The following is a 57671-nucleotide window of genomic DNA, read 5'->3' on the forward strand; positions in this document are numbered from 1 at the left end:
CTGTATAAGATAGAAAAATGCCGAACGATTTTAAAAAATCGTTCGGCATTTTTCGTTGCTGAGACAAACCGCTGCGCCAAAATGCTTCGCTTTTACTCCAGAGCACAAGGGCGACATCGATTCGCCGGGGCTCATCGTGTCTTCTTTGCCGCGGGCACGGCTCAAGCCTCCTCGGAAGAAAATCGCTTCCTGCGGGGTCTTGAGACTCGTGCTGTTCTGAGCAGGAGTCGAAGCATTTTGGCTCCGCTACCATTCGACTGTTGAGCAATGATGCAAAACATTCGTGTTGTCCTCCACCTATTTTACTTTTGTCTCAGACTCTTTATTTTTTGAAAGGAAAGAGGAAACAGTTTACCGGACACTGAGGGTTGTTCTTGAACGTGGAGTGTCCACTTAGAGCTGGTTTTTCCATGAGCGGATGACCATGATGGCCTGCTTTTTCAAGTCCTCTGCGGCTTCTTCGCTGATATGGTTTTCGTGATTGGGCATCATCAGCTGCGAAGTAAATGTATACATGAAATGACGCGCCTGATCGATATTGTCTTTCTCGGCGTGATGCTTTGCCTGGCGCAGCCGGTTCTCTAATTTCTGCTGCATAGGTTTGTTGATTTTACCTTCTTTAATGTAATTCTTTAACGTGGCCTCGAGCTGTCCGAGTGGATTGTCCGGCTGGATGACCGGAACCGGAACATCGCCCCAGTTCATGTCCGAACCGAAATAGAAACTGGGATAAGCCGGCTGGTTATATGCTGAATTCTGCCAGGATATTCCGGTACGGTACTGTGGATCGTGCATCAGCGTATAAAGCTTGTGGTCTGTTACCTCCGTGTTCATATACATTCGGATAGCAGAACTGTCCGTAGTGCGGACCAGCATTTCTTCACGCCAGTCTCCGAATACATCAGCCACAAGACCCGGATTTCCCTTCGTATAGTTATTTGTTCTCGTTCCCTCGGCGGTAAGAACTGTGCCTTCCTGCCAGTCGTTAATGACCGGCGTTTCGTCAATGGCACCGTCTATGATTTGAGTCGTCATATCAGCGGACCATTTGATGTTCATGTTCGTTCCGGGCATATCCTCGCTGATACGTTCTCCATCTGCGGTCCATAAACCTTCCGCCCATGTTTCCAATCCTTCGTATTCAGGATGGATATCTCCGATCATGCCGCGGCCGGTGTCCTCTCCGGTATATTCCCCGTAGATAACCTCTCCGTTTTCTGCCTCCCGCAGCGCATAGCCGTACGGGGCGTTCGCGCCGGGTTCATGAACCGTGAAAATCTCAAGCCCTTCCCGGTTCGGATCGATGTCAGCAACATGCATCGCATCTCCGTGACCGAGACGGGCATCAGCTCCCGGGTCTGCGCTTCCTTCGGGTAAGGTATCAAACGAACTATAAAGCAGGGAGCCGTCATGGTCAATGGTCGCGGAACCGTAAATGATTTCGTGCTTTCCATCTTCATCTACGTCGGCCGTGCTGAAGGAATGATTGCCCTGTGTGGTGATAGAGCTGAATTCTTCATTTGTTCCCGGTGTGCCGTGCGGACCGGCGTTAAATGGATTATCCATCGGAGTCCAGCCGCTGTCTACGTACCAATGTTCTTGTAATTCCTCCCCGTTCCAGCTGTAGGAAACGAGAGAGGTTCTCGTGTAATAACCGCGGGCAAATACGGCATACGGCCTTTTGCCATCAAGATAGGCTGTTCCTGCCAGAAATCGATCTACCCGATTTCCGGGCTCGATACGGCTCATGGCATAGTCGCCCCACATCAGTCCGTCATCGTGACGAGCAGGCTTATAATCAATTGTTTCCAGTTCTTCACCGGTTTCTCCGTTGAATACAGTTAGGTATTCCGGTCCTTCCAGGATAAATCCTTCAAGTTCTCTCAAATTGTTCCGGTCACTGCGTGACGGCGCGTATTCGTCCATAAAGTAATCGGCCAGACTTTTGGCATCTTCTCTGGATAATGGATATTCATACCGTGGTTCAATGCCGAAACTTTCTTCCAGCGTCTCCGGCCACCTGCCATTTACAACTTCTTCGTGCTCATGCCACCCCATAAACATCTCAACGATGTGATTATAGTAATCTTCACTGCTCATCCGGTAATCGTCAGAATGGCTGTAACCCGCTTCTTTATCTTCTTTTGGCATCGTGATATATTCCTCTGACTCCACTTCTTCGTTATCATCATAATGTATCACTTTTGTTCCGGGAGCGGTTTTGAACATAAGTTCCGCCTTGCCGCTGTTGTCAAAATCACTCACTAGAAACTGAGTGTAGTGGGCGCCCGAACGGACGTTTTTGCCCAGGTCAATTCTGTAGAGCAGTTCTCCGTCATAGGTGTACGTATCAATGTACGTGTTTCCGGTGTATCCATTCTGGGAGACATCCTTGGAGTTATCCGGGTCCCATTTCACGACGTATTCATACCGGCCGTCGCCGGTTACATCACCGACACTCATATCGTTGGCGTGATAGGAGTACGTTTGGCCGGCTGGTGTTACTCCCTCATCGGGCTTCTGGAGCGGCAGTTCATAATAGTTTTCCGCCCAGGGTGTTACTGTTTTACTTGTGGATTTCACGGAACCGTCTGTCACGGATTTAACAACGTATTCGTCATCGACATCTCCATCTTCATCCAGATAGTTGGTGCTGTTTTCTACTTCTGCAATCTTTTCTCCATTTCGGAAAACATGAAAATCGGCACCTGTCATTCCGGTGTCCGAGTGTCCGGTGACTTCTCCTGCAAGAAGACGCCAGCCCAGAAAGACACCATTATCAACATTTACGGCTTTCAGTCCACGGTCGAGATCTTCTAATTGTACCGGTGCCTGTGCAGCGTCTGAAGCGGTGGAAGCAGCGGCCGGTACGTGTGGCACCGTCCAGGCACAAATTAAAGCAGCAGTTAACATGATGGAAAACTTTTTCATGATAATTCTGTCCCTCCCTTATTAGTAAGCGCTTACAAAATTAAACACAACTTAATCGTACAATAAATGACCAGCAAAAATAATATTGTAAATGTTAAATACCTTTTGAAAATCAACAATCTGTAAAAGGAAAAACAAGGGCGTGTGTCTAAAGTTGTGGATAGGTGGGGGTGGAGAAGAATGACAGGTGTTTTCGTTGTATATGGATGAGTCTATGTGGGTCATTTGTATGATATACTTTAATAGAATCAAAACGGATAAACTCCGTATATGGGGCGGTTACAAAATGAAAACGATAATGTACACGCTTTTTCTTATACTGGCTGCGGGGCTTGCTGGGTGCGGGAACCCTGTGGTTGATGATTCAGCCGCTTCAAACGGGGTTCTGACTCTTCCGGAAGACGAACAGGAGGAAGCGGTATATACACTGGACGGGGAGTGGAAGTTTTACTGGCAGCGCTTAATGTTACCTTCCGAGGTATCCGGAAGCGGGGCGGATCCTCTGTATGTCCAGACTCCTTCTGGTTGGTCTGATACCCAGACAGAAAGCGGCCCGCTTCCTAATAAAGGATATGGGACCTATCATCTTGAGATAGAGCTTCCAGAACTCCTGACTGATGATACAGCCGGTATATACATACCTGAGATTGCGACCGCTTATACGTTGTGGGTGGATCAAAAGGTTGTAGCTGAAAATGGGACACCCGGTGTGAGCCGAAGCAGTACGCGGCCTGATCATCATCCACAGGCCGCGTATTTTAAACCGGAGTCGGATACAATCGACCTTGTACTGCATGTATCAGAGTTTCACCAGCGTAAGTCCGGATGGTGGGATTCCTTTTATATTGGTTCGGCAGAAAATATTCAAAGCATGAGGGACCAAAATACCACCCGTGAGGTGTTTCTCGTAGTCAGTCTGCTTGTCATGGGGCTGTATCATCTTGGTATCTTCGTGCTCCGTCCGAGCGATACCGCCCCTCTCTTTTTCGGCGGACTCTGTTTGGCTGTGGCGGCACGGACTCTGCTCCTTGGGGAAGTGTTGTTTCTTCGTTTTTTCTCCGGTATTCCCTGGGAATGGACGTTGAAATTCGAATACTGGGCTCCTTGTCTGGGCATTGTTTGTGCTATTTTATTCATTTATACACAGTATCACCGCGATATGAACATTTGGATACGAAATTCGTTTTTGACTCTGTTCTCGTTGATGGCTTTTATCATTCTTGTAACACCGGCCCGGATTTTCACAGAAGGCATGATATTCCTTCAAAGCACAGCGGTTTTGGCCCTTGTCTACATTAATATCGTATTGTGGACTGCGCTTTGCCGTGGACGGCGGGGATCCCGCGCTCATGCCGGCGCAATGCTCATTCTGCTTGCTTTTGTTGTGAACGATGTTCTGCATTACAACCACATCATCAATACTGGAGAAACCGTTTCAATCGGGGTGTTTTCTTACCTGTTTGCCCAGTCCTTCATTATGGCAAGCCGTTTTACTAATGCTCTCACCCATTCCCGTCAGCTTTCCGACAGGTTGGAAAAGGCCAACCAAACCCTGGAGGAAAAAGTGGAACTTAGGACTCGGAAACTGACAGAAACAAATCAGGAGCTTGAAAAGGCGAATCAGAGGTTGGAGCGCATGTACCGTGCCAGGCAGGAGCTGATGTCCAATATTTCCCATGAGCTTGGCACGCCGATGACGTCTATTCAAGGTTATATCAAGGGAATGCTTGACGGCGTGATCGACCGGGGGGATCCGGCGTATCTTCAACTCGTTTACAACAAGACGCTGCTTCTTCAAAAGATAACCGATGACCTGAGAGAACTGGCCAAACTCGAGTCCGGCGGCATCACGTACACGTTTGAAGAACGAAATATGAGGGACTATGTGGAAACAATATATTTCGTTTATAAAGAAGAAATAGAAAGAAAGGGTATTTTATTTACATGGGAGGATCACCTTCCGCCTGAAAGGAACGGTGTCGTTTCCATAGACCCAATCCGCATGGAGCAGGTGCTTTCCAATCTGCTGCTGAATGCAAAGAAGTTCACCCCTTCCGGAGGTACTGTCACTCTTATCGTGCAGGAACAAGAAGACCGCCATTCTATTATGACGGGCGTCAGGGATGATGGCCCGGGAATCGAAGGAGAAGAGCTGCCTAATGTATTCAAGCGTTTTTTCAAAGGCGGGGCCAATGTGGTGAAATCAGAAGAAGGTGTGGGCCTTGGTCTTGCCATTTCCGCTGAAATTGTGCGGTCCCACGGAGGAGAAGTCGGGGTGGAGAGCAGGAAAGGAGAAGGAAGCCTGTTTTATTTCTCACTGCCTGTTTTTCCTGTCAATAAGAATGATTCTTGATTGACACTTTCGCCTGCATCCCTTATCTTTACGCGTAAACACCTTTAGAAAGGAACAGATCATGACACTATATTCCGGCTGGGATCTAACATTAATAGGCATCCTTTCTATCATTCTATTTGCAGCCTGGCAGCAGGAGAGAGAAGACCATATAGAAGAGATGGCGGCCCGGTCCAGCCTGCATCCCGAAGTGGAGAAAATGAAGCAGGAATTTGTGGAACAGACGGCAGAGCAGGGAATAGATGTTGTGATTACGCAAGGATACCGTTCCAAAGAGCAGCAAAATGACCTGTATGCCCAGGGACGCAGTGAAGAAGGTAGTATTGTCACCTATGCCCGGGGCGGTGAGTCTTACCACAATTACGGATTGGCTGTTGATTTCGCCTTGAGAAAGAATAACGGGGACGTGACATGGAATACAACATATGACGGAAATGACAACGGCGAAGCGGACTGGCAGGAAGCAGGAGATATCGCAAAGCGTATCGGATTCGAGTGGGGAGGCGACTGGCAGCAGTTTCAGGACTTTTCCCACCTGCAGTGGAATCCGGGAGTGAGCGTGGAAGCATTGAAGGATGAATCGCAGAATAAATAAAAAAAGAAGCCCCTTTCGGCGTTTATAGCTGAAAAGGGTTTTTTTTTTTGACAACAGAAAGTCAGGCACAAAGAAGGAATAAAAGGGGAGGACGTTGAAGAGTACAGCATGGAGAGGAATGCTGATGAATTATAAAATAGACCAATACTTTCAAAACGTGTATCAAGAAGCTGCAGAAAACCGGAAGCCGCAGTCTGTCAGCAAAGCTGATCTATCTTCGATGCTTGGTGATTTCCAGGAAAAGAAGTCGAGCCGTCCGCCTGAGATACTGGAAACGAAAGAGTTGTCCGCGTACCGGCGGGAACGGTATGTATTCCATTACACAGACGACCGGCCGGGTCCGGTGTATGTCCTGACCCCTGACAACGGGGCAAAGCGGCATCCGGCTGTCCTGGCTCTCCACGGGCACGGGTACGGCAGCCGTGAGATTGCCGGTTTGACAGAAAGCGGGGAAGAGGATGAAGAAGGAAGCGGTATTCACCGCCATTTTGCGGCGCTGCTTGCCTCCAGGGGTTTTAAAGTATTTGCGCCGGAAATCATCGGCTTTGGAGACCGCAGACTCGACGAAGATAAGCGCCGCAGCCGTCCTAAATCCTGTTACAAAATGGGCGCTCAGCTTCTGTCTGTGGGAAAAACACTGGCTGGTCTCCGCGTACAGGAAGCAAGGCTTCTTCTTGATGATATGGCTGCCTTTCCCGACGTGAACGAGAATGGCCCCGGTATCATGGGGTTCTCGGGGGGCGGACTGATTGCAGCTTACACGGCTGCCCTGGATGAGCGGATCCAGGCGGCCGTGCTTTCCGGATTTGTAAATACATATCAGGAAAGTCTGTGGCCGGTGGAACACTGTCTCGATAATTACGTACCCGGTCTGTTAAGCGGTGCAGAGCTACCGGCCTATATCGGCTTAACGGCGCCGCGTCCGTTATTTATTGAATCCGGAAGCAGAGATCCCCTTTTTCCTCTTGAAGGGGCCCGGAAAGCAGTGGAGGTGCTCGGGGATATTTATGAGAATCAGAGGGCAGCCGGACAACTGGAATGGGAACCGTTTGATGGAGCCCATGAGGTCAGAGCAGGCCGCTGTGTGTCGTGGCTGCATGAACACCTTTCATTCCAATGACAGCAATGAATGATCCAACAGCAGGAAGGAGGAGGAAAGATGAATAGGAAAAAGGCAGGTTCTGTGTTTCATACGACGCTGAACTGGATTACCAGACTCGCTTACGTCAATGTCCTCTGGGTTTTGTTTAGTCTTGCAGGGCTTCTTATAGCGGGACTGTTTCCAGCGACTGCTGGGATGTTTGCAGTCGTGCGGAAATGGCTGACCCAAGATGAGGAAATTGCCGTCCTTCCAACGTTTTGGCAGTCTGTGCGAAGCGAATTTTTACGATCCAATGCAATCGGTTACATCGCGCTCGTCCCGGCATATGTATTTTACGTCGACTTTCAGTTTTTTTCATCCATGGATGGGATACTGTCCTTTGTATTGATAACCGTGTCCGGGAGTCTGTTTTTACTGTACGTCATCACTGTACTGTTTTTGTTTCCGGCCCTTGTGCACTACCGCATGTGCATGATGGAGTATTTCAAACAGGCGTTTTTTATTGGTGCCGGATCTCCGCTTGGTGTCATTTTCTCGGCTGCCGCATGTGTCATAACGGCGCTTCTTACAGCCTGGTTTTCAGGACTTTTATTCTTTTTTGCCGGAAGTGTGCCGGCATATGTTATCATGTGGAGCACGTTACGAACCATCCGGATCATGGAAGATAAACATATGGCAGGAGGGGAGGAGACCGAAACGTAATAGTGGAAGAATGATGAACAGACCGGCACCATATGGTAGGGATATGCTATAATTACGTGAAGGGTGGAAATGAAATGAAGGACGTAACGTTAAATAATGGTGTAGTGATGCCGCAGCTTGGTTTTGGCGTGTGGAAAGTTCCGGAAGACGAAGCCGTACCTGCTGTCAAAAAAGCGCTCGAAACCGGATACCGCTCCATTGATACGGCCGCTTTTTACAATAATGAGCAAGGTGTCGGCCGGGCACTGAAGGAAAGCAGTATCCCCCGGGATGAACTTTTTATCACAACGAAAGTATGGAACGGGGATCAGGGCTATAACAGGACACTCGAAGCATTTGAAAGAAGCCTCGATAACCTGGGCCTTGATTATCTGGACTTATATTTGATCCACTGGCCGACGCCTGCTTATGATGATTACGTAGATACGTTCAAAGCGATGGAGAAACTTTACAACGACGGGCGTATTAAAGCTATCGGCGTCTGCAACTTTGAAGAAGAACATCTGCAGCGCCTATTGAATGAATGTGACATAAAGCCGGCTGTGAATCAGGTGGAATGTCATCCTTACTTTGCCCAGACAAAAATGAAGAAATACTGCCATAAACACGACATTTATCTGGAAGCATGGAGCCCCTTGATGCATGGTAAAGCGGTGCTTGAGGATGAGGTGGTCCAGGAGCTTGCGGCAGAGCATGACAAAACACCGGCGCAGATCGTCATCCGCTGGCATCTTCAGAATGATTCTATCGTTATTCCAAAATCCGTGACGCCTTCCCGCATCGAGGAAAACTATCACGTGTTTGATTTTGAATTAAGTGAAAACGATATGAAAAAGATCGATAAGTTGGACTGCGGCGATCGTCAGGGAGCGGTTCCGGGAGAAATGAATAAAAGATAAATAAAAAATTATTCCCGGGCAGCAGGTATATTTCCGTCATGTATTGAAAGAATAATAGAAGCAGAAAAACAAGGAGGTACCATAATGAATAAAACAGACCTTATTAATGACGTAGCAGAGAGAGCAGAATTAAGCAAGAAAGACAGTGAAGCCGCGGTGAATGCTACACTGGAAACCATTGAAAGTTCGTTGAAGACCGGCGATAAAGTCCAGCTCATCGGATTCGGCAATTTTGAAATCCGTGAACGCGCGGAACGCGAAGGCCGTAATCCGCAGACCGGCGAAACGATGAAAATACCTGCAAGCAAAGTGCCTGCTTTTAAACCAGGAAAAGGCTTGAAAGAAGCAATCAACGAATAACATAAAGCTGTTTTCCCCTTCGGGGGGAGCAGCTTTTTCTATTATACATACCATTTTGATTATCAATGATGAGAGGTAATTGATGACAACTCCCTCCCTTTCCCCGTACAGCACCGGATGATTTTTCGAGGCTGAATAAAAGGTTCAGCTCCGAATAGAAAAGGTGGAAGAATTTCCAGATCACTATTTAAAATTATTATAATCTAGTATTGATTTTTCGATAATAAGTGTTATCATAGATATATAGAAAAATTCAATGAGGTGATCATGAATGAGTAAAGATAACCGTAGCAATTTGACTACCGGATCAGGCATGCCGGTCGGCGACAACCAGCATTCTGTAACAGCCGGATCCAGAGGGCCGACTGTCATTCAGGACGTCCATCTGCTGGAAAAACTGGCCCACTTTAACCGTGAACGTATTCCGGAACGTGTCGTTCATGCAAAAGGTGCCGGTGCACACGGCTACTTTGAAGTAACCAACGACGAAATCTCCAAATACACAAAAGCGGATTTCCTCAGCGAAGCCGGTAAAACAACGCCGATGTTCATCCGTTTCTCCACTGTTGCAGGGGAAGCAGGTTCCGCGGACACGGTGCGCGATCCGCGCGGTTTCGCCGTGAAGTTCTACACCGAAGAAGGAAACTATGATCTTGTCGGAAACAATACTCCGATCTTCTTCATTCGTGATGCGATTAAGTTCCCGGACTTTATCCATACGCAGAAGCGTGATCCGAGAACACACCTGAAAGATCCGAACATGGTTTGGGACTTCTGGTCTCTCTCCCCTGAATCGCTCCATCAGGTTACTTACCTGCACGGCGACCGCGGTCTTCCGGCTACCTACCGTCATATGAACGGCTATGGAAGCCACACCTTCAAATGGGTGAACGCGGAAGGCGAAGCGTTCTGGATAAAATATCACTTTGTCAGTGAGCAGGGCGTGAAATCCCTGGATCAGGCGACGTTTGACAAGATTGCCGGGGAAAATCCGGACTATCATACAGAAGATCTCTTCAATGCGATTGAAGACGGTGACTTTCCGTCCTGGAAGCTTTATGTTCAGATCATTCCGTATGAAGACTATAAGCATCATAAGTGGGATATCTTTGACGTAACGAAGACGGTACCAAAAGATGAGTATCCGCGTATTGAAGTAGGCCGTATGGTGCTGAACAAGAACCCTGAAAACTATTTCGCTGAGGTGGAACAGGCTGCGTTCTCCCCTGGTCACTTTGTACCCGGAATCGAAGCTTCTCCGGACAAGATGCTGCAGGGCCGCTTGTTCGCATACTCGGACGCACATCGTTACCGCGTGGGAGCCAATCACGAGCAGATCCCGGTCAACCGCCCTGTAAGCGGCGCGGACAACTATCAGCGTGACGGCTTCATGAGAACGGACGGCAACGGCGGAGGCACGGTCAACTATGAGCCGAACAGCTTTGACGGCCCGACCGAAACCGACCGTGGCAGAATCGATCCGTTTGAAGTGGAAGGTCAGGCGGACAGCGTGAACTATGACAGTGAAGATCACTATACGCAGGCCGGTGACCTTTACCGTCTTATGGAAGAAGATGAAAAGCAGCGTTTGATTGATGCTATCGTCGGCGATCTGGGCGCTGTGAAGAAAGATGAAATCAAGCTCCGCCAGATTAAGCATTTCTACAAAGCTGATCCGGATTACGGCCGCCGCGTCGCAGAAGGCGTCGGACTACACGTACCGGAAGAGCAGGAAGTCTAAGAATCTAAGAAACTCTCTATTTATTCTCATAAACAAACGGGCATCCGTCCTATACGTCGGGTGCCCGATTTGTGTATCATGACAGAAAGAGAGGAGCATGGTATGTATGAATCTCCCGGTATTTGTTTACGGGACGCTGCGAACAGGTCTTCACAACTATGAATTAATCTTGAAAGGACGGACAAAAGAAGAACGCAGCGCGGTGATGACAGGCCGGCTGTATGCTGCTGATCACGGGCGTTTTCCCTGCCTTGTTAAAGAAGGAAACACGATGGTGCAGGGGGACATCATGTACATACAAAACGACAAGTACGACGAAGTGCTGGAGGATCTGGACAGGCTCGAAGGATACGATGAAGGTGACACAGCGGGCAGTCAGTACGTGCGGGACATTGTGACGGTCACGGACGAAAGAGGCCGGGACATCGAAGCCTACACGTATTACTGGAATCAGCCGGCCGGGATCGGGGAGCACATTACAAGCGGGAACTGGATAACCTGGCTGCAGCAGAAACACCGCAGCCCCAGCGGGTGGTAAAGGCAGATTTCCGGCCGCGGAAACACAGCATACGGGCGGATTTTTTTGCCTGCGTTGGCTTGTAATCCAGCTTATTCGGCATGTAAAGTCTTTCATTCGGCTCGTATTGGGCTTGGTTTGGCGGGAAAACCGCCGGATACGGCGGGTGAAACAGAAAGAACCGGCTGCAGCAAGCATGCCGGTTCATCGTTTAGATAGCTTCTGCCGTCTTCGTTCTTTCACAAAAGACGTCAAGAAAGAAAAATAACACCGTAAAGCAGGGCAGCCAATATGACAAATGCCGGGTGAAGTCTGGTTCGTTCAAACAAAAACAGGCTGCCGGCGCCTAAAATGATCGTGTGGGTGATCCCGGCGTCGGCCGCTCCGCTTTGAAAAAACTGCACGGCAAGGGCGCCGAGGAGCACTGCAACAGCCGGGCGGATATAAAGCGTCATTTTTTTGACGCGCGGAGAGTCTTTGAATGTATACAATAAGCCGAGCAGAAAAATCATCGCCAGGAGAGAAGGCGCGATGGTTGCAAATAAAGCTACTGCCGCGCCGGGAACTCCGGCTGCTTCATAACCGATATATCCTGCCATTTTTGTTGCGATGGGACCCGGGAGCGTGTTGCCGAGCGCGAGCATTTCGCCGAACTGTTCTGTCGTCACCATGCTGTAGCGTTCGACGACTTCATGCTTGATCAGGGGGATGGAAGCCGGACCGCCGCCGTATCCTACAATCCCCGGTATAAAGAAAGCCATAAATAATTCCCAGAAAATCATGATGAAAAAACCTCCAGCAGGCGCATTATTCTTCAGGTGATGCTGGTTTTCTCCAGTACATCACGCCGATAATCAGAAGCAGGGCGATCCAAAACGCGGGGTGAATGTTCAGCAGTTCGAGAACAACAATGCTGAGCACTGTAAAGACAGTGACAAATAACCACCCCGTCCGGCCTTTGGTACTTTTCAGCGTATTGTAGGTCAGGGTGAGCATCATAACCCCGACAACAGGAGCAATGGCGCTTGTCATCCCTTGAACGATCGGAGACGATTGAAATGACAAAAGAGCTCCAATCAAAACGATCATCAGCACCACCGTCGGAAAAACAGAGGCGGTCAGTGCGCTGAACATTCCGGTCACGCCGCCGGTACGGTAACCGATGTATCCCGCCATTTTTGTCATGATGGGGCCGGGAAGTGTATTGCCAATCGCCAGAATATCGTAAAATTCCTCATCACTCATCCAGCCGTATCCCTGTACGACTTCTTTGTGAACGAGCGGTATGGAAGCGGGACCGCCGCCGTACCCGAAAATTCCCGCCCGGAAAAAACCCAGAAATAATTGCTTTTGAAGTGTCCAGTCCAAGTCGGCGTCATCCTTTCCTGTCTATCTATGGCTGCTCTACAGCTCCCTGTTTCTGGTCATAAACCGTACGTCCGCGCTGGAAGGTGCGGACGATCCGGCAGGGAAAAGTGTGTCCTTCATAGAGGCTCTGCCGGTGTTTTGTGTAAAGATCCTGCTGCGTGATACGGGTCTCTGTTCTGAGGTCCACGATGCTCAGATCCGCGTGCAGCCCTTCCTGGACAGCACCTTTTGTGTCTTCCATCTGAAAACGGCGGGCCGGTGCCTGCGCTCCCCACTTTGCCACGCGGGAGAGCGGTACGTTGTGGCTGAGTGCCGTCTCGATCAGGGCGGACAGGGTGAACTGCCCTCCGTTAATCCCGCCCCACGCCTGAAACATATCGTCGGTGTCTTTCAGATCCGGAGGGCAGGGGGAGTGGTCGGAGGTGACCATGTCGATTTTGTTGTCCAAAAGACACTGCATGAGTGCCTGCCTTTCCTGTTCCCCGCGGAGCGGCGGCGCGCATTTGGCGGCAGCTCCCCGGGAGCGTAGCGTATTATGGTTGAACAGCAGGTAATGAGCGCACGTTTCCACCGTCACGTCCATCCCTTCCTTTTTCGCCTGATCGATGATATGGATGGTTTCAGCGTTGCTGATATGGACAAAATGAAGAGCGCATCCGGTAACACGGGCAAAGGAAAGAGCCCGGCGGACTGCTTCGGATTCTGCTTCTGCCGGGCGCGAGCGTGCATATGAATCGGCATCTGTCCCGGTCTGCCGGCTCTTCATGTGCTCTATAATCGGGGCACTTTCGGCATGGAGTGCAAGGACTTTTCCGCAGTCGGCAATTTCCTTCATGCCATCCAAGAGCGTCTGATCGTCCGATTTTTCAAACTCAGGGTTACCAGATGGAGCCATAAAAGCTTTAAATCCAATGACGCCATCGGCCATATCCTTTATATCATGGACATGACCCGGCATCAGTCCGCCCCACAAGCCGGCATCAAGAATCGAATGACGGCCGGCATGTTCTTTTTTCTGTATGAGGGCTTCCTGTGTGACAGTGGAAGGAACCCCGTTTAACGGCATATCAAAAAAGGTCGTGCATCCACCGGCGGCGAGCATTTGCGATCCCGACTGAAACCCTTCCCAGTCGGTGCGGCCGGGCTCGTTGAAATGGACGTGCACATCTATCAATCCCGGAAACACGTGGCAGCCCGCTGCATCATATTCCCAGTCCGCCGTGCCATCAAGGTATGTCTCCAGAGCGGTGATGATGCCATCCCGGATGCCGATATCGAGTTGTTCCACGCGGTCGTCCAGGACGATCTTTCCGTTTCGAATTACAGTATCCCATGCCTTCATTCTATTTCCTCCTCCCATAAGCTTACCACACAGCAGTCGATCCGTCGGTACGCGGTTCGGTTCCGCCGTAAAGAACGCCGGTGTCCGGGTCGCGCCAGATTACCTGTCCGCGTCCCATTTCATTGGAATCCACCGACAGCTCCACGTCGTGCCCCGCCTGCTTCAGCGCTTGTGCGATATGCGGGGGCACGGATCTCTCCAGCCGGACGGTTTTTTTGCCCATCCACTGCCAGCGCGGAGCGTCGAGGGCCGCCTGGGGATTCAGATGAAAATCGATCATGTTCATTCCCACCTGCAGATGCCCCTGCGGCTGCATGTAAAACCCCATCACACCAAACGGACCGACCGGCTGACTTCCCTTGGTAATAAAACCCGGAATGATGGTGTGGTATGTTTTTTTGTTCGGCCGGAGTACATTGGTATGCCCGCTGTCCAGCGAGAAACACCGTCCCCGGTTCTGCAGAAGAATGCCGGTACCCGGGACGAGAAGACCGGAGCCGAAGTTGTAATAATTGCTTTGAATAAACGATACCATATTTCCTTCGCCGTCGGCGGCAGCGAGGTAGACGGTTCCGCTGTGCTGCGGGGTGCCGGCGCTTGGTACGGCAGCTTTTTCTCCAATGGACTTCCGCCGCATGGCACCATATTCCGGCGAGAGAAGCTCCTCCGGCTGGACCGTCATATCTTTTGGATCAGTAATATACTGTTCTCCGTCCGCAAAGGCCAGTTTCATTGCTTCAATTTGTTTGTGGTAGGTGTCTGTCTGTTCTTTTTCCGGGAAAAAGTCGGATCGTAATATGTTCATGGCCATCAAAGCAACCGTCCCCTGTCCGTTCGGTGGTGTTTCCCAGATGTCGTATCCTTTGTATGAAATGGAAACCGGGGTGACCCACTCCGGAGTGTACCGGCTCAAATCCCCTTTTCGGATAAAACCGCCGTGTTCCCTGGAAAAGGCGTCGATGCGGTCGGCAAGATCTCCTTCGTAAAAAGAGGCTCCTTTGGTTGCGCCGATGTCTTCAAGGGTCCTCGCAAAAGCTTCGGATTTCCATATATCGCCTGCCGCCGGAATCGTGCCGCCGGGAGCGAATGTTTCAAAGAAGGCATCAAAGGCAGGACCGCTCAGCTCCTGTTTCAGGGATTCCATCGTGTTCTGCCAGTTCCGTGCGGTGACAGGGGAAAGCGGGAACCCGTCCCGTGCGTACGAGACTGCCGGTTCGAGCACCGTTTCAAGAGACAGACGGCCGAATCGTTCGGACAAAGCGGCCCATGCGCCGGGAGCACCCGGTACGGTCACGGGCAGAAATCCGCGTTCCGGCATCTCGTCATACCCCTGCTGTTTCACTTCTTCCACGGAAAGATGGTTCGGAGCCGGACCGCTTGCGTTTAATCCGTGGAGCGTATCGTTGATCCAGACGAGCGCAAAAGCATCGCCGCCGATTCCGTTGGAACAGGGTTCCACCACGGTCAGGCAGGCGGCTGTTGCAATAGCGGCATCGACCGCGTTGCCGCCTTTTTTGAGCATATCGAGTCCTGCCTGTGAAGCAAGCGGCTGCGAGGTGGTGACCATTCCTTTGGAAGCCGCGGTGGTGGTGCGTTTTGACGCGTAAGGATAGGTTCCAAGACGCTTTTTCATGACTTCTGCACCCCTTCTGTGTTTCTTTGATACACTTCCAGCGCTTTTTGCACCGCGTGTCCCGCGTAAATCGGCACATGATGGGACAGAAGGGCCGCTTCAAGGGCAGACAAGGTGAAAAGTACATTTTCACGCCGGCAGCTGTATCCCATCGTGCCGATACGCCAGATCTTGCCTTTCAGCGGACCGAAAGACGCTGCGATTTCCACCCCAAACTGTTCCAGCATCAGATGCCGGATCGCGTTTCCGTCGACGTTAGCGGGGATATTCACGCAGGTGACCATTGGAAGTTTGGCGTCGTGGTCGGCATATAACGACAAGCCCATAGCCTGAAGCCCCGCTCTTAATGCCTGCTCATGAAACCGGTGGCGCTTGAAGCGATCCGCCAGTCCTTCTTCGAGAACAATACGGATCCCCTCCTGCAGGCCGTACAGCATGGAAGTCGCCTCGGTGTGATGATTCAGCCGGCGCGGACTCCAGTAATCCTGGAGCTGGCTCAAATCAAAATAATTGGAGGCAATGGGCGGCTGTTTCCTTTTTTCCAACTCGTCTTCTGCGGTTGCGATGCCGCGTTCGACTTTTTTGCGGGCGTTTACCACCTGTTCCACCCGCTCGTTGTAAGTGATCGGTGCCATTCCGGATGGAACGGAGAGACACTTCTGTGTGCCGGCGATGGCGGCGTCGATATACCATTCATCGACTTTTACGTCTGTACCGCCCAGTGACGCTACGGCATCGACGACAAAAAGACTGCCCATATCCCGGCAGCACCGGCCGATTTCCTGGAGCGGCTGGAGACAACCGGTTGACGTTTCCCCGTGAACGGCGGCCGCGATGTGCGGCTGTATCCTCTCGATCTCATCGATCACCTCGGCCGGTTCGAACACCGTCCCCCACTCGCACTCCATCGTGAATACCTCGGCGCCGTAACGTTCGGCAATCTCTGTAAGAAGCTGTCCGAACCGGCCGAACACAGGGACAAGCACTTTATCTCCCGGATGAATGATGCTGCATAATACAGCTTCCAGTCCGGACCGGGATGTGCCGTCAATGGGAAACGCCCAGTGATTGGACGTCTGAAATACCCGGCGGAGGTCTTCCATAACGTCATTCATTATGGATGTGAAAAGAGGATCGAACTGTCCGAGTATCGGTGTGCTCATGGCTCTCAGCACCCGCGGCTCCGCTTCGACGGGTCCCGGGGTCATAATGGTTCGTTTCGCTGGAACAAATGGCTGCGTCATATCGATTATCTCTCCTTTTACCAGGCGATGGTATAAAGAAATTCTGTCATCATACGTACACCTTTTTCAAGATCTTCACGGCAGGTGAATTCCTGAGGAGAATGGCTGATACCATTGTGGCTCGGCACAAAGAGCAGGGAGGTAGGAAAAAGGTTTCCAAATACCTGGGCGTCATGCCCTGCGCCGCTGAACATAGGGTGGGCCGGTATGCTATGCATGCTGCATTGTTCAAGAGCTCTGCGCGTCAGGCCGGAATCCATGGAAACCGGAGAGACATCCAGCCATTTCGATGCCTGCATGGAAACGCCGTAATGTTGGGCTGTTTCTTCCAGATGAGTGAGTACGGAAGAACAGAAAGTATCCAATACATCCTGCTCGTGGTGACGGATGTCGAGAGAGAACACGACATGACCTGCGATGACGTTTGTCGTATTCGGCCTTGCTTCGATCTGTCCAACGGTGGCGACAAGATAATCATCCTTGAAGGCTTCCCGGTGAATCCAGTGGATCATTTCCGACGCGGCTGCCATCGCGTCTTTACGGAACGTCATCGGGGTGGTTCCGGCATGGTTGCTTTCTCCTGTGACATGAATGTGATAACGGCGCTGTCCGACAATTCCCTCCACAACGCCGACGGAGCATCCATTTTGCTCCAGCACATGTCCCTGTTCGATATGCATTTCCACAAAGCACTCGATATCCGTGCGGTGCGGAGCCGGATACTGTTTTTTCCCGAAACCGGCTTCGTGCATGGCTGTTTCCAGAGAAACTCCTTCTTTGTCTATGTAATCTTTCGGGTCTTTACCCGCGTACTGTCCCGTAATATGACCGGATCCCCAAAATGTGATGGGAAAGCGGCTGCCTTCTTCCTCACACAAAGAAACGACATCAATCGTTTTTTTCGGCGGACCGTACGCCTCTATCAGCCGGGTCACTGCGAGAAAGGACGCGACAATGCCATACGCACCGTCATATTTTCCGCCGTTGACCACCGTATCAATGTGGGAACCGGTAACCACAGCAGGAGATGTCTGCTCGGTTCCTTCCACTCTGCCGTAGAGATTCCCGGCATCATCGAAAAAAGGAGTTAACCCTTTGTTCTGGAACATATCAAAAACCGCGTGCTGCGCCTCGAGCCAGCTGTCAGAGTAGAGGAGACGCGTCGTGCCGCCATCTTCCGTTTCTCCAAAAGATGCCAGCCATTCAATCAGCCTGAGGGTTTCACTCTCCGGCACTTCAGATGCCTGTAGATCCGTGCTCATGATGAACCTCCTTTTATTTTATGTCAGTATTCCTGACATAAAAGCTTTGTGTTGATTATTTTACTGCTACGATATCCGTAAAGCATTAGCAGATGTGTCATTTTTTCCGTAATTTATTGTGAAAGATGACTAACGAAAAGGAGGGCTTTGGCATGCACCTGGAAGACATTTTAGAGCTTCCGGTATTTGAGCAGGCCGAACTAGCGGCTGGAGAAAACGGGAAGAAACGGGGAGTGCAGCACGTCAACATGATGGATGCGCCGGATATTGTAGATTTTCTGCGTAAAGACGATCTGCTTGTGACCACGGCCTATCATTTTAAAGACGATACGTCGCTGCTTCTTGAGCTGATGGAACGGATGGCGGAACAGGGGTGTTCCGGCCTGGGCATCAAAACGGGAAGATTTTTGGACAGCATCCCGTACGAAGCACTTGCTCTGGCGGACCGGCTCGCTCTACCGCTGATCGAACTGCCGCGTGACGTCCGGCTTGGTACGATTGTAAATCAGACCCTCAGCTCTATCCTGAATATGCGGACGAATGAACTGAAACATGCCATGGAAGCGCACCGCGCGTTCACTCATCACATTATGAGCGGCAAGGGGCTGAAGCCGCTGCTGCAGCAGGCTGCATCCATGATCGGTCATCCCTGTCTGCTGCTCGATCAGCATTCCAAACCTATAGCATCCTCACAATCTCGTATGGATATCGCTGATGATATGGAGAGATTGCAGCGAAGAGGCTATTCTTTTTTTCTTCCGCAAGCATCTTATTCCAGCTTCACCCTGCTGCAGGAAAACGGAAAAACGCGGACGGTTACCGTTTTTCCCATTTATACTCACCAGGTCAGGTGCGGGACGTTCGTCGTCCTCGGTGATATTCCGGATGCCGGCAGCGGTGCCATATTGACGGTAGAGCAGGCGACTAACGTCATTGCTTTCGAATTGATGAAGGAAAATGCCTTGAAGCAGTACGCCCGCCGCGCGAAGAATGATTTTTTCATCAATTTTGTGGAAGATGCGTTTTCCTCCAATGAAGAAATCATCAACCGCGCCAAGGAATTCAATCTAAGCAAAAATCAGAAATATATCGCTGCGGCCGGGCGGCTTGATGAAGATGAGGTCCGCCTTAGTTTCGCCCAGCACCAAATGGAAGCGGATCGCGTCTATGAATATCTGGAAGAAGAGCTGGACGTGTTCATGTTACCGGCTCATTTCTTTATGAAAGGTAACATGTGTCTGCTGCTTATCGAGATTGATGATATGCCTGGGGATATTCATGATGTGGTCGAGGAGCTGCTGGAAGAACTGCAGATCAGCATCTATACTCAGTTCGAGCGCTCGATTTCGTTTGGCATGAGTAATATCAGCCGTCAGTTCCTCGAGGTGAAAGAGGCGTATAACGAAGCTGTGAATGCCCTGGAATCCGGTCATTTATCAGGCAGCCGCTCGTTTATCCAGGCTTATCATACGAAAGATATTGCGGAATTGCTGCGCATTATTCCGTCGGATGATCTGGAGAAGTTCTGTGCGTACACGCTTCAGGCTCTGTCGGATGTGTCCAAGGGGGACCAAAGCCTGCTGCATACTTTGTCGGTGTATCTTGAGACTCACTGTCAGATATCAGAAACGGCAAAAAGGCTGTATGTACACCGCAATACTGTCATCTACCGGCTGGAAAAGGTTGAGCAGATACTCGGACAGGACCTGAAAGATCCTGAGACCACCCTGCGGCTGCGGCTCGCCCTGCGGATACAGACATCTCTTCAGTTGACATGACATGCATAGTAACCAATATTTCTTTTTTCTTTTAGTCATGATAGCTAATGATGCAGCTTGGACTTTTCGTTAGGATATGGCATAAGATACAAACTGATGTGAAGAAAAATAACATATTGGTGGTGGGGAAGATGACATGGGTGAATAAAATCAATGGTATGACCCGGGAAGCATTTATCGAAACGTTCGGCGGTCTGTTTGAACATTCGCCCTGGGTGGCGGATAAAGCGGAAAACGAACGGCCGTTTTCGTCGTTTGAAGGGCTTTTTGAAACGATGAGAGGCGTGGTGGAGGCGTCCGGCCGGGAAGCGCAGCTGGGGCTGCTCCGCAAACATCCACAGCTCGGGGCTAAAGACAAGATGAGCTTCACTTCCTCGCAAGAACAAAAAGGAGCCGGATTGGACCGGTTATCCGAAGAGGAATTCGAAACGTTTCTCAGATTAAACGACCAATACCGCGAAACGTTCGGCTTCCCTTTTATTCTAGCGGTGAAGGGACAGACGAAGCGTGACGTCTATCAGTCGCTGCAGGAGCGGCTCTCGAGTGGATATGAACAGGAATTTCAGACAGCACTGCAGCAGGTGTACCGGATTGCCTGGCTCCGCCTGCAGGATAAGATGACACCAGTTAGGAGCGATAGTATGCGTCGAACCATGTCTTATGGAAAAGGGAATGTTTTTGCCTATCGTACATTTATGGAGCCGTTGACCGGACTGAGCGTGATTCCTGAATCTCCTTTCACCCAAAAAGATTATACCGTTTTCGGACTGAATGTCACGGTGGAACTTGGCGGGGAAGCGTTTCTGCCGTCCTTCACAGAAGGGGATAACAGCGCTGTTGTCGCGACAGATTCCATGAAGAATTTTATCCAGCGGCATTTGGGGTCGTTCACTGGAAAAACGGCAGAAGGTTTTGTTCAGTACGTGTCGGAGGCTTTTTTGAGGAAATATCCGCATATTGAATGGGTTCAGATGACGGCCGAAGAGCTGCCGTTTGAAACGGCGGTATCGAACGGGGAATCCGGCGGTCTGGTATTCAGCCGATCGAGAAATGAGAAGCTGCAGACCTTTATTCAAATGGAACGAAACGGGGCGGAACCGGTCGTTACCAGACAGTACAGCGAAGTACGGGATCTTCAGCTCGTCAAAGTGAAAGACAACTCTTTTACCGGTTTCATCCGTGATGAGTACACCACTCTCCCCGAGGACAGCAACCGTCCGTTGTTTGTGTATGTAAACATAGGCTGGACGTATGAAGACGGGGACGATGCGTACGCCGAAGATCCATCGAGGTACGCTGCGCCCGAACAGATACGGGATATCGCGGGCGCGGTGTTTGAAGAGGTGGCGTCCCCGTCCATTCAGAGCCTGATCTACAGCATTGGACAACGGGTGCTCCAACGATTTCCGCAGCTCACAGAAGTAACATTTGAATCGCAGAACCGTACATGGGACACGGTCCTGGAAGATATAGACGGCAGTGAGGGAAAAGTGTACACCGAACCGCGTCTGCCTTTTGGCTTTCAGCGTTTTTGCGTGACACGTGATGATTTGTAAGAAAGGAGGTGCAGCTGCATGAGCGGCCTGACAACCCATATATTGGATTTAATGCATGGTCGACCGGCTTCCGGGGTCTACCTGGAACTCTATCGGATAAAAGACGGACGGTTTGAAAAAGTAACGGAATCGAGGACAAACGAAGATGGCAGGGTAAGCGGCCCGCTTCTCGAAGCCGGCCAGATGGAGGCCGGGGAATATGAGCTGCTTTTTGATATAGGAACGTACTTTGAAGAAAAGCAGGCAGCCACCGCTGATCCCCCGTTTCTTGGAAAAGTGGCGGTCCGGTTCGGGATCGCCGCCCCGCAGGAACATTATCACGTGCCGCTTCTGGTATCGCCGTGGGGGTACCAGGTTTACCGCGGCAGTTAGAGGCAGTCATTCGCTGATGCAAAAGAGTAGTTGAAAAAATGTGAATAAATTGTAACCTCCTGTACTTCTTCCCGACATAAGGGGTAGACAGAGAAAAGCAGCAGGATAGGACCCCAATGCAGAAAAATTCAGGAGGAGGAATTATATCATGTTGAAAACACGAAGGAAGAAGGTAGCAGGAGCTGTTGCAGCTCTCACGGCAGGAGGCTTTCTGTGCGCCGCCGCTTTCAGTACAGCGCCTGCCGAAACAGCAGAGGCCGCATCATCCGAAAGCAGCGTGCAAGCCGGGACTATTGTCGTACAGGGAGAATCCAGTGTCAGCGTAGAACCGGATACGGCACAGCTCCGGCTCGGTGCCGAAGTGACCGACACATCCGCCAGCACCGCGCAGCAGCAGGTCAGTGAACGAATGAGCGCCATCCGTGAAGCGATCAATCAATATGACATTTCGGAAGAAAATATCGAGACCTCCTATTTCGGCGTGAACACCGACCGCGCGGCAGAAGGGGGAGAAGAACAATTCCGCGCCCGCCACATCCTGTCCGTGGAGTTCAGTGAGATCGACCAGGTCGGCCAGCTGCTGGATGACGCTGCCGCTGCCGGCGCCAACCAGATTCAGCAGACCCGTTTCACCCTGCAGGATCAAACCGAGTATGAACAACAGGCCCTCCGACAGGCTGTCGAAAACACATCCGCTAAAGCCGAAGCCATGGCCGCCGGTGCCGGAAAATCAAGCGGAGCCGTCCTCCAGATTTCTGAAAACGGCGCCCAGGTCGACCTCCCTACCGGCAACTACGCCCGCGAAGAATCGCAGAGTGCTGCCGATAACAGTACCTCTATCGAACCCGGCCAGGTTGATATCACCCAGCGGGTCAGCGTGGTTTATGAGTTGAATTAAAAATTGCGCCGCAAAGTGGTGAATAAAGATGAAAAATCCCTGTGGATTTTATATCTACAGGGATTTTTAAGTCTATTATGTAAGTACTTCATGACAAGATGTTATTCTTCAATAAAGGATACGGTACGCTGGCTGAAGCGGCACTGGTTGTTCTTTTCCTTGCTTCCGACAAAGCTTCGTTTGTAAACGGTTCCCTATACAATGTAGACGGCGGCATGCAGGCGGACTAATATCCGTGTGATGCGAACAGCCTTTGGTGCAGGGCACCGGGGGCTGTTTTTATTTTTCTCCAAGCACCAGCTGGACCCCGATGATGATGAACAACAGGCCCTGCACGAGATTCATTTTGCGCGCGGCGCCGGGGTGATTCGTGAGCATCCGCCCGGCCTGATGAGCGAGCAGGCTGACCGTGCCGAACACGAGAAAGGCCTGTGCGATAAAAATTCCTCCCAGCACAGAGACCTGCAGCGAGGCGGGGCCGGCGCCGGTGTGGATGAACTGCGGCAGAAGCGCGAGAAAAAAGAGCGCTACTTTCGGATTCAGCAGGTTCATGATGATGCCTTTTCCATACAGATTCCGGTAGGAGGCGCCGCTGTGCTCCGGCATGTCGAGGCCGGGATTCTCCCGGTCTCGGAATGCTTTCCAGGCAAGGTAAAACAGGTACAGGGCGCCGGCGTATTTCACAATCGAAAATGCGAACGCGGACTGATAGATGACAGCGGAAATTCCGACTGCCGCTGCCGTCATATGTACAAGCAGGCCGGTGCAGAGACCGCACGCCGTTACTACGCCGGCTTTCGCGTTCTGTGCTATGCTTTGCGCGGTGACAAATAAAATGTCGGGACCGGGGCTTAGAGTAAGCAGAACCGCGGTCCCTAAAAAAGCGAGCAGTGCTGTAGTATCCATGGTTATTCCCCTTTGTACGATGCTGCGGATGAAATGTCTTCCTCTCATTGTTCTGATTCCTTTGTTTATCGTATCATAGGTTAGGAGAAAAAATCGCAGCTGTTCTGCGCGCTTAACTTTACTACTTTAAAGCATTTCAGCTCAGCGTTGAACCACCATTATTTTTTAGAAAGACGGGGAACGACGACATGAAAACAAGACAGGCAACGTTAACCGGATCTCTCATTGTACTGCTTCTGATTACCGTCGTACTTGGTGTCAGTATTCTGCATTACGGGGTCCTGCCGCACATCCCGATTGTGCTGGCAACGATTATTACAGCGGTATACGGGCTGATGCTCCGGTACAGCTGGAAGGACATGGAGCAGTCCATGGTAAAAGGCATTTCTTACGGGATACCGGCTGTTCTGATTTTAAGTCTGATTGGTATATTGATTGGGGTATGGGCTTTGAACGGCACGGTGCCGACGATCACGTTCTACGGGCTTCAGGTACTTTCGCCGGATTTCTTTTTGGTGACAGCCGTTATCATTACAGCGGTGGTGGCCACGATGACCGGGAGTTCGTTGAGCGCGATGGGGACGATTGGTGTATCGCTGATGGGCGTCGCCTACGGTATGGGGATCTCGCCTGAAATGACAGCGGGGGCGATTGTGTCCGGGGCCATTTTTGGTGACAAATTGTCTCCGCTGTCGGATACGACGAATCTGGCGGCGGCTACGGCCAAAGTGGATGTGTTTGCACACATCCGCCACATGCTTTGGACGTCGGTACCGGCTTTTCTTATTGGATTAATTATTTTCGTTTTTATTGGATTTACGAACAGTCAGGGAGGTGCCGATACGTCCCAGGTGGATGAAATGGCCCGCACGATGCAGTCTGAATTTATGATTACGCCGGTGACGCTGTTGTCCCCGCTTCTCATTATTGGTCTGGCCGCACGCCGCGTCAAACCTGTGCCTTCGCTTGCGATCGGTCTTGTTGCCGCGGTGCTGACGACGTTTTATACCACCCCGGGGGCAGGTCTTGGTGACATTATGACGGCTGCTCACGAAGGCTACACCGCAGATACCGGAATGGAATCAATAGACAGCCTGCTCTCTCTCGGCGGTCTTGAGAGTATGTTATCCGGAATATCTCTGATCATCGTGGCGCTTGGGTTCGGGGGATTGTTCCGCGGTATCGGCATCGCCCATGCGCTGATCGACAGCTTGAAACAAGTTCTCCGTAAAAAAGGCAACGTCATCACTTCGACTGTTGTATCCTGTTTCGGCGTGAACGCGGTGATCGGGGAGCAGTATTTATCCATCATTCTCCCGGGCCAGATGCTGGAGGATTCCTACCGCAGGGCCGGACTTCATCCGAAAAATCTGTCGCGGACACTGGAAGACGCCGGTTCGGTGCTGCATCCGCTGATTCCGTGGGGTGTGATAGGAGCGTTTGTGATGACGACGCTGGATGTCGGCATGGGGTATGTCTTCTTTACCTTCACCAGCCTTGTTACGCCGTTTATCACCCTGTTTTACGCCTATACCGGCTGGGCTCTGACCCCGCTTGATAAGGATAGTGAAAGCATGGTGGACGCCGGCGGGGATACAGATAAAACATTTTGAGGTAAAAATCCGAACGGATGGAAAAGAATTCGTTCGGATTTTTCTATATTCATGACTGCCATCTGGTTTTTTATATATGGATTTCCTATAGAATACCAATGTTTTTTATATAAATTTAAAGAAAACGCTTTCAAATATACTGCGGTGACAGGGATGCGTGACAGCGTCCCTTGACGTGCGGGCTTTCCTTTACTACTTCAAAGCATCTCAGCTTTAAATGATATTCTTGTGAAGGCGGCGGAATCTCTCTACTATTACAGGCAGTATCATTCATTTATTTTTCACAGAAGGAGGTTTTATCAGAAATGGTGAAACCGAGAGCACAAATGACAGAGGTGGCGATGTATTCGCCGGGCAAACCGGTGGAGGAGCTGCAGCGGGAACTCGGTCTGTCCCGGGTCATTAAGATGGCTTCTAATGAAAACCCTTACGGATCCTCGCCAAAAGCAAGAAACGCGATGATGGAGGAGATGGAAAATATTCATTTCTACCCGGAAGTGACCGCACCGGTGCTGGCGGATGCACTGAGCAAACATCTGAATGTCTCCTCCGATCGTTTCATTTTCGGAAACGGTTCTGATGAAATTATCCGGATGCTTACTCGGACGTATGTGAATCCGGGCGAGGAAGTGGTGATGGCAGAGGTCACGTTTCCGCGTTACCGTACGAACGTCTTTATTGAAGGCGGAGTGCCGGTAAGCGTTCCAATGCGGGACGGGACCCACGATCTTGAAGGAATGAAAACAGCGCTGAATGAAAGGACGAAAATGGTGTTTGTCTGCAATCCCAATAATCCGACCGGTACCATTGTCGGCGAACAGGAACTGCTCCGTTTTCTGGAAAGCATTCCCCCGGATGTTTTGGTCGTACTGGATGAAGCGTATTATGAATACGTGCATTCCGGCGATTACCTGGAGTCATTGGAGTATCTGGATCAATTTCCAAACCTGATTATTCTCCGCACATTTTCTAAAGTGTACGGCATGGCGTCCGTCCGGGTTGGTTACGGTATCACCCAGCCGGAAATCGTTCAGGAACTGCTGAAAGGGAAGGAACCGTTTAATGTCAACCGGCTGGCACAGGTTGGAGCGGTTGCGGCCCTGGAAGATAATGAATTTCTGGAGAATACACTCAAAAAGAATAAAGAAGGCCGGATGTATCTCGAAGATGCCTTCAAACGGCTGGGGCTGTCCTCTTTTCCAACACACACGAATTTTATTATGGTGGATGTGAAACAGGATGCAGCAGCGGTGCACGAAAGTCTGTTGAAGCAGGGAGTCATTATCCGCCCGGGCCATGTGATGGGATATCCGACAATGCTGAGAGTGACCATCGGTACAGAAGAGGAAAACGAGCAGTTCAGTCGCGCACTGGAAAAAACACTCGAAGCGATGAACGTATAATATATCTTTTTGACATCGTTTTTGAATGCGCTTTCAATTTTTAAGGAAAAACGGGGGTTAAATCATGGAAACGAAAAAAGCAACGTTAACCGGGTCCCTTGTCGTTCTGCTGCTGATCATTGTGGTACTCGGCGTCAGTATTCTGCATTACGGCGTGGCGCCGCACATCCCAATTGTACTGGCTACAATTATTACAGCCGTGTACGGGCTGATGCTCAAATTTTCGTGGAAAGACATGGAGCGGGCGATGGTGAAGGGAATTTCCTACGGGATCCCGGCCATTCTGATTCTCAGTCTGATCGGTGTGCTGATCGGGGTATGGGCGCTGAACGGAACGGTGCCGACAATTACATTCTACGGACTGCAGGTGCTGTCGCCGAGCTTCTTCTTGGTATCAGCTGTCATCATTACAGCGGTGGTGGCGGTCATGACTGGAAGTTCGCTGAGTGCGATGGGAACGATCGGTGTGTCGCTGATGGGTGTCGCCTACGGCATGGGTATTTCCCCGGAAATGACAGCTGGTGCGATTGTATCCGGCGCGATTTTCGGTGACAAACTGTCTCCGCTTTCGGATACAACGAACCTGACGGCTGCGACGGCAAAAGTGGATGTGTTTACCCATATCCGTCATATGCTGTGGACGACCATTCCGGCTCTTGTCATTGCACTGATTATCTTCGGTGTCATAGGTTTTACAACCAGCCAGGGAGGGGCTGATACCTCTCAGGTGGATGAAATGATCAGCACGATGCAGTCTGAATTTATGATTACACCTATCACGCTGATTTCGCCGTTATTGATCATTGGTCTTGCGGTGCGCAGGGTGAAGCCGGTGCCGTCTCTTTCGATGGGGTTGATTGTTGCGGTGCTTACAACATTTTACACAAGCCCGGGATCGAGTTTCGGCGATATTATGAACGCTGCCCATGGCGGATATACAGCTGATACCGGGGTGGAGTCGATTGACAGTCTGCTGTCGCTCGGAGGACTGGAAAGTATGCTCTTCGGTGTATCACTAATAATCGTGGCGCTTGCGTTTGGCGGTCTGTTCCGAGGCATAGGGATTGCACATGCGTTGATAGACAGCATGAAAAATGTTCTCCGCAAGAAAGGCAATGTCATCACCTCCACTGTTGTGTCCTGCTTTGGCGTGAACTTTGTGATTGGGGAACAGTATTTATCCATCATCCTTCCGGGACAGATGCTGGAAGACTCTTACCGTAATACCAATCTTCATCCGAAAAACCTCTCGCGGACGCTGGAAGACGCGGGATCTATTCTGCATCCGTTGATTCCGTGGGGTGTCATTGGTGCCTTTGTGATGACGACACTGGACGTCGGCATGGGATATATCTTCTTCTGCTTCCTTTGTCTGGTGACACCGTTTATCACGCTGATCTATGCGTACACCGGCTGGACGCTCACACCGCTGGATGAGGATACGGGCAGCATTGTCGATACCGAAGAAGAGGAAACCGACGAGAATTCGTCCCGGTCGGAAGCGTTGTGATGTGCCATGACGATCCGAAACGCAAAGGTCGAAGATGCCCGAAAGATCGCAGAGCTTCATATCGAAGGATGGCGCCGGGCGTATGACGGGATTTTTCCGGAAGACGTACTGAAAGAACTGGATGTGACGGATTGGACAACGTGGTGGTCCGACATGCTGCAGCAATCGCAGGTCATCACGAAGATCGTCGTCTCCGAATACGGAACGATTGTTGGAGTGGTCAGCGGTGGACCGCTTCGCGACTCTTTCATTTCGGGATATGACGGGGAACTGTATGCAATATATCTGGCTCCGGAAGTGCAGGGAACGGGTTTGGGACGAAAGTTGTTCTTATCGATGGCCGGACAGCTGCAGGAATACGGCTTTACGTCGATGATTGTCTGGCTGGCTGTGAAAAACGAAACCCGCTATTTTTATGAAAAATATGGACCTGTGGAAGTGAAACGTGTCATTAATCAATACGGTGTGGAAGATGCGGCGTACGGATATACGCTGCAGAACCTCACAGACATCGAAAGAACATGAAGAAAGGACGGTGATCGGCAGATGATGCTGGATCAATTTCCGATGCGTCAGATATTGAATGAAGAGGGACAGGTAATCGAAGGAGAACAGCTGCCTTTTTCGATAGAAGAGGTCAAACGGTTTTATTACCTGATGCTGCGGGCGCGCATGCTTGATAAAAAAAGTGTAAATATGCAGCGGCAGGGCCGGATCGGCACCTACGTGCAGTATGAAGGACAGGAGGCGGCCCAGGTCGGAAGTGCGGCGGCACTCGAAGACGGGGACTGGATGTTTCCGACGTACCGTGACCATGCGGCGACCCTTACATTTGGTCATTCGATGCGGAACCTTCTGCTGAACTGGCGGGGGCGGCTGGAAGGCGGACTGCCGCCGGAAGGGGTGAATATTTTTCCGCCGGCGATTCCGATTGCTTCCCAGCTCCCTCATGCGGCCGGTGCGGCCTGGGCGGAGAAAAAACGCGGCACGGACCGTGTTTCCCTTGTCTATTTCGGTGACGGTGCCACGTCGGAAGGCGATTTTCATGAAGGATTGAACTTTGCCAGTGTGTTCCAGGTACCGGCGGTGTTTTTCAATCAGAATAACGGCTTTGCAATCAGTGTGCCGATGGAAAAACAGATGCACGCCAAAACGATTGCCCAGAAAGGGCTCGGCTATGATATTCCGTGCGAACGTGTCGACGGTAACGATATTACCGCTGTCTATACGGCGGTGAAAGAAGCGGTGCATCGTGCCCGGAGCGGGGGAGGTCCGACGCTTCTCGAGGCAGTAACATGGCGGTACGGTGCTCATACGACAGCAGATGATCCGACCAAATACCGGGATCAGTCAGAAAGTGAGCGCCGCCGGGAAACGATGGATCCGCTGCTCCGCCTGGAACGTTATCTGAAACATCAGGACGCCTGGAAAGATCAATGGGTGTCTTCCCTGGAGGAAGAGATCTCAGCGGAAATCGAGCAGGCAGTGGAAGAGATGGAAAACTATCCGGAAGCCGATATCAGTCAGTTGTTTGATCATGTCTATGATGTACCAACATGGACGCTGCAGGAGCAGATTGACGAACATCTGGCAGTGAAAGGGAGGAATGGCTGATGACAACAACAGTGGAAACCAAAAATCTGACCATGATCCAGGGGATTAATGAAGCGCTCCGGACCAAACTGGAGGAAGATGACCAGGTGCTCGTGCTCGGCCAGGACGTCGGGGTGAACGGCGGTGTGTTCCGCGCGACGGAAGGACTTCATGAACAGTTCGGCGGCGAACGGGTCATTGATACTCCACTCGCCGAGTCCGGCATCGTCGGGACTTCGGTCGGCATGGCGGCGAACGGGTTCCGGCCGGTGGCGGAGATGCAGTTTCTCGGCTTTATTTATCCGGCTTTCAACCAGATTATGACGCACGTCAGCCGTATCCGCCAGCGTTCGATGGGGCGCTATACAGCGCCAATGGTAATCCGGGCGCCGTTTGGAGCAGGCGTTCGTGCGCCGGAGGTTCATTCCGACAGCGTCGAAGCGTTGTTTACGCATATGCCGGGTGTGAAAGTAGTGGTGCCTTCCAACGCTTATGATGCCAAAGGCCTTCTCATTTCTGCCATCGAAGATCCGGACCCTGTCATTTTTCTTGAGCCGATGCGCTGTTACCGGTCTTCCCGCACGGAAGTCCCGGAAGAAAAATACACGGTTAAGCTCGGCAAAGCAGCCGTGCGCCGGGAAGGAGAAGACATTTCTGTATTCACCTGGGGGGCCATGACCATCGAGACGATGAAAGCTGTGGAACAGGTGGAACAGGAAGAAAATATCACCTGTGACGTGATTGATCTGCGCACGCTGTATCCCATGGATAAAGAAGCCATTGCCGCCTCCGTTCAGAAAACAGGACGCGCCCTTATCGTTCATGAAGCACCTGCCACCGGCGGAGTAAGCAGTGAAGTCATGGCTGTTATTAATGATACGTCGTTTTTGTACCTCTGTTCTCCGGTGGAACGCGTCTGCGGCTTTGACACGCCGGTGCCGGTGTATTCTCTCGAGAACGAATACATTCCGAGCCCGGAAAAAATTAAACGTGCCATCAGACGCAGTGTTGCGTTTTAATGGAAAGGAGGCGGAACGATGTTTGAAGTGAAACTTCATGATATCGGCGAAGGCATGCACGAAGCCGAAGTGCTGCATTATTTTGTCGAGACGGGGGATGCCGTAAAAAATGACCAACCGCTCGTGGAAGTGCAGACGGATAAAATGAACGCAGAAATTCCGTCGCCGCGCGCAGGGACCATCAAAGAGCTGAAAGCGGCGGTCGGTGACGTAGTAGAAGTTGGAAATACGATACTTGTGCTGGATGACGGACAGGAAGCATCGGAATCTGGTGCTGCTTCCGGTTCGGAAGCCGGGAAAGCGGAACCGGCAGGAGGGGCTCCTACTGCGGTGAAATCCAAAACGGAAACAGCTGCGGCTGTCATGACACCGCCCCGGCATAAACGGGTTATCGCAGCACCGCACACGAGACGGATCGCCCGGGAACAAAAGGTGGACATCGAACAGATTGAAGGAACGGGTAAAAATGGCCGGGTGCTGGATGAAGACATTTTTACCTTCGCGCGGAACGGGGATAACGTTGGGAAAGCGACGGCAGAGCCGCAGGAAGAAATGATGCCGGACACGGCGGCGCTTTCTGAAACAACCGGCTTTTTTACCCTGCCTGCTGTCAGTTACCGCCGGGAAGTGGATGTGACCAAGGTGCAGGAGCGCCGGAAAGTGCTTCAGGAGCACGGATTGAATATATCTGTGACCGCGTTTGTGATCAAAGCACTGCAGACAGCCTGGTCGAAGAGTTCTTTGAAGCAGGCGGAAGAATGTCATATCGGCCTTGTGACGGAGACAGAAACCGGTTTTGCCGTCCCGGTGCTGGAAGATGTGCAGCATATCTCGTTATCCCGCATTGACACTGGGCGCAGGGAGGCATCATCTTCTGACACTGCTCCGGTACTGGCGGTGACGAATATGGATCCGGAAGAGGACACGCCGGTTCCGATGGGCTGTACGAAAGTACCGACGGCTGTTCTGCATCCTATTACGGAAAAAGCAGCGGTGAAAAACGGGGAAGTATCGGTATGTGACATGATGGAAGTTACGCTGACCATCGATACGCGTCAGGTGCCGCCGCAGGCAGCGGCAGGTCTCCTCCGCGAGACGGCAGGCCTGATCGAACATCCCGACTTGATGCTCGCGGAAATGGTTTGAGAGGTGGGACTATGACAAAGTCATTGGCACAAGAAACGATCATGATACATGGCACGGAGCGGATATACCGTTATTATGTTCCTTCAACGGTGACGACGGATACCCCGGCGCCGCTGATGATCAGTTTTCACGGCGCCGGCAGTGACGCTGCCTATCACAGCAGGTTAACAGGCTTTACCGAAACAGCGGAAGAGGAAGGGTTTATCGTTCTCTTTCCGGAGGCGGTCGAAGCAAAGCCGGGCCGGTCTTTAACAAGACAGTGGAATGAAGGCCGCAAAGGGAGCATGGCATCTGAGGCAGGCATCGAGGATATTCTTTTTACAGAAAAAATTCTGAAACAATGGCAGAAACACTATACGGTGGATACGAATCGAATCTATGCGACCGGATTCTCCAACGGCGCCAGTTTCAGTCTCCGGGCTGCGATTGAACTTCCGGGCACGTTTGCCGGCGTCGGGGCTGTTGCAGGTCCGCTTCCGGAACCACTGCAGCAGCAGGAAACCAACGGTCTTCCGCCGCTTGTGTTTATCATGGGCCGCGAAGATCCAGTCGTCCCGTTTGCCGCTGAAGATGCCAAAGGCGAAGTGGACTATGACATCACCGGACTGCTCGGATCCCGTGCGACAGCGGAATGGTGGACCTACCAGTCGGCTTCTTCGTGGGAGCGGAAAGAAGAACGGCTTGCCCCGCTCTCGCTGCATGATTCGACGCGGGTGGAGCGCGATCTTTATGAAACAGATACCGGTCAGATAGCGGCGGCACTCTATATCATAAAAGGGGGAGGCCATACGTGGCCCGGAGGACTGAAAGTACAGCACCCGGACTTTGGCCGCGTCAGTCAACAGCTCGATGCAGGCCGAACCATCTGGCAGATGCTGCAGTCGATGTCCGGAGCCAGCCGGTAAATGGTTCTATTCAGCGGGTAAACAAGAAAAGCCTGCCGGGAAAAGGCCCGGCAGGTTATTTTTTATACCGTGGATGGATATTGTTTTTCTTATAGGTCCCGCCTTCGCCGAATTCCTGCAGTTCGAGGGAGAGAGCGAGGTACCGTTTCTCAAATAGATCGGAGAAGTGCGTTTCCATCACTTCAAATAATTTCTCAGAGATCATCGTCTTGTCCTCTTTTGAACGGCCGCCGCCGATTTTCAGCATGGCGTGGATGAAGGCATCGTCTTCGGTATCATCGGCAATGACATAGTCGTTCAGCTCGATGGCGCGCGACCGAACGCCCCCGACGGGAAAAAGGTCGGGGTGGGCGGTCAGCACGTCATTGATTTTTTTCAAAAACCCGCGGATGTCGCCGTCTGCTTTCAGGTTATCGGTATATTCCACGATGAAATGCGGCATGAGTGGGTTCCTCCTTATGCGTGGCGGATGTAGTTGGTCAGGGCGCCGATTCCTTCGATTTCAGTGACGACCGTATCGCCTGCGTGCACCTGATCGAGCCCTTCCGGTGTGCCTGTCAGAATGACGTCATTGGGATTCAGGGTCATAAAGCTGCTCAAGTATTCAATCAGATCCGGAATCTTGAAAATCATATCGGCGGTCGTTCCTTCCTGGGTAAGACGGTCGTTGATGTAGGTTTTCAGCGTCAGGTTCATCGGGTCGTAAATATCGTCGCGGTCAACAAACCAGGGGCCGAGCGGGGTGCACGTATCCCGGTTTTTTACGCGCAGGTTGGGACGGTAATAGTTTTCGAGATAATCGCGGATAGCATAATCATTACCGATGGTGTACCCGGCGACATAGTCATAGGCGTCTTCTTTTTTTACATCTTTGGCCGTCCGTCCGATGACAACGCCCAGTTCACACTCGTAGTGCATGTTTTCCGCTTCCTGCGGACGCTTTGTTTCGCCGCGGTGGCCGATAAATGTATTTGGCCCTTTCAGAAAAACAAGCGGTTCCTCGGGAGCTTTAAAGGAAAGCTCTTTGGCGTGGTCGGCGTAGTTCAGACCGAGGGCAAAGGTAGTCTGCGGCTGCACCGGCGGCAGCCATTCCACGTTTTCTTCATTCAAAAGGCGTCCGTCTTCCAGTTTGATACATCCGTTTTCTTCGACGGCATCGTGAAGAACGCCGCCTGCAGCGACTCGTGCTCGTTTCATGATTGTACATCCTCCTTTATTGTATCGTGTTTTCGAGTGTGCCGATCTGTTCAATGGTAACCTGGACGTGATCGCCTTTCTGCACGTGTGGGGGACGGGCCGGCGTACCGGTGAGCAGAACGTCTCCTTCATACAGTGTCATGAATTCTGTGACGTCAGCCAGGAGCCGGGGAATGGAGCGCACCAATCCGGCGGTGGAAGCTTTCTGTTTTGTTTCACTGTTCACCTTTGTTTCGATCGTCAGTTGATCGGGGTCCGGCACATCAGCTTTATCAACAATCCAAGGTCCGACCGGGCAGAATTTATCCCGTGCTTTCTGTTTGATGGGAGGGCGGTGGAAACTCTCGAACGGCAGGCTGATATCATTGGCAGCCGTGAAGCCCTCAATATATTCCCATGCGTCTCCGGGATTCACCTGAACGGCTGTTTTTCCGATTACAATGCCGAGGGATGCTCCTGTCTGAAGCTCATTTTCGTCTGCAGGCATCGGCACCGGGTGCTGGTGTGGATTCAGTGTGTTCACTGGTTTGATGTACAGCACCGGAGCTTCCGGCGGTTTGTTGTACGGTTTTTCGTGAAGAGCATCTCCCAGTTCGTCCAGTTCTTCCCTATAATTCAGGGCCGCGCCGTATACGGTGCCGTTCACCGGAACACGCCATGTCACGTTGTTGTCCGGCAGTCCGCGGACGTCGTTGGTTTCAGGCTGCACGTCCATCGGTACCGGATATATTTTCTCGTTGTAAAGCCCCTTGGCAGTTGCCATATTCTTCACTCCTTTATCAGTAATACGAAAGCGCATTCACTATATAATATATTTAATAATATATGATTTTAAATAAAAACTCAACAGAAAAGGAGCCAACCCCTTCAAGGTTCTCCTTTACGCTCTGTTTTCGTACGCATCCAGTGTGTTGAGTTTGTGCTGCCGTGCAAAGGCTTCGACGGCATCGTTTGTCGGCGGATCTTCGATGAGATCAATCAGCTGATCATGCTCTTCCACCGAATATGGCGCGCGCATTGGAAAATAGGCAAAGCCGGCGCTACGGACTGTATCGAGCTTTTCCCAGGACGCCCGGATGTCTTCGACGAGAAGCTGGTTAGGGCAGTGGGAATAAATCGCAAAATGAAATGATTTGTTCAGTTCACTAAACCGATTCAAGTCATACCGCTGCAGACATTCTTTCATGTCTTCATTGATTGCTTTAATTTCCTCGATATGTTCGTCATTCATGTGACCGATGCTGAGTTTGGTCGCATAACCCTCCAGCACAGCAAGCATTTCAAGCGTCTGCTTATATACTTTCTCATCAATCGACAGTACCAGGGCTCCGGCATTCGGTCTGTATTCAATCAGGTTGTCGGCTTCAAGCCGGCGTATTGCTTCCCGCACCGGGATGTGGCTCGATCCGATTTCTTTGGCGATCTGGTCGAGAATAATGCGCTGGCCGGGGGCATAAGTGCCATCCAGGATTCTGTCTTTTATAACGGTGTACGCATATTTGGTCTTGTTCATCTTCTTTTCCATATTTTTATTATATATTTTTTTATATATTATATCAAACCTAAAGGCGCTTTCCGCCTGCTTTTCCCTCCGGGGAAAAAGACGATGCAAACAAATCGATAAAACGCTGTGCCGCCTTCGTTAGATAGCGGTCCTTATTCCATATAAGAGCAGGATCAGCTGTGATTGAAAAGTCATTGATATTCATCACTCTGATATTTTCATAAGAAAAAGCGTACAAAGTTGATTTTGGAATAATGGTGGCACCGAGTCCGGCGGCAGTGAGTGACAGCAGCATGGAGGCATCCGGACATTCGCAGATGACATTCGGCTCATTGCCGTGGCGCCGGCATTCGTTGACAATCAGCTCAAACTGACCGGCCCCGCTGATACGGTGCAGCAGCATCAGCGGCATCTCTCCGATTTCTTTCATATCCACATTTTTGCGGTGTGCGGCAAATGTATTCCATTCCCCGGGAAGAACGAGAACATAGCGTTCTGATGGCAGCGGCAGCATATGAAACTCTTCCGGATCGACCGGCAGGCGGACGACAGCAAGCTCGATCTCGCGGTTACGGATGCTTTCGGCAAGATAGAACGTATCGCCTTCGCGGAGTTTGAAAATGATGTGGGGATGCCGTTCGCGCATTTGATTCATCTGTTCGGGCAGAAACGAAAAGCAGGACTTATTCGACCCGATCGTCAGGGTGCCGCGGATCCCTTCATCGATTTCCTGCACCTCGGTAACCGTATCTTCGAGCTCATGCATTATTTTCAACGCTTTATGATAGAGAATTTTTCCTGCCTCGGTTAATTCAATGTTGCGTCCGTTTTTCTGAAACAGATCAATGTCCAGTTCTTCTTCCATGTTTTTCAGCTGCTGGCTGAGGGGCGGCTGTGCCATATGAAGACGTTCGGCCGCTTTGGTAACCTGGCCTTCTTCTGCCACGGCACAGAAGTAACGGAGCTGTCTGATATCCATTTCTGCACCTCCTTTTTAAAATGACAGCGCTTTCTTTTATCTATATCATATATGAAAAACGTATAGGTTATCAATATTATTTATATTTTTCATATATACAAGGGCGTGCTATCTTGAAGGTGCAGGTTAATTGAAAGCGCTAACAAAAGAGGAGGTATCCTTTATTATGGCTGATTCACGTTTACAGGATGTCAGTGAAGCAGGAAAACAGGCAATAGAATCGATTTCTGATATTCCATTGTATATCGACGGCACGTTTACGGGTGCTGCGTCCAACGAAACATTTGATAATATTTCTCCTTTTACGAACACAAAAATAAACAGTGTTGCCTCCGGCGGCGGAGAGGATATTGAAAAAGCCGTAAAAGCTGCAAGAAGTGCTTTTAACGGTGAATGGGGCAATCTGAAACTGAAAGAACGGCTGAACTACATTCATAAAATCGCGGATCTGATTGATGAGCATATTGATGAGATCGCACCACTCGAATCTTACGACACCGGGCTTCCGCTCAGCCAGACGAAAAAAATGGTGGCCCGCGCCGCCCAGAACTTCCGTTTTTATGCGGAGATGGTATCGAGCCGGCTGGTTGGGGAGGTTTACCAGGTGGATGATGACTTCATCAACTACACCATCCATAAGCCGGTTGGCATTGCAGGACTGATCACGCCGTGGAACGCACCATTCATGCTCGAAACATGGAAGATTGCACCTGCCCTTGCAACCGGTAACACGATTGTGCTGAAGCCGGCGGAATGGTCGCCGCTCACAGCCAACCGGCTTGCTGAAATCATCGATAAGGCCGAACTTCCGGACGGAGTATTTAACGTCGTGCACGGCTTCGGAGAAACAGCAGGAGCGTCCCTTGTGTCCCATCCGGATGTGGAGCTGATCTCTTTTACCGGTGAAACGACAACCGGCGCGGAAATCATGAAGAACGGTGCCGATTCTCTGAAGCAGTTCTCGATGGAGCTCGGCGGCAAGTCGCCCATTATTGTATTCGATGACGCTGATATTGAACGGGCGTTGGATGCGTGCACGTGGGGCATTTTTTCCTTCAATGGCGAACGCTGCACTGCCAATTCGCGCCTGTACGTTCATGAAAACATTGCCGAGTCGTTCACGAAACGGCTGAAGGAAAGGGTGCATAACATTATCGTCGGTGATCCGATGAAAACCGATACCCAGGTTGGACCGCTTATCCACACGAACCACTATGAAAATGTGAAACAATATCTTGAACTGGCGGAGCAGGAAGGCTGTGAGGTTGTCAGCGGCACTGTACCGGAAGAGATGAAAAGCGGAAACTTCATTGCACCGACGGTTCTTTTGAACGCCGGCAACAGTATGCGTGTCGTACAGGAGGAAGTATTCGGGCCGGTGATTGCCGTCATGACATTCACAGATGAAGAAGAAGTGATTGAAAAAGCGAACGATGTCCGTTACGGCCTGGCCGGTTATGTTTGGACGAAAGATATCCAGCGCGGCCACCGCGTCGCCCAGAAAGTTGATTCCGGTATGCTCTGGGTTAATTCCCAGAACGTCCGCGATCTCCGCACCCCTTTTGGCGGGTCAAAGCACAGCGGCATCGGCCGGGAAGGCGGCCATTATGCCTTTGAATTCTACACCGAAGTTCAGATTATTCATGTCGCGCTGGGAGACCACCACATTCCGCAGTTCGGAAAATAATAGATTCCAATATAAAGGAGGAAACATCAATGCCAGCAAAAACAGGAGCTGAATACAAAGAGAGACTCAGACAGGCAGGGAACAATGTTTATATCCACGGGGAGAGGGTGGACGATCCAACCACACACACAGCTTTTAAAAATGTGATTGACTCCATGGCCCATCTCTATGATCTTCAGTTTGAAAAGCCGGAAAAAATGTTGTATACGTCTCCAACCTCCGGAGAGCAGGTAGGAATGACTTTTTTTCAGCCGAAAACGATTGATGACTTGATCAAGAGAAGAGAAGCCATTCAGGAGTGGGCGAAAACCTCCGGCGGTATGCTCGGCCGTTCCCCGGATTACCTGAACGCTGAAGTGATGGCGATGGGTATTGCGAACGATCTGTTCGCCGAAGATGATCCGATGTTTGCCGAGAATGCGAAAAAATACTATGAATATGCAAGAGAAAATGACATCAGTCTCACCCACACACTGATTCATCCGCAGGTAAACCGGCAGAAAGCCCAAAATGAACAAGATGATGCAAACGTAGCGCTGCACCTTGTGGAAAAACAGGAAGACGGCATTGTTGTAGACGGCGCCAGGCTCCTTGCAACGCAGGGCGGTATCACCGACGAAATTCTTGTCTTCCCATCAACGGTTAAAAAATCCGGGGAGCAGGACGATCCTTACTCCCTTGCTTTTGTAGTGCCGAATAATACAACAGGATTGAAATATATCAGCCGTGAATCCTTTGATTACGGGAGAAACGAATGGGATCATCCATTAAGCAGCCGTTTCGAAGAAGGAGACGCTATCGTATACTTTGATAACGTTTTCGTACCTTGGGAGAGAGTTTTTGTCTGCGGTAATTCATCAATCTGCAACCGCACGTTCACAGAAACCAATGCGGTGGTGCACATGACTCATCAGGTTGTTGCCAAAAACATCGTAAAAACGGAGTTTGTTCTTGGCGTTGTCCTGAAACTCATTGATGCGATCGGTATCGATCAGTTCCAGCATGTGCAGGATAAAGGAACAGAAATCATGCTCACGCTTGAAACAATGAAATCGCACCTTTACCGTGCCGAACACAATGCTTCCCTTGATAAATGGGGAACCATGACACCGGATTTTGATGCACTGAATGCAGCTAGAAACTGGTATCCGAGAATTTATCCACGTCTTGTGGAAATTCTCCGTATTCTCGGAGCATCCGGCCTGATGGGCATTCCGACGGAAGAAGACTTCCATAATGAAGAAATCGGCCATCTTGTAAACCGTGGCCTGCAGGCGAAGAATCTCGAAGGTTATGAAAGAGTGAAACTGTTCCGTCTTGCCTGGGATCTTACCATGAGCGCCTTTGGAAGCCGCCAGATGCATTATGAATATTATTTCTTCGGCGATCCGATCAAGATGGGCATGGCTTATTTCGAGCAGTATGACAAAGAACCTTACAAAAAATATGTGGAAGACTTTTTGGACAGCGTGAAATCGTCCAAACCGGACTTCTCCAACATTTAAGGAGGGATCATGGTGAACTTTGATATTATTCGGTGTGGGCGTGCCGTCCTGCATGTCACTGATCTGGAAAAGTCGAAAGAGTTTTATGACGCTCTTGGTTTTATTGAAACCGAAGCAGACAGCGAAAATATTTTTTTACGAGGGTTGGAGGAGCACAATCACCACAGCCTCTGGTTGAAAAAAAAGGCTGAGCCGGCACTCGAAGTCATCAGCTACAAAGTCCGCTCGGAAGAAGACCTGGATGCCTTGGCAGGCTTCTTTGAATCGCAGCAGCGGCAAGTTATCTGGATGGAAGCCGGATCCCAGAATGCCCTGGGACGTTCCCTCCGGGTGATGGATCCGAACGGCCTGCCGGTAGAGTACTATGCCCGGATGGATACGGCAGAGCGGATGCTTCAGCGCTACGATGTGTATAAAGGCGCCAAAGTCCAGCGTATTGATCATTTTAACTGCATGGTGCCGGATGTAGAAGGAGCGCACAACTATTATATCGATGAACTCGGCTTTGCCTGCTCGGAGTATACGGCCGGAGAAGAGGAACGGATCTGGGCGGCATGGCTGCACCGGAAGCCGAGTGTTCATGATGTGGCATTTATGAATGGACCGGGACCGCGGCTTCATCACGTTGGCTTCTGGTTGAAAGATCCGATGAGCCTGATCGATGGCTGCGATTATCTGGCCGCTAAAGGGTTTGCCCCTGGTATTGAACGCGGTCCGGGACGCCACGGTTTGTCGAATGCTTTTTTCCTCTATCTCCGTGATCCGGATGGACACCGTATTGAGTTGTACAACGGAGACTATCTCACAAGTGACCCGGACTTCAAACCGATCCGCTGGGATCTGAACGACCCTATGCGTCAGACCTTCTGGGGACACGAAGCACCGGACAGCTGGTTTGAAGAAGCCACGGAAGTCCTTGATGTTCATTCAGGCAGAAAGCGCGGTTTGGAGGAACCATTGTTGAAGAAAAGAAAGCCGAATTTTGTAACCTGATGAATAGAAAGGGTGGGATGACCCACGATGCTCAAACATGAAATCCCTGCGTACCAGCTGCTCTTTGTGAATGGGAAATGGAAAAAACCCAAAGAATACAAGGCTTTATATGCTCCTTTTGATCAGAAGGAACTGACAAAGATTCCAGCAGCCGGCGAAGACGAAGCAGAAGATGCCTTACAGGCAGCTGTGGGGGCGAAACGTTCGATGCAGCAGATGGCTGCCCATCAGCGCAGCACCATTCTTTCCAATCTAGCGCATCTGCTGGAAGAAAATAAGGAACGGGCAGCGGAGCTGATTGCTCTTGAGGCAGCAAAACCTATTACGACGGCCAGGGGCGAAGTAGCCCGGACAATCCAGACGTACACGTTTGCTTCCCAGGCAGCCAGTCAGCTGTACGGCGAAACGCTGCCTATGGATGCGGCTCCCGGCGGAGAAAATCGGATTGGTTATACCACGCATGAACCGATTGGCGTTATCGGTGCCATTACTCCGTTTAATTTTCCGATGAATCTCGTCGCCCATAAAGTCGGCCCGGCGATTGCAACGGGAAATACCATCGTGTTAAAGCCGGCGTCCCAGACACCGCTGTCGGCATTCTTCCTGGCGGAGCTGCTGGAAGAAGCAGGGCTTCCTGCTGGAGCATTGAATGTGATGACCGGGAGCGGCCGGGTGATTGGCGATAAGCTTGTCACCGATGAGCGGGTCAGCATGATTACGTTTACCGGCAGTCCGGAAGTTGGAAAGCAGATCCGAGGCCGGGCCGGACTGAAAAAAACAACGCTTGAACTTGGTTCCAACTCTGCCGTCATTGTAGACGAGAATACGGACATGGATCACATTGTACCTCGCTGTGTACAGGGAGCGTTTGCGTTTCAGGGGCAGGTCTGCATATCCCTGCAGCGGATTTATGTTCACGACAATATATTCCGGACATTTGTTGATAAATTCACCGAAGAAACGAAAAAACTGAAAACCGGTGATCCGATGGACGAAGGAACGAATGTATCGGCGATGATTTCACCGGATGATGCCGACCGGGCTCTGTCCTGGATTAGAGAAGCGCAGGACAGCGGAGCCAATGTCGAAACGGGTAATACAAACGAAGGAAACGTCGTGCTGCCGACGGTTTTAACCGGTGTGCCAAGCGATCAGAAAGTATCCTGCGAAGAAGTATTCGCGCCGATCGTACTGATCAACAGCGTGTCGTCGGTGGAAGAAGCCACCGGAGAAGTCAATGATTCCAGATACGGGCTGCAGGCCGGTATCTATACACGGGATATCCAGAAAGCCATGAAAGCGTCCGAACAGCTCGAAGTCGGCGGTGTATTGATCAATGACTTTCCAACCTTCCGTGTCGATCATATGCCGTACGGCGGTGTAAAAGAAAGTGGAACGGGCCGGGAAGGCATCAAGTACGCGGTGGATGAAATGACAGAACTCAAGTTGACTGTCATCAATAATAATTTTTAACGAGGTGATAACATGGATGATCGTATGTTCAAGACAGCGATGGGAAAATTCGCTACAGGAGTGACCGTTATTACAACGGAATTCGATGATCAAGTGCGCGGTATGACAGCAAACGCTTTTATGTCAGTGTCTATTGACCCAAAACTTGTATTGATATCTGTTGCCAATAAGGCTAGAATGCTTGATTGGATCAAACAATCCGGCCATTTTGCGGTGAATATTCTATCAGAAAGCCAGCAGGATAAATCCATGATATTTGCCGGACAGCTGCAAGACCGGGAAGTAGAATTTGAACGATTTGAAGGACTTCCTGTCATTGAAGACTCTTTGGTAACTCTGGCCTGCGATGTGTATGAAACCCACCTGGCCGGTGACCACACTCTATTTGTCGGAGCCGTGAAAAATCTTCAGCTGCAGGACAGACAGCCTCTTACTATTTATGAAGGAAAATATAAGGACGTCAGCGATAAAGCAGCAACCGAAGTTTAAACGGGAGGGATCATCATGAGAACCATTCATGTGCAGCATCCAATAAAGAAAACCATACAGGATAACAGCGAACCGTGTGTGATGGCATTAGGATTTTTTGACGGAGTGCATCTGGGGCATCAGGAAATCATCAAAACAGCTAAAACTATCGCAGATCAGAAAAATCTGAAACTCGCTGTTATGACCTTTTTTCCTCATCCAAGTACGGTTATCAAAAAAGGCAATCAGATTACCCGCTATATTACGCCGCTCTCCGTAAAGGAAAGGATGTTTGAAAAGCTGGGTGTCGATTTGCTCTACGTTACAGCTTTTGATATGAACGTGGCTGCAGTGCCGCACAAAGAGTTTGTTGATGATTACCTGCACGGCCTGAAATGCCGCCATGCAGTCGCCGGCTTTGATTACACGTACGGATTCAAGGGCAAAGGCAATATGGCGCAGCTGAATCTTGATGCAGACGGCCGTTTCGGGGTGACGACAGTGGAAAAACTGGAGAAATATCATCAGAAGGTCAGCTCCACTCTCCTCCGTCAGCTGATTACTACCGGGCGGGTTGAGCATATCCCGAGCTACCTCGGCAGCCGCTATGAAATACAGGGAATTCTCTGCCGGCAAGGGCATCAGTACCGGATCTATATCGATAATGACTATCTTCTGCCGTCACCAGGTTCCTATGAAGTCACACTTAAGAGCGGCACACTGATTACGAAAGGGATGTGTGAAGTGAAATCCGGCGGTGCCCCTGGAGAACTGACCCTGCATACCTTCTATGATCTGCCGTTTGATGATGACACGCCGGTGCAGATGCTATGGGAAAACTTTATTGCGGATTACGACATGGATGCGTTCCACGCCCAGCTTCCGTTTGATGAACTGGAATTGAGTATGTAAGTGTGATTTATTATGCCCTTTATGGCAAAATACGGGGAATAAATATACAGAAGGCAGCACTTAAATTTTCGTAAGAATCAAAACGAATTCCCGATAAAAGATAATATCGGAATTGTTGCTGCTGAAGTTGCAGGGTGCGTTTGGGGTTCAACTCACACCGAAGTATTTTCTAACTTGAAATCATATATTAAATTATATGCAATAAAACCACCATTAAAATGAAAGCGATTTTATGTAGGAGGTATCGTTATGGTTGCGAACTATGAAGAGGTAAAGTCCAGGCTGCGCGGCTCGATGGCCCCGGTCATCACACCGTTCACCAAAAATCACGATGTCGATTACGAGAAACTGGCGGAGCTGATCGAATTTCAGATAGACAACGGGAGCCACGCCATTTCAGTTACCGGGACGTCCGGAGAACCGAGCTCTCTCTCAGTGGAAGAGCGGGAAAAAGTGATGGAGACAGCGGTGAAAACAGTCAACGGCCGTGTGCCTGTTGCTCCCGGTACAGGATCAACCAATCACGCCGAAACGATGCGGCTGACGAAAAGCGCAGAGGAAATGGGCGCGGACGCAGCTCTTGTGATTGTGCCGTATTACAACAAACCGAATCAGGAAGCACTATTCAAACATTTTAAGACGGTTGCCGATTCGGTGGAGATTCCGGTTATCATTTACAATATCCCTGGGCGGACGGCGCAGAACCTGCAGGTGTCGACTCTGGCGCGGCTGAATGACGCGTGCCCGAATATCATCGGAGTGAAGGAATCCAACAAAGACTTTGAGCATGTGAACCGGGTGCTTCTCAACTGCGGCAGAGACTTCCTGCTGTTCTCGGGGATTGAACTGCTCTGCTATCCGATGCTTGCGATCGGAGGCACCGGCTCTATCAGTGCCACGGCAAACGTCCTGCCGTCGAAAGTGGCGGAACTGCACGATGCCTGGTTTGACGGTGACGTGGAAAGGGCACAGGAACTTCATTATGACCTGATGCCGTTGAATGATGTGCTCTTTAAAGATACGAACCCGGCGCCGGTTAAATCAGCGCTCGGCATGATGGGTAAAATAGAACCAGAGCTGCGTCTTCCGATGGATGTTCCTTCAAAAGACCTGCAGCAGGAAATCTATGAGACATTAAAGCAGTATAATATTAAAGCACAATATGCATAAACCGTACATGCAGGGGAAATGACCATTTCTCCTGCTGTTCTCCCTTATTTTGAAAACGTTTTATAAAAGGGATAAATAGAAAGGAGCAAGCTCATGTTTGGAATGGAAAGCATAGCCGCATTGTCCGGGTGGCTTGCAACGATATTATCAGCTGTTTTCTGTATTATTTACGGTTTGGTGAATTGGAATAAGGGGGGAGGTGAATAAGAATGGAGCTGTCTATTTTTATTCCAATTTTAATTCTGTACTTGGTTATCATGAGCTGCCTTGCCTATTATGGATACCACAAGACAGTAACTGAAGCAGATTATTTAATAGCCGGAGGCAATATCAACCCTGTTGTAATGGCGCTTTCTTACGGAGCAACGTTCATCAGTACATCTTCTCTCATTGGATTCGGTGGAACGTCAGCAACATTCGGCTTCGGACTTTTATGGTTATCCGCCCTCAATATCATTTTTGGTGTATTTGCTGCGTTCGCTATCTATGGTACCAGAATCCGCAGCCGGGCCAAGCAGCTCAATGTCTTCACGTTTCCGTCTCTGTTAGGGGGCATGTATAAATCCAGATTTGTGACAATTTTTGCAGGAACTATGATATTTATATTTATGCCGGCCTATACGAGTATTGTGTTAATCGGCGGCGGCCGGTTCATACAGGAAACGATGGGGATTAATTATAATCTGGGTCTGCTTCTGATTGCGGCTATTGTAACCGTCTACGTGTTAAGCGGCGGACTTCGGGCTGTGATGTATACCGACGCGTTTGCCGCCGTTATCATGGTTGTGATGGCTTCAGTATTATTATTTGTTACTTATCAGCAGGCCGGAGGAGTGATTGACGGTCACCGCGCTTTATCTTCCATGGAAAACCTGGTACCTTCAGCGCTTGTAGAGCAGGGTCATCAGGGATGGACATCTATGCCTGCTATTGGATCGCCGCAATGGTGGACATTGGTAAGCACACTCATTATGGGAGTCGGTATTGGTGTGCTGGCCCAGCCTCAACTGGCGATGCGTTCCATGACGGTAAGCAGTGACCGATCCTTATATCGCTCAATTGCTGTTGGAGGCGTTGTCATTTTCTTTCTGGCAGGGGGAGCCTATATGGTAGGTCCTCTCAGTAATATCATTTTTCAGGATATTGAAGGAGTCCTTGCTATGGAAGCGGCAGGAGGAAATACGGATCTGGTAATCCCTATACTGATTAACGAAATTATGCCGGACTGGTTTATTTACCTTTTCACATTAACGGCCATTTCGGCAGCACTCTCAACGGTCAGTTCCCTGATTCATGTCCAAGCCGCCTCTTTGAGTGAAGATATTTTGAAAAAGCTGAATATCACCGCTGTGTTCAACGGCAAAATCAGCATGTCCCGTCTTGGCGTATTGATTGGTATGACAGCGGCGATTTCGCTTGCCTACGTGCTTCCGGGCGGTGTGATCGCCCAGGCAACTGCCTTCTGGTTCGGCATCTGTGCCGCTGTCTTCCTGCCGGCTCTGACCGGTGGTTTGTTTTGGAAAAAGGCATCCAAAGCCGGTGCTGAAGCAAGCATTGTCGTTGGATTTCTGGCAAGTACGAGCGGTTTTCTGTTTTTCCATGCCAAAGAGGCTTCTGCTATCGGATTATCGGAAGCGGTTTTCGGAAAAACGACGCTGCTTCCTTTTCCAATGACACACATTGATCCATTGTTTTATGCGTTCCCTCTCTCGGCATTAACCTTTATTGTCGTCAGCCTGATAACTTCTGAAAAGAAGGCAGGGAAGGTGGACATGGAAGGAAAAGTGGAGCAGGTAGAGGCTAATCAATAAAAAAGAAACGGAGCTGCAGGTTATGTGAAACCCGGCTCCGTTTTTTATTAGGATTTTTCTCCGATGACAGTATAACGCTCATTCTCGTGTTCTTTGTTTTCAAGTTCATCGAGAACGGCGATGGCGTAGTCGGCGTAGCTGATGTAGCTGTTACCTTCGGAGTTGGTGATCATATGGTCTTTGCCCACCTGGTACGTGCCGGTGCGCGCACCCTCTGCATCAAATTCCACGGCCGGGCTGAGGAACGTCCAGTTCAGATGTTGTGCGTTCTGGAGTTTGGAGAGGGCTTCGGCCATGCCGCCCGCCATTGGTTTGATCGCATCCGGGAAATCCGGGGTATCGATAACCTGTGTGGTCTTGCCTTCGTCGACGTACAGGCTGGCTGCACCTCCGACCACAAACAGACGGGTACTGGTTCCCTGCAGGGCGTTTGTCAGGACATCGGCCGCATCGATATGAGGCTGTCCCTGGTCGGGAGTTGTGCCGAATGCATTAACGACAACGTCAAAGCCGGACAGATCTTCCTGTGTCAGGTTGAAGAGGTCCTTTTCGATAACAGGAACATCGTGCTCAAGCTTGGAACGGCTGCGTATAATCGCCGTAACGTCGTGGCCGCGCTGTTGTGCTTCTTTTAAAATAAGATCTCCGGATTTTCCTGTTGCTCCGATAATACCGATATTCATGGGAATCCCTCCTGTATGAAATGATTTTGTAACTGATTCTGTTACAGGATCGGCACGGAAAAACACCTTTCAGGCAAAAAGGTGCTCCATGGTATCTGCGAGTGTCTGCCGGGCGAGCTCATCTTTCATCGCCTGCTCCGCGCGTTCAAAATGTGTATCCAGAGTGTCCTGTATGTTGCGGCCGACCTGGCAGTCCGGATTCGGTGTGTTATGAATGGAAAACAGGTCTTCCCCGGCAAAGACGGCGTCATACACATCGAGCAGCGTAATCTCAACCGGCGCTTTCGTAAGGACGGCTCCTGCTGTTCCGGGAGATGACGTGACAATGCCCGCTTTGCGGAGCATGCCGGTCAGGCGCCGGATGACGACGGGGTTGGTCTGCACGCTTCCTGCGATGTACTCAGACGTCAGCCGGTCACGCGGGTGAGACGCCAGCAGGGATAAGATATGGATGGCCACACTGAGACGGCTGTTAATCATGATGTATCCCGCTCCTGTAACAAGATTGGTTACAAATCTACTTTTACTGTAACCGGACTTGGATACGAATGTCAATGAATGGACGGATAACGAAGATGCTTTGGCTGATAATCCTTCTTATTTGGCGGATAAATGAAGAGATTCAGCGGATAAGTTCCTGGTTGGCGGATATTGTCCCAACTTTGACGGATAAACAGAACAATTTCGCCGATAAATGAGTACATTTGACGGATACCACCCTTTATCCAAAAAAACTGCCCGCAAAAGGGCAGTTTCAACAACCATCTATACTCTCTGTTTCAGACTTTCCCCAATCTCGTTCAACCGCTCTTCCCACTCCTCTTGATTCATGGAATGTTCGACGATGTAGCGGTTCTCCGGATCGACGCGGCACTCAGGCGAGCAGCCGCGCAGGTATTTGTGCTCGTTTTCTTCTGAGCAGAGAATCTGGTCATTGCACTCCGGAGACGCGCAGTTGACGTAGCGTTCGCACGGTTCGCCGTCAAAGTGGTCGCGGCCGACGACGACGTGTTCTTCCTGGTTGATCGGCACGCTGATTCGTTCATCGAAGACGTAGCACTGGCCGTCCCAGAGTTTTCCCTGTACTTCTTCATCTTTGCCGTACGACACGATGCCGCCGTGAAGCTGGTTCACGTTCTCAAAGCCTTTGTTTTTCAGCCAGCCGGAGAACTTCTCGCAGCGGATGCCGCCGGTGCAGTACGTAAGGATTTCTTTGCCTTCGAGCTCTTCTTTGTGCTCTTCAATCCAATCCGGCAGTTCCCGGAAGGCATTGATATCCGGACGGATGGCGCCGCGGAAATGACCGAGATCATATTCGTAGTCGTTGCGGGCATCAATGATGATCGTGTTCTCCTGATGCATTTTTTCGTAGAACTCTTTCGGGCTTAAGTAATTGCCGGTGAGTTCATTCGGGTCGATGTCTTCTTCGAGACGGAAGGAGACAATTTCGTCGCGGTGGCGTACGTGCATCTTCTTAAAGGCGTGGCCGTCCGACTCGTCGATTTTGAATTCAATGTCGGAGAAGCGCGGGTCTTTCCGCAGATCCTCCATATATTGAGTGGTCTGTTCCACCGTTCCGGACACTGTGCCGTTCAATCCTTCGTGGGCCACGAGAATCCGTCCGCGCAGACCGAGTTCTTTGCAGTAGTCAAGATGTTCGATCGAAAACGTTTCCGGGTCGTCGATGGGAACATACTTGTAGTAAAGCAGAACCTGATAATTATTTTCCATTTTCATCACCTATTTGTTTTATATTTGCAAGATATAAACGCGTATAGGCTTATACGGGTTTCTTACAATAGTCTATTGTAAATACAAACGCCCTCGTTTCGCAACCCTTTTCGCACCCTTACAAGTCCCGCACCGCATTTTCAGCCTGTCCGGGAAGGTTTATAATAAAAAGAAAAGCAGAAAGAAGGGCCCGTTATGCAGAAGTGGTTGGAAGAGCTGAAGGACAGTCTTCCGGAAAAACAGATTATGACGGATACGGCCGACCGGTTCAGCTATAGTTTTGACGCGTCTTTCGGCGAATACCTGCCGGAAGCAGTAGTGCAGGTGAAAACGACAGAAGAAACCGTGCATGTGATGAAAACGGCGAACGCCCACGGGGTGCCGGTAACCCCGCGGGGACAGTCCACCAGTCTGAGCGGCGGGCCGCTTCCCGTAAAAGGCGGGATCGTGCTTGACATGGCGCAGTGGCCGGAAAAAATAGACGTCACGCCTGATGACTTGATTGCAGTCGTCTCGCCGAGTGTGCTGACTGCCGACATCGATAAAACGGTGCAGGAGTACGGCCTGATGTACCCGCCCGACCCAAGCAGTGCCCATGTGTGCACGATCGGCGGCAATCTGGCGGAGAATTCCGGCGGTCCGCGCGGGCTGAAGTACGGTGTCACGAAGGATTACGTTATCGGTCTGGAGGTTGTGACACCGGAAGGAGAGGTGGTGAAAACCGGCGGCCGGACGATCAAAAACGTTACCGGGTTCGACTTGACGAAATTGATTGTCGGATGTGAGGGAACGCTTGGTGTGATAACGGAAGCGGTCGTGAAACTGGTGCCGAAGCCGCCTGCGGTACAGACGCTGATGGCGGTGTTTGATGACGTGGAAACCGCCGGACAGGCCATTTCCAAAACGCTCACCTCCGGAATCCTGCCGTCCAAGATGGAATTTGTCGATCAGGCGTGCATCCAGGCAGTGGAACAGTACAAGCCTATCGGTCTGCCTGTGGAAGCGGCGGCGGTGCTGATCATCGAACTCGACGGCCATCCCGAAGCGATATCGATCGAAACCGGACAGGTGGAGCGTATCATGCAGGATCTCGGCGCAACGGACACCCGGATTCCGGACACGCAGGAGGCCGCGGCTGAAATCTGGCAGGCGAGAAAGTTGGTGTCACCGGCGATTGCAACAATTAAGCCGACAAAAGTGGCAGAGGATGCAACCGTCCCGCGCAGCCAGATCGCACCGATGATGAGGCGTCTCCAGGCCATTAGGGAGAAATATCATGTTGATCTTGTTGTGTTCGGCCATGCCGGAGACGGCAACCTCCATCCGGACGTGATGTGTGATAAACGGGACCAGGAAGAAATGGAGCGGGTGGAGCGTGCCGTGGCCGAAATTTTTGAAGCCGCGATTGACCTCGGCGGCACTCTTTCCGGAGAGCATGGTATCGGCACGATGAAATCTGCGTTCATGGAACAGGAACTCGGCGCAGCCGGCGTGGATATGATGAAACGGATTAAAGAAGCCTGGGATCCGAACAACATCCTCAATCCGGGCAAAATTTTCCCTGAACAGGGACAGACAAGGTTGGTGCTGCGTGATGAGTAATGGAACATCGCTTAAAGACGCACTTGCTTATGACAAGACCTTTGACTGTGTGCAGTGCGGCTACTGTCTGCCCGCCTGTCCGACCTATGAAACAATGGAAAAGGAAACCCATTCGCCGCGCGGCCGGATTAATTTAATCAAAATGGCGGCTGAGGGCAAGGCATCCCTCGATGACTTGAAAGAGCCGATTGAAAAATGTCTCGGCTGCATGGCCTGTACGACGGTGTGTCCGACGGACGTGCAGTACGGGGACCTTCTGGAAGCGGCGAAAGAAACGCTGGAAAAGCATGAGACCAAAACGAAAACGCAGTAGAAAACGGAAGATTTTCTGTTCGGTTCGTTTTTTCCTTCGGCGTCCTGGATGAACCGTCTCGGACAGGCGGCCTGGTTGTATCAGGCTTCCGGTATGCAAAAAGCCGCCCGCGTGCTTCGCTTAACGTCGATGGCCCCGCTGCATCTCGGGGAATTTGAGCAGGTTGTTCCGGCCCAGCCGTCTCCGAAGCAAAGAAAAGCACGGAGCCGGCGGGTGAAGCCGGATGGTGTACCAGTGGCCAGGGTGGCTTTTTTTACCGGCTGTGTGATGGACAGTGTGTTTTTTGAAACCAATCAGAATACGGTGGAACTTCTGCGGTTGTCCGGGGCGGAGGTCATACTGCCTGAGAATCAAACGTGCTGCGGGGCGCTTCATGCTCACGCCGGCAAAACCGACATGGCAAAAGAGCAGGCAGCCGCCAATATTCAGGCGTTCGAAGAAGAGGACGTGGATTATATCGTCAACAATGCCGGAGGCTGCGGCGCAAGATTGATCGAATATGATCATATGTTTGAAGAAGGAACAGAGTGGCATGACAGGGCACTTGCCTTTACAGCGAAAGTAAAGGATATTTCGGAAGTGCTCGTTGAACTCGATGGACTGGACTTTTCAAAAGAAGTTTCCAAGACCATAACGTACCAGCCGTCCTGTCACATGACGAATGTGCAGCGCGTGACAACCCCTCCCCGTCAGTTGATGGAAAGCATTCCCGGTCTGACGCTCAAGGAAATGAATAATCCGGACTTTTGCTGCGGTTCGGCCGGCATCTATAATATTGTAAATTATGATGATGCGATGGACATTCTCGATGTGAAAATGGACGACGTAAAGAAGACGGCGCCGGAATGCATCGTCACCACGAACCCGGGATGTCTGCTGCAGATGAAGCTCGGTGTCGAGCGCGAAGGGCAGGGACGGAATATGGAGGCGGTTCATTTGGTGGATCTTCTAATGGAGGCAGCACCGCTCCCCCGCCGAAAATAGTGCAAGGAAGCGTTTTCCTGAAATGCAAGGATTATCATTTTTGTGAAAAAATAAAACGCATGACCGTTGACGACGTTTTCAGATAGTTGTAAAGTAATGGCAGGTTAATAACGTGATGGAGACTATGAGACTCACACCGGCTTTTGGATGCACGGGAGACGTGTATATTGTATCTAAAAGGGCTAGGTGTGATTTTTTTTGTTGGATGTGTCAATAGTTGTCTGTTATATGAATATATTAACCGCTATCATATTGAAGCAGGAGGGAATATATATGTCTCCCTTTCTTGGCGAACTGCTTGGGACGATGATTCTCGTTATTTTAGGGTGCGGCGTAGTAGCCGGCGTCACATTGCGTGGCTCCAAGTCGGAAGGTGCGGATTGGATCGTTGTATCGATAGGCTGGGGACTGGGCGTTGCCATGGGTGTGTACGCTGTCGGGAGTTTCACCGGCGCTCACATTAATCCGGCCGTAACCATTGGTTTTGCGGCGGCCGGCACGTTTCCGTGGGCGGACGTTCCGGTTTATATCGCAGGACAGATGGTCGGAGCGGTCCTTGGTGCCTGCGTTGTGTATTTTCATTATCTCGCTCACTGGAGCAAAACTGAAGACAAGGGAGCAAAACTCGGGGTGTTCGCGACAGACCCCGCGATACGGAATTACCCGGCTAACCTTGTCAGTGAGATTATCGGCACATTTATTCTTGTGCTCGGGCTGCAGTTCATCGGCGCAAATGAGTTCACAGAGGGGTTGAACCCCCTTATTACAGGGCTGTTGATCGCAGCTATCGGCATTTCGCTTGGCGGCCCTACAGGCTATGCGATTAACCCGGCGCGGGATCTCGGACCGAGAATTGCGCACGCGTTTCTGCCTATTCCGGGCAAAGGTCCTTCCGACTGGGCGTACGCATGGATTCCCATTGTCGGACCTATCATTGGAGGGGTCTACGGCGGTGTGTTTCACCAAGCCTTTTTCGTTGGGAATGTAACGCCGGTGTTCTGGATATTCACTGTTATCGTAGCTGCAGCACTCGTCCATGCGTTCATGAACGATGTCCAGGGAACCAAGCAGACGATGCAGCCAGGTCAAAATCATCAGGCATAATAAAACAGAACGGTCGCAAGACACATAGTATCTATTTTACAATGAAACTATCACTAAAAAGAGGTGTTTTTCGATGGAAAAGTATATGTTGGCTTTGGACCAGGGGACAACAAGTTCAAGAGCGATTTTCTTCAATGAATCAGGAGAAATTGTAAAAACGGCGCAGAAAGAATTTACACAGTATTTTCCTCATCCCGGATGGGTCGAACATGATGCATCAGAAATATGGGGAGGTATTCTGGCGGTCATTGCTACCGCTCTCACAGAAGCCGATATCGATCCGAAGCAGATTGCAGGGATCGGTATCACCAATCAGCGTGAAACAACCGTTATCTGGGACAAGCATACAGGAAAGCCGATCTATAACGCAGTCGTATGGCAGTCCCGCCAGACCGAACATATCTGCCGCGAACTCCGCGATCAGAACCTGAACGAAACGTTCCGGAATAAAACCGGACTGCTTCTCGATCCGTATTTTTCCGGTACGAAAGTGAAATGGATTCTGGATAATGTGGAAGGCGCCCGCGAAAGAGCGGAGAACGGTGACCTGCTGTTTGGCACCATTGACACATGGCTGATCTGGAAGCTTTCCGGCGGTCAGGCGCACGTTACCGATTATTCCAACGCCTCCAGAACGTTGATGTACAACATTCACGAACTTCAGTGGGACGATGAATTGCTTGATATTCTCGGCGTTCCGAAGTCCATGCTTCCTGAAGTTCACCCTTCATCGGAAGTTTACGCCAATACCGTCGATCATCACTTTTTCGGCCAGAGTGTTCCGATTGCCGGCGCAGCCGGAGATCAGCATGCCGCATTATTCGGGCAGGCCTGCTTCGAAAAAGGTATGGCCAAAAATACGTACGGCACCGGCTGCTTTATGCTCATGAATACCGGAGAAGAAGCGATTCAGTCGGACAACGGACTACTTACCACCCTGGCCTGGGGCCTTGACGGCAAAGTGGAATATGCGCTTGAGGGAAGCATTTTCGTCGCTGGTTCTGCGATTCAGTGGCTCCGTGACGGGCTCAACATGCTGAATGATGCTTCCGAATCCGAAGGGCTTGCCCAGAAAGTGGACTCCACGGAAGGGGCGTATGTTGTGCCGGCATTTGTCGGGCTGGGCACACCGTACTGGGATTCCGATGTCCGCGGCGCTGTGTTTGGCTTGACCCGCGGTACAGAGAAAGAACACTTTGTCCGTGCCACACTGGAATCCCTCGGCTATCAGACAAAAGACGTGCTGAATGCGATGGAAGAAGACGCTGGAATCGAAGTAAGCACCTTGCGGGTTGACGGCGGTGCGGTGAAAAATGACTTTCTTATGCAGTTCTTGAGTGACATTCTGGATATTCCGGTGGAACGTCCGGAAGTAAATGAAACGACTGCCCTTGGTGCTGCCTACCTTGCCGGGCTTGCAGTCGGTTACTGGGACAGCCGCGACGACATAGCGAAAAACTGGAAAGTCGATGAAAGAACCGAACCCGAAATGGATGACAGCCAGCGCGAAAACCTTTATAATGGATGGCAGAAAGCAGTAAAAGCAGCACAGGCTTTTAAATAACGGCACAAGTTAATAAATGGTTGGAGCTCATGAGAAACCGGAAAACCCTTTTTTCAAACAACGAGAAAAGGGATTTTCCGGTTTTTTTAATGGATCCGTAATCGGTGGTTTGGGAAAGAATTCCTGCGGAAAGAAGAACAGAATCAGCGTTTATTCATCTATCATCAGCGGAATTCTATTCTTTACCAGTCAAAGAATATAAAAGGAGGACAAAATAATGAGTGCTTTTTCAAGTAAACAACGCAACAGCCAAAAGGAACATATGAGCCATACAGAATTTGATGTATTGGTTATCGGGGGCGGAATTACAGGCTCCGGCATTGCGCTCGATGCAGCGACAAGAGGAATGAATACGGGTCTGGTGGAGATGCAGGATTTTGCGGCAGGCACGTCCAGCCGCTCGACAAAACTCGTGCACGGCGGTCTCCGTTACCTGAAACAATTTGAAGTGAAGATGGTGGCCGAAGTCGGGAAAGAACGTGAAATTGTGTATCAGAATGCGCCGCACGTGACGACACCCGAATGGATGATGCTGCCGTTTCACCAGGGCGGTAACTTCGGTCCATTCTCCACGTCGCTCGGCCTCCGCGTTTATGACTTTCTCGCAGGCGTGAAGAAGAGCGAACGCCGGAAAATGTTCAGCCGCGAAGAAACCCTGCGCCGGGCTCCGCTTCTTAAACAGGACGGACTCCGGGGAAGCGGCTACTACGTGGAATACAAAACCGATGACGCCAGACTTACGATTGAAACAGCCAAAGAAGCGGCAGCTAATGACGCTTCCATGATCAATTACACAAAAGTACTCGATTTCGTTTATGACGGAGAAAGAGCCGCCGGTGTCACTGTGGAAGACCAGCTGAGCGGGGAAACGTACACCATCCATGCCCGCAAAATCGTGAACGCGGCAGGGCCGTGGGTTGACCAGCTCCGTGAAAAAGACAATGCGAAAAAGCAGAAACACCTGCGTCTCACCAAAGGAATCCATCTTGTTTTTGATGACACCGTGTTTCCATTGACCCAGGCGGTTTACTTCGATACGCCGGACGGCCGGATGGTATTTGCGATTCCGCGCGAAGGAAAAACGTATGTGGGAACCACAGATACTGTCTATGAAGGCGATATTGCCAATCCAAAAATGACAGAAAGCGACCGTGATTATCTGCTGGATGCTATTGCCGATATGTTTCCGAAAGTAACCGTCACAAAAGACGACGTGGAGTCCAGCTGGGCCGGTCTTCGTCCGCTGATCGCAGAAGAAGGAAAAGATCCATCCGAGATTTCCCGAAAAGACGAAATCTGGGAACATGATTCCGGAATTTTTTCGATTGCCGGTGGAAAGCTTACCGGTTACCGGAAAATGGCACAGCACGTGGTGGATAAAGTGGCCAGCCGTTTTAAAGAAGAATACGGTGTCGCTTTCCAATCCTGCCAGACAAAGTACTGGAAGCTCTCGGGCGGTGACGTCGGCGGCGGCAAAGGTTTCCCAGGTTTTTTGAAGGAAAAAACGAAAGAAGGGGAAGCTCTCGGGCTGTCAGCAGAAGAAGCGGCATATTTGGCGCGGACCTATGGTTCCAATGTTGATCAGCTGTTTGCTGATGTAAAAGAAGCCGGCGAAAAAGGACCATACGGCATGACACCGTTTGTGTATGCTCAGGTAAACTATGCACTGGAACAGGAAATGACCGAAACCCTGATGGACTTTTTCACAAGGCGGACCGGTGCTCTCTTTTTCGATATTCATTGGGTGCATGACTGGAAAGATGCAGTCCAGTCGTACATGGCTGAGAAGCTGGAATGGAGCACAGACCAGGCGGATCAGTACAGGGAAATGTTGGAGAAACAGCTGCATGATGCCGTTGTTCCGGTTCAGGGATAACGAAGCGGCTTGTTTGAAATACTCTTCTGTGAGGTATAGCACAAGGACAGCTAAGGGAGGGTATAACTATGAAAGCACTAGCCATCAATGAGCCAGGCTCTGTTGATAATATGGAACTCATGGATATGGAAACACCGGAACCAGGACCGCAGGACGTGCGGGTCAAGGTTCACGCCGTCGGTCTGAACCCTGTTGATTATAAATTAGTGGAAGGCGGAGGCCTGCCGGAATGGAAGTACCCGCATATTTCCGGACTGGATGTGGCCGGTGAAGTAGATAAGACGGGAAGCAGTGTAACAGACTGGAAGCCCGGCGATACCGTTTACTTTCACGCCAGTCTTGCTCATCAGGGAGGATTCGCTGAATATGTAACGGCTTCCCGCACCGTACTGGCTTCTCTTCCATCCGGATGGAGTTTCGCCGAAGCGGCCACCCTGCCGACTCCTGCGCTCACCGCCTATCAGGCCCTTCACCGGAAAGTGCGGATGAACCAAGGCGGAACAATCCTGATTCAGGCCGGCTCCGGAGCGGTAGGAGGATTTGCCATCCAGCTTGCTGCACGCGTGGGGATGCGTATTATAACCACATGTTCGCCGGAGAACAACGAGTACGTGAAGAATTTGGGTGCGCATGAAACGATTGATTATCATACCGAAAATATTGTGGAAAAAGTACACGAGTACACCAATGGCCGCGGAGTCGATATTGTGATGGATATGGTCGGCCGGAAAACGGCAGAGGAAGCGTTTGATTACCTCGCTTTCAATGCTGATCTTATATGTGTCGCCGACCTTCCGGATATGGAGCGCTATACCCCGAAGACACTCGCTCCGAGCATCCACGAAATCGCGCTTGGGTTTGTGTACCGCTCGGAGGACTATGAACAGATTGCCGACCTTGGCCGTATGGCAGAAGAGGTAGGCGGGCTTGCAGCTTCTTCGGCCCTTCAACCAATGCTGGAAGAAGAAATCAATCTTGAAGATGTACCGGATGCGCTGCGGCGTATGAGAGACGAGCGGATCCGCGGAAATATTACAGCGCATGTAACGCACGACTAAACCGGCGCGTGTATTCGACAGAAAGACAGGTGATCGATGTGGCAGATTATGAGAACACGCTTTTTGAGCAGGAGCATATCAGTAATCACATTCTGAAAAACCGTTATATCACAGCGCCGATGACAAGGGTCAGTTCGGATGAAGACGGCACGCCCAATGGGAGAGTGCGGCGGTATTATGAACAGTTCGCCGCCGGCGGGTTCGCAGCGGTTATCACAGAAGGCGTCTATCCTGATACGGCTTACAGCCAGGGTTATGAGTACCAAGGCGGTCTCGCAACCGAAAAGCATAAGGAAGCCTGGAAGCCGA

The 57671-nt window shown here is 50.7% G+C and carries 55 protein-coding genes (1 of these 55 running past the window's edge); 39 read left to right on the forward strand and 16 right to left on the reverse strand.

Annotated elements, in window-relative coordinates; all coding sequences use genetic code 11:
• Positions 1-264 (forward strand): hypothetical protein (locus tag BM058_RS18495; RefSeq protein ID WP_218151885.1); only part of this gene is annotated, 264 nt, incomplete at its 5' end.
• A gap of 129 nt (positions 265-393) precedes the next feature.
• On the opposite strand, the gene BM058_RS00320 is transcribed toward BM058_RS18495, so the two are convergent.
• Positions 394-2931: a rhamnogalacturonan lyase gene (locus tag BM058_RS00320; protein WP_090925048.1), complete on the reverse strand. Its 2538-nt coding sequence runs from the start codon at positions 2929-2931 to the stop codon at positions 394-396.
• Positions 2932-3217: 286 nt separating this feature from the next.
• Between BM058_RS00320 and BM058_RS00325 the strand changes: the two genes are divergently transcribed.
• The 8 genes from BM058_RS00325 (at position 3218) to BM058_RS00360 (ending at position 11221) form a co-directional block, all read left to right on the forward strand.
• Positions 3218-5284 carry a sensor histidine kinase gene (locus BM058_RS00325; RefSeq protein ID WP_177195365.1) on the forward strand — a complete coding sequence of 689 codons (2067 nt, stop codon included), beginning with the start codon at positions 3218-3220 and terminating at the stop codon, positions 5282-5284.
• A 61-nt stretch (positions 5285-5345) separates the two neighbouring features.
• Complete coding sequence (locus BM058_RS00330) at positions 5346-5879, forward strand: M15 family metallopeptidase (protein WP_090925050.1); 534 nt, start codon at positions 5346-5348, stop codon at positions 5877-5879.
• 124 nt (positions 5880-6003) lie between these two features.
• Positions 6004-6999, forward strand: coding sequence for a dienelactone hydrolase family protein (locus BM058_RS00335; RefSeq protein ID WP_090925268.1), 996 nt, complete (start codon positions 6004-6006; stop codon positions 6997-6999).
• Positions 7000-7038: 39 nt separating this feature from the next.
• On the forward strand, positions 7039-7683 hold the full coding sequence (locus tag BM058_RS00340; protein ID WP_177195366.1) for a YesL family protein: 645 nt from the start codon (positions 7039-7041) through the stop codon (positions 7681-7683).
• Between the two features lie 74 nt (positions 7684-7757).
• Positions 7758-8582 carry an aldo/keto reductase gene (locus BM058_RS00345; RefSeq protein ID WP_090925052.1) on the forward strand — a complete coding sequence of 275 codons (825 nt, stop codon included), beginning with the start codon at positions 7758-7760 and terminating at the stop codon, positions 8580-8582.
• A gap of 84 nt (positions 8583-8666) precedes the next feature.
• Positions 8667-8942, forward strand: coding sequence for an HU family DNA-binding protein (locus BM058_RS00350; protein WP_090925053.1), 276 nt, complete (start codon positions 8667-8669; stop codon positions 8940-8942).
• A 271-nt stretch (positions 8943-9213) separates the two neighbouring features.
• Positions 9214-10683 (forward strand): catalase, encoded by a 1470-nt coding sequence (locus tag BM058_RS00355; RefSeq protein ID WP_090925054.1) that lies wholly within the window; start codon positions 9214-9216, stop codon positions 10681-10683.
• A 106-nt stretch (positions 10684-10789) separates the two neighbouring features.
• Complete coding sequence (locus tag BM058_RS00360; RefSeq protein ID WP_177195367.1) at positions 10790-11221, forward strand: gamma-glutamylcyclotransferase family protein; 432 nt, start codon at positions 10790-10792, stop codon at positions 11219-11221.
• Between the two features lie 230 nt (positions 11222-11451).
• On the opposite strand, the gene BM058_RS00365 is transcribed toward BM058_RS00360, so the two are convergent.
• From BM058_RS00365 to BM058_RS00390, 6 genes are read right to left on the reverse strand one after another with little or no spacing between them, the layout of a single operon-like run.
• The gene (locus BM058_RS00365) at positions 11452-11982 is read right to left on the reverse strand and encodes a chromate transporter (RefSeq protein WP_090925056.1); all 531 of its coding nucleotides are present in this window, start codon (positions 11980-11982) and stop codon (positions 11452-11454) included.
• A gap of 25 nt (positions 11983-12007) precedes the next feature.
• Positions 12008-12568 (reverse strand): chromate transporter, encoded by a 561-nt coding sequence (locus BM058_RS00370; protein ID WP_090925057.1) that lies wholly within the window; start codon positions 12566-12568, stop codon positions 12008-12010.
• Between the two features lie 25 nt (positions 12569-12593).
• Complete coding sequence (allB, locus tag BM058_RS00375; protein WP_090925058.1) at positions 12594-13910, reverse strand: allantoinase AllB; 1317 nt, start codon at positions 13908-13910, stop codon at positions 12594-12596.
• A gap of 22 nt (positions 13911-13932) precedes the next feature.
• Positions 13933-15543 carry a gamma-glutamyltransferase family protein gene (locus tag BM058_RS00380; protein WP_090925059.1) on the reverse strand — a complete coding sequence of 537 codons (1611 nt, stop codon included), beginning with the start codon at positions 15541-15543 and terminating at the stop codon, positions 13933-13935.
• On the reverse strand, positions 15540-16787 hold the full coding sequence (locus BM058_RS00385) for a pyridoxal-phosphate-dependent aminotransferase family protein (protein WP_090925060.1): 1248 nt from the start codon (positions 16785-16787) through the stop codon (positions 15540-15542). The genes BM058_RS00380 and BM058_RS00385 overlap by 4 nt, the downstream gene beginning before the upstream one ends.
• A 17-nt stretch (positions 16788-16804) precedes the next feature.
• Positions 16805-18049, reverse strand: a complete 1245-nt coding sequence (locus tag BM058_RS00390; protein ID WP_090925061.1) for a Zn-dependent hydrolase — start codon at positions 18047-18049, stop codon at positions 16805-16807.
• A gap of 152 nt (positions 18050-18201) precedes the next feature.
• Here BM058_RS00390 and BM058_RS00395 point away from each other — a divergent pair, with 152 nt between their 5' ends.
• The 5 genes from BM058_RS00395 to BM058_RS00415 all read left to right on the forward strand — a co-directional run bounded on the left by BM058_RS00395 (position 18202) and on the right by BM058_RS00415 (position 22883).
• Complete coding sequence (locus BM058_RS00395) at positions 18202-19827, forward strand: PucR family transcriptional regulator (RefSeq protein WP_090925062.1); 1626 nt, start codon at positions 18202-18204, stop codon at positions 19825-19827.
• Positions 19828-19958: 131 nt separating this feature from the next.
• Positions 19959-21383 carry a factor-independent urate hydroxylase gene (pucL, locus tag BM058_RS00400; protein WP_090925063.1) on the forward strand — a complete coding sequence of 475 codons (1425 nt, stop codon included), beginning with the start codon at positions 19959-19961 and terminating at the stop codon, positions 21381-21383.
• A gap of 18 nt (positions 21384-21401) precedes the next feature.
• Positions 21402-21755, forward strand: coding sequence for a hydroxyisourate hydrolase (gene uraH, locus BM058_RS00405; RefSeq protein WP_090925064.1), 354 nt, complete (start codon positions 21402-21404; stop codon positions 21753-21755).
• Between the two features lie 148 nt (positions 21756-21903).
• Positions 21904-22653, forward strand: coding sequence for an SIMPL domain-containing protein (locus BM058_RS00410; RefSeq protein WP_090925065.1), 750 nt, complete (start codon positions 21904-21906; stop codon positions 22651-22653).
• 98 nt (positions 22654-22751) lie between these two features.
• Positions 22752-22883 (forward strand): SDR family oxidoreductase, encoded by a 132-nt coding sequence (locus BM058_RS00415; protein WP_245736747.1) that lies wholly within the window; start codon positions 22752-22754, stop codon positions 22881-22883.
• A 49-nt stretch (positions 22884-22932) separates the two neighbouring features.
• Here BM058_RS00415 and BM058_RS00420 read toward each other — a convergent pair whose 3' ends face one another.
• Complete coding sequence (locus BM058_RS00420; RefSeq protein ID WP_090925066.1) at positions 22933-23559, reverse strand: LysE family translocator; 627 nt, start codon at positions 23557-23559, stop codon at positions 22933-22935.
• Positions 23560-23747: 188 nt separating this feature from the next.
• Here BM058_RS00420 and nhaC (BM058_RS00425) point away from each other — a divergent pair, with 188 nt between their 5' ends.
• The 8 genes from nhaC (BM058_RS00425) to BM058_RS00460 all read left to right on the forward strand — a co-directional run bounded on the left by nhaC (BM058_RS00425) (position 23748) and on the right by BM058_RS00460 (position 32748).
• Positions 23748-25172 (forward strand): Na+/H+ antiporter NhaC, encoded by a 1425-nt coding sequence (gene nhaC / locus BM058_RS00425; protein WP_090925067.1) that lies wholly within the window; start codon positions 23748-23750, stop codon positions 25170-25172.
• A gap of 305 nt (positions 25173-25477) precedes the next feature.
• A complete protein-coding gene (hisC, locus tag BM058_RS00430; RefSeq protein ID WP_090925068.1) occupies positions 25478-26575 on the forward strand; it encodes a histidinol-phosphate transaminase in 1098 nt (365 codons plus the stop codon).
• 64 nt (positions 26576-26639) lie between these two features.
• Positions 26640-28085 (forward strand): Na+/H+ antiporter NhaC, encoded by a 1446-nt coding sequence (gene nhaC, locus BM058_RS00435; protein WP_090925069.1) that lies wholly within the window; start codon positions 26640-26642, stop codon positions 28083-28085.
• 6 nt (positions 28086-28091) lie between these two features.
• Complete coding sequence (locus BM058_RS00440) at positions 28092-28610, forward strand: GNAT family N-acetyltransferase (protein ID WP_090925070.1); 519 nt, start codon at positions 28092-28094, stop codon at positions 28608-28610.
• Positions 28611-28634: 24 nt separating this feature from the next.
• A complete protein-coding gene (gene pdhA, locus BM058_RS00445; protein WP_090925269.1) occupies positions 28635-29699 on the forward strand; it encodes a pyruvate dehydrogenase (acetyl-transferring) E1 component subunit alpha in 1065 nt (354 codons plus the stop codon).
• Positions 29699-30697 carry an alpha-ketoacid dehydrogenase subunit beta gene (locus BM058_RS00450; RefSeq protein ID WP_090925071.1) on the forward strand — a complete coding sequence of 333 codons (999 nt, stop codon included), beginning with the start codon at positions 29699-29701 and terminating at the stop codon, positions 30695-30697. The genes pdhA and BM058_RS00450 overlap by 1 nt, the downstream gene beginning before the upstream one ends.
• A gap of 18 nt (positions 30698-30715) precedes the next feature.
• Positions 30716-31843, forward strand: a complete 1128-nt coding sequence (locus BM058_RS00455) for a biotin/lipoyl-containing protein (protein ID WP_090925072.1) — start codon at positions 30716-30718, stop codon at positions 31841-31843.
• Positions 31844-31854: 11 nt separating this feature from the next.
• The gene (locus BM058_RS00460) at positions 31855-32748 is read left to right on the forward strand and encodes an alpha/beta hydrolase family esterase (RefSeq protein ID WP_090925073.1); all 894 of its coding nucleotides are present in this window, start codon (positions 31855-31857) and stop codon (positions 32746-32748) included.
• Positions 32749-32803: 55 nt separating this feature from the next.
• Here the strand turns inward: BM058_RS00460 and BM058_RS00465 are convergent, their stop codons facing one another.
• From BM058_RS00465 to BM058_RS00485, 5 genes are all read right to left on the reverse strand, one after another.
• Positions 32804-33190: a 5-carboxymethyl-2-hydroxymuconate Delta-isomerase gene (locus BM058_RS00465; protein WP_090925074.1), complete on the reverse strand. Its 387-nt coding sequence runs from the start codon at positions 33188-33190 to the stop codon at positions 32804-32806.
• A 14-nt stretch (positions 33191-33204) separates the two neighbouring features.
• Positions 33205-33945, reverse strand: a complete 741-nt coding sequence (locus BM058_RS00470; protein WP_090925075.1) for a fumarylacetoacetate hydrolase family protein — start codon at positions 33943-33945, stop codon at positions 33205-33207.
• A 16-nt stretch (positions 33946-33961) separates the two neighbouring features.
• Complete coding sequence (locus BM058_RS00475; RefSeq protein WP_177195368.1) at positions 33962-34708, reverse strand: fumarylacetoacetate hydrolase family protein; 747 nt, start codon at positions 34706-34708, stop codon at positions 33962-33964.
• Between the two features lie 117 nt (positions 34709-34825).
• Positions 34826-35458 carry a GntR family transcriptional regulator gene (locus BM058_RS00480; protein WP_245736750.1) on the reverse strand — a complete coding sequence of 211 codons (633 nt, stop codon included), beginning with the start codon at positions 35456-35458 and terminating at the stop codon, positions 34826-34828.
• A gap of 49 nt (positions 35459-35507) precedes the next feature.
• Positions 35508-36428: a LysR family transcriptional regulator gene (locus tag BM058_RS00485; RefSeq protein WP_090925078.1), complete on the reverse strand. Its 921-nt coding sequence runs from the start codon at positions 36426-36428 to the stop codon at positions 35508-35510.
• A 166-nt stretch (positions 36429-36594) separates the two neighbouring features.
• On the opposite strand from BM058_RS00485, the gene hpaE reads away from it, so the two are divergent.
• From hpaE to BM058_RS00525, 9 genes are all read left to right on the forward strand, one after another.
• Positions 36595-38115, forward strand: a complete 1521-nt coding sequence (hpaE, locus tag BM058_RS00490; RefSeq protein ID WP_090925079.1) for a 5-carboxymethyl-2-hydroxymuconate semialdehyde dehydrogenase — start codon at positions 36595-36597, stop codon at positions 38113-38115.
• A 29-nt stretch (positions 38116-38144) separates the two neighbouring features.
• Positions 38145-39620, forward strand: a complete 1476-nt coding sequence (gene hpaB, locus BM058_RS00495) for a 4-hydroxyphenylacetate 3-monooxygenase, oxygenase component (RefSeq protein WP_090925080.1) — start codon at positions 38145-38147, stop codon at positions 39618-39620.
• A gap of 12 nt (positions 39621-39632) precedes the next feature.
• A complete protein-coding gene (gene hpaD / locus BM058_RS00500) occupies positions 39633-40613 on the forward strand; it encodes a 3,4-dihydroxyphenylacetate 2,3-dioxygenase (RefSeq protein WP_090925270.1) in 981 nt (326 codons plus the stop codon).
• A gap of 27 nt (positions 40614-40640) precedes the next feature.
• A complete protein-coding gene (locus tag BM058_RS00505; protein ID WP_090925081.1) occupies positions 40641-42086 on the forward strand; it encodes an aldehyde dehydrogenase family protein in 1446 nt (481 codons plus the stop codon).
• Positions 42087-42098: 12 nt separating this feature from the next.
• On the forward strand, positions 42099-42575 hold the full coding sequence (locus BM058_RS00510; protein ID WP_090925082.1) for a flavin reductase family protein: 477 nt from the start codon (positions 42099-42101) through the stop codon (positions 42573-42575).
• Positions 42576-42590: 15 nt separating this feature from the next.
• Positions 42591-43466 carry an FAD synthetase family protein gene (locus BM058_RS00515; RefSeq protein ID WP_090925083.1) on the forward strand — a complete coding sequence of 292 codons (876 nt, stop codon included), beginning with the start codon at positions 42591-42593 and terminating at the stop codon, positions 43464-43466.
• A 249-nt stretch (positions 43467-43715) separates the two neighbouring features.
• Complete coding sequence (hpaI, locus tag BM058_RS00520; protein WP_090925084.1) at positions 43716-44636, forward strand: 2,4-dihydroxyhept-2-ene-1,7-dioic acid aldolase; 921 nt, start codon at positions 43716-43718, stop codon at positions 44634-44636.
• 102 nt (positions 44637-44738) lie between these two features.
• Entirely contained in the window at positions 44739-44843 is a 105-nt protein-coding gene (locus BM058_RS18830; protein WP_407690155.1) for a symporter small accessory protein, read from the forward strand.
• A gap of 2 nt (positions 44844-44845) precedes the next feature.
• The gene (locus tag BM058_RS00525) at positions 44846-46447 is read left to right on the forward strand and encodes a sodium:solute symporter family protein (RefSeq protein WP_090925085.1); all 1602 of its coding nucleotides are present in this window, start codon (positions 44846-44848) and stop codon (positions 46445-46447) included.
• Between the two features lie 47 nt (positions 46448-46494).
• Here the strand turns inward: BM058_RS00525 and BM058_RS00530 are convergent, their stop codons facing one another.
• The 3 genes from BM058_RS00530 to trhO form a co-directional block, all read right to left on the reverse strand.
• Positions 46495-47130 carry an NAD(P)-dependent oxidoreductase gene (locus tag BM058_RS00530; protein WP_090925086.1) on the reverse strand — a complete coding sequence of 212 codons (636 nt, stop codon included), beginning with the start codon at positions 47128-47130 and terminating at the stop codon, positions 46495-46497.
• 69 nt (positions 47131-47199) lie between these two features.
• Positions 47200-47610 carry an Rrf2 family transcriptional regulator gene (locus BM058_RS00535; protein ID WP_090925087.1) on the reverse strand — a complete coding sequence of 137 codons (411 nt, stop codon included), beginning with the start codon at positions 47608-47610 and terminating at the stop codon, positions 47200-47202.
• A 285-nt stretch (positions 47611-47895) separates the two neighbouring features.
• The gene (gene trhO, locus BM058_RS00540; protein WP_090925088.1) at positions 47896-48861 is read right to left on the reverse strand and encodes an oxygen-dependent tRNA uridine(34) hydroxylase TrhO; all 966 of its coding nucleotides are present in this window, start codon (positions 48859-48861) and stop codon (positions 47896-47898) included.
• Between the two features lie 195 nt (positions 48862-49056).
• Here trhO and BM058_RS00545 point away from each other — a divergent pair, with 195 nt between their 5' ends.
• The 8 genes from BM058_RS00545 to BM058_RS00575 form a co-directional block, all read left to right on the forward strand.
• Positions 49057-50463, forward strand: coding sequence for an FAD-binding oxidoreductase (locus BM058_RS00545; RefSeq protein ID WP_090925089.1), 1407 nt, complete (start codon positions 49057-49059; stop codon positions 50461-50463).
• On the forward strand, positions 50456-50776 hold the full coding sequence (locus BM058_RS18780) for a 4Fe-4S dicluster domain-containing protein (protein ID WP_322787862.1): 321 nt from the start codon (positions 50456-50458) through the stop codon (positions 50774-50776). Before BM058_RS00545 ends, BM058_RS18780 begins: the two co-directional genes overlap by 8 nt.
• 48 nt (positions 50777-50824) lie before the next feature.
• Entirely contained in the window at positions 50825-51760 is a 936-nt protein-coding gene (locus tag BM058_RS00550; RefSeq protein ID WP_322787863.1) for a (Fe-S)-binding protein, read from the forward strand.
• 273 nt (positions 51761-52033) lie between these two features.
• Positions 52034-52864, forward strand: coding sequence for an MIP/aquaporin family protein (locus BM058_RS00555; protein ID WP_090925090.1), 831 nt, complete (start codon positions 52034-52036; stop codon positions 52862-52864).
• Between the two features lie 73 nt (positions 52865-52937).
• Positions 52938-54428, forward strand: a complete 1491-nt coding sequence (glpK, locus tag BM058_RS00560) for a glycerol kinase GlpK (RefSeq protein ID WP_090925091.1) — start codon at positions 52938-52940, stop codon at positions 54426-54428.
• A 217-nt stretch (positions 54429-54645) separates the two neighbouring features.
• Complete coding sequence (locus BM058_RS00565; RefSeq protein WP_090925092.1) at positions 54646-56304, forward strand: glycerol-3-phosphate dehydrogenase/oxidase; 1659 nt, start codon at positions 54646-54648, stop codon at positions 56302-56304.
• A 68-nt stretch (positions 56305-56372) separates the two neighbouring features.
• Positions 56373-57362 (forward strand): zinc-binding dehydrogenase, encoded by a 990-nt coding sequence (locus BM058_RS00570; protein ID WP_090925093.1) that lies wholly within the window; start codon positions 56373-56375, stop codon positions 57360-57362.
• A 38-nt stretch (positions 57363-57400) separates the two neighbouring features.
• Positions 57401-57671, forward strand: partial view of an oxidoreductase gene (locus BM058_RS00575; RefSeq protein WP_090925094.1) — the start only. Its footprint extends 851 nt past the window's final position; the window shows 271 of its 1122 coding nt (coding positions 1-271); its start codon is at positions 57401-57403; the stop codon falls past the right edge of the window.

This window comes from Salibacterium qingdaonense (assembly GCF_900114715.1).
Lineage (GTDB): Bacteria > Bacillota > Bacilli > Bacillales > Marinococcaceae > Salibacterium > Salibacterium qingdaonense.

Bases quoted from the DNA above. Each gene is read 5' to 3' on its own strand.
- BM058_RS00480 (WP_245736750.1), bottom strand. From the start codon at position 35,458: ATGAACAAGACCAAATATGCGTACACCGTTATAAAAGACAGAATCCTG.
- BM058_RS00505 (WP_090925081.1), top strand. From the start codon at position 40,641: ATGCTCAAACATGAAATCCCTGCGTACCAGCTGCTCTTTGTGAATGGG.
- hpaE (WP_090925079.1), top strand. From the start codon at position 36,595: ATGGCTGATTCACGTTTACAGGATGTCAGTGAAGCAGGAAAACAGGCA.
- uraH (WP_090925064.1), top strand. From the start codon at position 21,402: ATGAGCGGCCTGACAACCCATATATTGGATTTAATGCATGGTCGACCG.
- BM058_RS00385 (WP_090925060.1), bottom strand. From the start codon at position 16,787: ATGACGCAGCCATTTGTTCCAGCGAAACGAACCATTATGACCCCGGGA.
- BM058_RS00410 (WP_090925065.1), top strand. From the start codon at position 21,904: ATGTTGAAAACACGAAGGAAGAAGGTAGCAGGAGCTGTTGCAGCTCTC.
- BM058_RS00470 (WP_090925075.1), bottom strand. From the start codon at position 33,945: ATGAAACGAGCACGAGTCGCTGCAGGCGGCGTTCTTCACGATGCCGTC.
- BM058_RS00555 (WP_090925090.1), top strand. From the start codon at position 52,034: ATGTCTCCCTTTCTTGGCGAACTGCTTGGGACGATGATTCTCGTTATT.
- BM058_RS00415 (WP_245736747.1), top strand. From the start codon at position 22,752: ATGTTATTCTTCAATAAAGGATACGGTACGCTGGCTGAAGCGGCACTG.
- trhO (WP_090925088.1), bottom strand. From the start codon at position 48,861: ATGGAAAATAATTATCAGGTTCTGCTTTACTACAAGTATGTTCCCATC.
- BM058_RS00460 (WP_090925073.1), top strand. From the start codon at position 31,855: ATGACAAAGTCATTGGCACAAGAAACGATCATGATACATGGCACGGAG.
- BM058_RS00390 (WP_090925061.1), bottom strand. From the start codon at position 18,049: ATGAGCACGGATCTACAGGCATCTGAAGTGCCGGAGAGTGAAACCCTC.
- pdhA (WP_090925269.1), top strand. From the start codon at position 28,635: ATGCTGGATCAATTTCCGATGCGTCAGATATTGAATGAAGAGGGACAG.
- BM058_RS00360 (WP_177195367.1), top strand. From the start codon at position 10,790: ATGAATCTCCCGGTATTTGTTTACGGGACGCTGCGAACAGGTCTTCAC.
- BM058_RS00510 (WP_090925082.1), top strand. From the start codon at position 42,099: ATGGATGATCGTATGTTCAAGACAGCGATGGGAAAATTCGCTACAGGA.
- BM058_RS00420 (WP_090925066.1), bottom strand. From the start codon at position 23,559: ATGGATACTACAGCACTGCTCGCTTTTTTAGGGACCGCGGTTCTGCTT.
- BM058_RS00475 (WP_177195368.1), bottom strand. From the start codon at position 34,708: ATGGCAACTGCCAAGGGGCTTTACAACGAGAAAATATATCCGGTACCG.
- allB (WP_090925058.1), bottom strand. From the start codon at position 13,910: ATGAAGGCATGGGATACTGTAATTCGAAACGGAAAGATCGTCCTGGAC.
- BM058_RS00365 (WP_090925056.1), bottom strand. From the start codon at position 11,982: ATGATTTTCTGGGAATTATTTATGGCTTTCTTTATACCGGGGATTGTA.
- BM058_RS18830 (WP_407690155.1), top strand. From the start codon at position 44,739: ATGGAAAGCATAGCCGCATTGTCCGGGTGGCTTGCAACGATATTATCA.
- BM058_RS00515 (WP_090925083.1), top strand. From the start codon at position 42,591: ATGAGAACCATTCATGTGCAGCATCCAATAAAGAAAACCATACAGGAT.
- pucL (WP_090925063.1), top strand. From the start codon at position 19,959: ATGACATGGGTGAATAAAATCAATGGTATGACCCGGGAAGCATTTATC.
- BM058_RS00330 (WP_090925050.1), top strand. From the start codon at position 5,346: ATGACACTATATTCCGGCTGGGATCTAACATTAATAGGCATCCTTTCT.
- BM058_RS00325 (WP_177195365.1), top strand. From the start codon at position 3,218: ATGAAAACGATAATGTACACGCTTTTTCTTATACTGGCTGCGGGGCTT.
- nhaC (WP_090925069.1), top strand. From the start codon at position 26,640: ATGGAAACGAAAAAAGCAACGTTAACCGGGTCCCTTGTCGTTCTGCTG.
- BM058_RS00535 (WP_090925087.1), bottom strand. From the start codon at position 47,610: ATGATTAACAGCCGTCTCAGTGTGGCCATCCATATCTTATCCCTGCTG.
- BM058_RS00530 (WP_090925086.1), bottom strand. From the start codon at position 47,130: ATGAATATCGGTATTATCGGAGCAACAGGAAAATCCGGAGATCTTATT.
- BM058_RS00455 (WP_090925072.1), top strand. From the start codon at position 30,716: ATGTTTGAAGTGAAACTTCATGATATCGGCGAAGGCATGCACGAAGCC.
- BM058_RS00545 (WP_090925089.1), top strand. From the start codon at position 49,057: ATGCAGAAGTGGTTGGAAGAGCTGAAGGACAGTCTTCCGGAAAAACAG.
- BM058_RS00525 (WP_090925085.1), top strand. From the start codon at position 44,846: ATGGAGCTGTCTATTTTTATTCCAATTTTAATTCTGTACTTGGTTATC.
- hpaI (WP_090925084.1), top strand. From the start codon at position 43,716: ATGGTTGCGAACTATGAAGAGGTAAAGTCCAGGCTGCGCGGCTCGATG.
- glpK (WP_090925091.1), top strand. From the start codon at position 52,938: ATGGAAAAGTATATGTTGGCTTTGGACCAGGGGACAACAAGTTCAAGA.
- BM058_RS00450 (WP_090925071.1), top strand. From the start codon at position 29,699: ATGACAACAACAGTGGAAACCAAAAATCTGACCATGATCCAGGGGATT.
- BM058_RS00570 (WP_090925093.1), top strand. From the start codon at position 56,373: ATGAAAGCACTAGCCATCAATGAGCCAGGCTCTGTTGATAATATGGAA.
- BM058_RS00565 (WP_090925092.1), top strand. From the start codon at position 54,646: ATGAGTGCTTTTTCAAGTAAACAACGCAACAGCCAAAAGGAACATATG.
- BM058_RS00320 (WP_090925048.1), bottom strand. From the start codon at position 2,931: ATGAAAAAGTTTTCCATCATGTTAACTGCTGCTTTAATTTGTGCCTGG.
- BM058_RS00380 (WP_090925059.1), bottom strand. From the start codon at position 15,543: ATGAAAAAGCGTCTTGGAACCTATCCTTACGCGTCAAAACGCACCACC.
- hpaB (WP_090925080.1), top strand. From the start codon at position 38,145: ATGCCAGCAAAAACAGGAGCTGAATACAAAGAGAGACTCAGACAGGCA.
- BM058_RS00335 (WP_090925268.1), top strand. From the start codon at position 6,004: ATGAATTATAAAATAGACCAATACTTTCAAAACGTGTATCAAGAAGCT.
- BM058_RS00485 (WP_090925078.1), bottom strand. From the start codon at position 36,428: ATGGATATCAGACAGCTCCGTTACTTCTGTGCCGTGGCAGAAGAAGGC.
- hisC (WP_090925068.1), top strand. From the start codon at position 25,478: ATGGTGAAACCGAGAGCACAAATGACAGAGGTGGCGATGTATTCGCCG.
- nhaC (WP_090925067.1), top strand. From the start codon at position 23,748: ATGAAAACAAGACAGGCAACGTTAACCGGATCTCTCATTGTACTGCTT.
- BM058_RS00350 (WP_090925053.1), top strand. From the start codon at position 8,667: ATGAATAAAACAGACCTTATTAATGACGTAGCAGAGAGAGCAGAATTA.
- BM058_RS00465 (WP_090925074.1), bottom strand. From the start codon at position 33,190: ATGCCGCATTTCATCGTGGAATATACCGATAACCTGAAAGCAGACGGC.
- BM058_RS00345 (WP_090925052.1), top strand. From the start codon at position 7,758: ATGAAGGACGTAACGTTAAATAATGGTGTAGTGATGCCGCAGCTTGGT.
- BM058_RS00395 (WP_090925062.1), top strand. From the start codon at position 18,202: ATGCACCTGGAAGACATTTTAGAGCTTCCGGTATTTGAGCAGGCCGAA.
- BM058_RS00440 (WP_090925070.1), top strand. From the start codon at position 28,092: ATGACGATCCGAAACGCAAAGGTCGAAGATGCCCGAAAGATCGCAGAG.
- BM058_RS00340 (WP_177195366.1), top strand. From the start codon at position 7,039: ATGAATAGGAAAAAGGCAGGTTCTGTGTTTCATACGACGCTGAACTGG.
- BM058_RS00355 (WP_090925054.1), top strand. From the start codon at position 9,214: ATGAGTAAAGATAACCGTAGCAATTTGACTACCGGATCAGGCATGCCG.
- BM058_RS18780 (WP_322787862.1), top strand. From the start codon at position 50,456: ATGAGTAATGGAACATCGCTTAAAGACGCACTTGCTTATGACAAGACC.
- BM058_RS00550 (WP_322787863.1), top strand. From the start codon at position 50,825: ATGAACCGTCTCGGACAGGCGGCCTGGTTGTATCAGGCTTCCGGTATG.